The organism is Microbacterium testaceum, from assembly GCF_020781835.1.
GTDB classification, from domain to species: Bacteria; Actinomycetota; Actinomycetes; order Actinomycetales; family Microbacteriaceae; genus Microbacterium; species Microbacterium testaceum_H.
This window is the reverse complement of sequence record NZ_JAJGNJ010000010.1, coordinates 56,766-113,315: the sequence shown is the minus strand read 5'-3', so window position 1 is coordinate 113,315 and position 56,550 is coordinate 56,766. Positions and strand designations below refer to the sequence as shown.

54 protein-coding genes, 1 tRNA gene and 2 pseudogenes (2 of these 57 running past the window's edge) are annotated in these 56,550 nt (G+C 68.9%); 32 read left to right on the top strand and 25 right to left on the bottom strand.

Features of this window, described 5'->3' with window-relative positions:
- Both LL239_RS14555 and LL239_RS14550 read right to left on the bottom strand, forming a co-directional pair.
- Positions 1–543: the 5' portion of an undecaprenyl-diphosphate phosphatase gene (locus LL239_RS14555; protein WP_228164164.1), read on the bottom strand. It extends 288 nt beyond the left edge of the window; only the first 543 of its 831 coding nucleotides appear in the window; its start codon is at positions 541–543; the stop codon falls past the left edge of the window.
- A gap of 8 nt (positions 544–551) precedes the next feature.
- Entirely contained in the window at positions 552–1,853 is a 1,302-nt protein-coding gene (locus LL239_RS14550) for a M20/M25/M40 family metallo-hydrolase (protein ID WP_228164163.1), read from the bottom strand.
- A 140-nt stretch (positions 1,854–1,993) separates the two neighbouring features.
- Between LL239_RS14550 and LL239_RS14545 the strand changes: the two genes are divergently transcribed.
- Positions 1,994–2,078: transfer RNA gene (locus LL239_RS14545), tRNA-Leu, on the top strand.
- Between the two features lie 78 nt (positions 2,079–2,156).
- On the opposite strand, the gene LL239_RS14540 is transcribed toward LL239_RS14545, so the two are convergent.
- On the bottom strand, positions 2,157–3,416 hold the full coding sequence (locus LL239_RS14540) for a tyrosine-type recombinase/integrase (protein ID WP_228164162.1): 1,260 nt from the start codon (positions 3,414–3,416) through the stop codon (positions 2,157–2,159).
- Complete coding sequence (locus LL239_RS14535) at positions 3,413–4,021, bottom strand: helix-turn-helix domain-containing protein (protein WP_228164161.1); 609 nt, start codon at positions 4,019–4,021, stop codon at positions 3,413–3,415. Before LL239_RS14535 ends, LL239_RS14540 begins: the two co-directional genes overlap by 4 nt.
- 89 nt (positions 4,022–4,110) lie before the next feature.
- On the opposite strand from LL239_RS14535, the gene LL239_RS14530 reads away from it, so the two are divergent.
- Positions 4,111–4,389, top strand: coding sequence for a helix-turn-helix domain-containing protein (locus tag LL239_RS14530; RefSeq protein ID WP_228164160.1), 279 nt, complete (start codon positions 4,111–4,113; stop codon positions 4,387–4,389).
- Between the two features lie 15 nt (positions 4,390–4,404).
- On the top strand, positions 4,405–6,471 hold the full coding sequence (locus LL239_RS14525; protein ID WP_228164159.1) for a KAP family P-loop NTPase fold protein: 2,067 nt from the start codon (positions 4,405–4,407) through the stop codon (positions 6,469–6,471).
- An 86-nt stretch (positions 6,472–6,557) separates the two neighbouring features.
- On the opposite strand, the gene mobF is transcribed toward LL239_RS14525, so the two are convergent.
- A complete protein-coding gene (mobF, locus tag LL239_RS14520) occupies positions 6,558–10,001 on the bottom strand; it encodes a MobF family relaxase (protein WP_228164181.1) in 3,444 nt (1,147 codons plus the stop codon).
- A gap of 231 nt (positions 10,002–10,232) precedes the next feature.
- On the opposite strand from mobF, the gene LL239_RS14515 reads away from it, so the two are divergent.
- Positions 10,233–10,706 carry a hypothetical protein gene (locus tag LL239_RS14515; protein WP_228164158.1) on the top strand — a complete coding sequence of 158 codons (474 nt, stop codon included), beginning with the start codon at positions 10,233–10,235 and terminating at the stop codon, positions 10,704–10,706.
- Between the two features lie 77 nt (positions 10,707–10,783).
- Positions 10,784–11,779 (top strand): ImmA/IrrE family metallo-endopeptidase, encoded by a 996-nt coding sequence (locus LL239_RS14510; RefSeq protein ID WP_228164157.1) that lies wholly within the window; start codon positions 10,784–10,786, stop codon positions 11,777–11,779.
- A gap of 938 nt (positions 11,780–12,717) precedes the next feature.
- Here the strand turns inward: LL239_RS14510 and LL239_RS18215 are convergent.
- Both LL239_RS18215 and LL239_RS18155 read right to left on the bottom strand, forming a co-directional pair.
- Positions 12,718–12,912 (bottom strand): annotated as a pseudogene (locus LL239_RS18215) (DDE-type integrase/transposase/recombinase); the annotation flags it as partial.
- Between the two features lie 61 nt (positions 12,913–12,973).
- Positions 12,974–13,096, bottom strand: a pseudogene (locus LL239_RS18155) (IS3 family transposase); the annotation flags it as partial.
- 111 nt (positions 13,097–13,207) lie between these two features.
- Between LL239_RS18155 and LL239_RS14500 the strand changes: the two are divergent.
- From LL239_RS14500 to LL239_RS14430, 15 genes are all read left to right on the top strand, one after another.
- Positions 13,208–13,891, top strand: coding sequence for a TetR/AcrR family transcriptional regulator (locus LL239_RS14500; protein WP_228164155.1), 684 nt, complete (start codon positions 13,208–13,210; stop codon positions 13,889–13,891).
- Between the two features lie 151 nt (positions 13,892–14,042).
- Positions 14,043–14,882, top strand: a complete 840-nt coding sequence (locus tag LL239_RS14495) for an alpha/beta fold hydrolase (protein WP_228164154.1) — start codon at positions 14,043–14,045, stop codon at positions 14,880–14,882.
- 75 nt (positions 14,883–14,957) lie between these two features.
- Positions 14,958–16,454, top strand: a complete 1,497-nt coding sequence (locus LL239_RS14490; RefSeq protein WP_228164153.1) for a flavin-containing monooxygenase — start codon at positions 14,958–14,960, stop codon at positions 16,452–16,454.
- Positions 16,451–17,209 carry an SDR family NAD(P)-dependent oxidoreductase gene (locus LL239_RS14485; protein ID WP_228164152.1) on the top strand — a complete coding sequence of 253 codons (759 nt, stop codon included), beginning with the start codon at positions 16,451–16,453 and terminating at the stop codon, positions 17,207–17,209. Before LL239_RS14490 ends, LL239_RS14485 begins: the two co-directional genes overlap by 4 nt.
- A 43-nt stretch (positions 17,210–17,252) precedes the next feature.
- Complete coding sequence (locus LL239_RS14480) at positions 17,253–18,131, top strand: SDR family NAD(P)-dependent oxidoreductase (protein ID WP_228164151.1); 879 nt, start codon at positions 17,253–17,255, stop codon at positions 18,129–18,131.
- Complete coding sequence (locus LL239_RS14475; protein ID WP_228164150.1) at positions 18,131–19,009, top strand: branched-chain amino acid ABC transporter permease; 879 nt, start codon at positions 18,131–18,133, stop codon at positions 19,007–19,009. The genes LL239_RS14480 and LL239_RS14475 overlap by 1 nt, the downstream gene beginning before the upstream one ends.
- 1 nt (position 19,010) lies before the next feature.
- Positions 19,011–20,123: a branched-chain amino acid ABC transporter permease gene (locus tag LL239_RS14470; protein WP_228164149.1), complete on the top strand. Its 1,113-nt coding sequence runs from the start codon at positions 19,011–19,013 to the stop codon at positions 20,121–20,123.
- Entirely contained in the window at positions 20,120–20,857 is a 738-nt protein-coding gene (locus LL239_RS14465; protein WP_228164148.1) for an ABC transporter ATP-binding protein, read from the top strand. Before LL239_RS14470 ends, LL239_RS14465 begins: the two co-directional genes overlap by 4 nt.
- Positions 20,844–21,548 (top strand): ABC transporter ATP-binding protein, encoded by a 705-nt coding sequence (locus LL239_RS14460; protein WP_228164147.1) that lies wholly within the window; start codon positions 20,844–20,846, stop codon positions 21,546–21,548. The genes LL239_RS14465 and LL239_RS14460 overlap by 14 nt, the downstream gene beginning before the upstream one ends.
- Positions 21,549–21,590: 42 nt before the next feature.
- Positions 21,591–22,862, top strand: coding sequence for an ABC transporter substrate-binding protein (locus LL239_RS14455; protein ID WP_228164146.1), 1,272 nt, complete (start codon positions 21,591–21,593; stop codon positions 22,860–22,862).
- Between the two features lie 29 nt (positions 22,863–22,891).
- Positions 22,892–23,644 (top strand): cyclase family protein, encoded by a 753-nt coding sequence (locus LL239_RS14450; RefSeq protein ID WP_228164145.1) that lies wholly within the window; start codon positions 22,892–22,894, stop codon positions 23,642–23,644.
- Positions 23,645–23,876: 232 nt separating this feature from the next.
- Positions 23,877–25,004: an alcohol dehydrogenase catalytic domain-containing protein gene (locus tag LL239_RS14445; RefSeq protein WP_228164144.1), complete on the top strand. Its 1,128-nt coding sequence runs from the start codon at positions 23,877–23,879 to the stop codon at positions 25,002–25,004.
- The gene (locus tag LL239_RS14440; protein WP_228164143.1) at positions 25,001–25,531 is read left to right on the top strand and encodes a VOC family protein; all 531 of its coding nucleotides are present in this window, start codon (positions 25,001–25,003) and stop codon (positions 25,529–25,531) included. Before LL239_RS14445 ends, LL239_RS14440 begins: the two co-directional genes overlap by 4 nt.
- 577 nt (positions 25,532–26,108) lie before the next feature.
- Positions 26,109–26,516, top strand: a complete 408-nt coding sequence (locus tag LL239_RS14435) for an SOS response-associated peptidase family protein (RefSeq protein ID WP_228164142.1) — start codon at positions 26,109–26,111, stop codon at positions 26,514–26,516.
- A gap of 70 nt (positions 26,517–26,586) precedes the next feature.
- Entirely contained in the window at positions 26,587–27,018 is a 432-nt protein-coding gene (locus LL239_RS14430) for a hypothetical protein (RefSeq protein ID WP_228164141.1), read from the top strand.
- Positions 27,019–27,182: 164 nt separating this feature from the next.
- Here LL239_RS14430 and LL239_RS14425 read toward each other — a convergent pair whose 3' ends face one another.
- From LL239_RS14425 to LL239_RS14395, 7 genes are all read right to left on the bottom strand, one after another.
- Entirely contained in the window at positions 27,183–27,764 is a 582-nt protein-coding gene (locus LL239_RS14425; protein WP_228164140.1) for a hypothetical protein, read from the bottom strand.
- A complete protein-coding gene (locus LL239_RS14420; protein WP_228164139.1) occupies positions 27,761–28,519 on the bottom strand; it encodes a hypothetical protein in 759 nt (252 codons plus the stop codon). Before LL239_RS14420 ends, LL239_RS14425 begins: the two co-directional genes overlap by 4 nt.
- A gap of 43 nt (positions 28,520–28,562) precedes the next feature.
- Positions 28,563–28,997: an HD domain-containing protein gene (locus LL239_RS14415; RefSeq protein ID WP_228164138.1), complete on the bottom strand. Its 435-nt coding sequence runs from the start codon at positions 28,995–28,997 to the stop codon at positions 28,563–28,565.
- Positions 28,998–29,630: 633 nt separating this feature from the next.
- On the bottom strand, positions 29,631–30,035 hold the full coding sequence (locus LL239_RS14410; RefSeq protein WP_228164137.1) for a hypothetical protein: 405 nt from the start codon (positions 30,033–30,035) through the stop codon (positions 29,631–29,633).
- 129 nt (positions 30,036–30,164) lie between these two features.
- A complete protein-coding gene (locus LL239_RS14405; RefSeq protein ID WP_228164136.1) occupies positions 30,165–30,491 on the bottom strand; it encodes a Pr6Pr family membrane protein in 327 nt (108 codons plus the stop codon).
- Between the two features lie 45 nt (positions 30,492–30,536).
- Complete coding sequence (locus tag LL239_RS14400; protein ID WP_228164135.1) at positions 30,537–31,199, bottom strand: response regulator transcription factor; 663 nt, start codon at positions 31,197–31,199, stop codon at positions 30,537–30,539.
- Positions 31,180–32,463 (bottom strand): sensor histidine kinase, encoded by a 1,284-nt coding sequence (locus tag LL239_RS14395; RefSeq protein ID WP_228164134.1) that lies wholly within the window; start codon positions 32,461–32,463, stop codon positions 31,180–31,182. The genes LL239_RS14400 and LL239_RS14395 overlap by 20 nt, the downstream gene beginning before the upstream one ends.
- Before the next feature lie 117 nt (positions 32,464–32,580).
- Between LL239_RS14395 and LL239_RS14390 the strand changes: the two genes are divergently transcribed.
- The 3 genes from LL239_RS14390 to LL239_RS14380 all read left to right on the top strand — a co-directional run bounded on the left by LL239_RS14390 (position 32,581) and on the right by LL239_RS14380 (position 36,191).
- Positions 32,581–33,330, top strand: coding sequence for an ABC transporter ATP-binding protein (locus LL239_RS14390; protein ID WP_228164133.1), 750 nt, complete (start codon positions 32,581–32,583; stop codon positions 33,328–33,330).
- Positions 33,331–33,338: 8 nt separating this feature from the next.
- Complete coding sequence (locus LL239_RS14385; protein WP_228164132.1) at positions 33,339–34,670, top strand: FtsX-like permease family protein; 1,332 nt, start codon at positions 33,339–33,341, stop codon at positions 34,668–34,670.
- A gap of 477 nt (positions 34,671–35,147) precedes the next feature.
- Positions 35,148–36,191, top strand: coding sequence for an isopenicillin N synthase family dioxygenase (locus LL239_RS14380; RefSeq protein WP_228164131.1), 1,044 nt, complete (start codon positions 35,148–35,150; stop codon positions 36,189–36,191).
- A gap of 184 nt (positions 36,192–36,375) precedes the next feature.
- On the opposite strand, the gene LL239_RS14375 is transcribed toward LL239_RS14380, so the two are convergent.
- A complete protein-coding gene (locus LL239_RS14375) occupies positions 36,376–37,503 on the bottom strand; it encodes a VIT1/CCC1 transporter family protein (protein WP_228164130.1) in 1,128 nt (375 codons plus the stop codon).
- Positions 37,504–37,626: 123 nt separating this feature from the next.
- Positions 37,627–39,555: a DEAD/DEAH box helicase gene (locus tag LL239_RS14370; RefSeq protein WP_228164129.1), complete on the bottom strand. Its 1,929-nt coding sequence runs from the start codon at positions 39,553–39,555 to the stop codon at positions 37,627–37,629.
- Positions 39,556–39,793: 238 nt separating this feature from the next.
- On the opposite strand from LL239_RS14370, the gene LL239_RS14365 reads away from it, so the two are divergent.
- Positions 39,794–40,654 (top strand): SGNH/GDSL hydrolase family protein, encoded by an 861-nt coding sequence (locus LL239_RS14365; RefSeq protein ID WP_228164128.1) that lies wholly within the window; start codon positions 39,794–39,796, stop codon positions 40,652–40,654.
- 9 nt (positions 40,655–40,663) lie between these two features.
- Here the strand turns inward: LL239_RS14365 and LL239_RS14360 are convergent, their stop codons facing one another.
- The gene (locus LL239_RS14360; protein WP_228164127.1) at positions 40,664–41,473 is read right to left on the bottom strand and encodes a TrmH family RNA methyltransferase; all 810 of its coding nucleotides are present in this window, start codon (positions 41,471–41,473) and stop codon (positions 40,664–40,666) included.
- A 205-nt stretch (positions 41,474–41,678) separates the two neighbouring features.
- Between LL239_RS14360 and LL239_RS14355 the strand changes: the two genes are divergently transcribed.
- Together LL239_RS14355 and LL239_RS14350 are read left to right on the top strand one after the other, a co-directional pair.
- Complete coding sequence (locus LL239_RS14355) at positions 41,679–42,527, top strand: Sir2 family NAD-dependent protein deacetylase (protein WP_228164126.1); 849 nt, start codon at positions 41,679–41,681, stop codon at positions 42,525–42,527.
- Positions 42,528–42,584: 57 nt separating this feature from the next.
- Entirely contained in the window at positions 42,585–43,172 is a 588-nt protein-coding gene (locus LL239_RS14350; protein WP_228164125.1) for a histidine phosphatase family protein, read from the top strand.
- A 36-nt stretch (positions 43,173–43,208) separates the two neighbouring features.
- On the opposite strand, the gene LL239_RS14345 is transcribed toward LL239_RS14350, so the two are convergent.
- The 5 genes from LL239_RS14345 to pdhA all read right to left on the bottom strand — a co-directional run bounded on the left by LL239_RS14345 (position 43,209) and on the right by pdhA (position 48,665).
- Complete coding sequence (locus LL239_RS14345) at positions 43,209–43,676, bottom strand: MaoC family dehydratase (RefSeq protein WP_228164124.1); 468 nt, start codon at positions 43,674–43,676, stop codon at positions 43,209–43,211.
- On the bottom strand, positions 43,673–44,851 hold the full coding sequence (locus LL239_RS14340; protein WP_228164123.1) for an acyl-CoA dehydrogenase family protein: 1,179 nt from the start codon (positions 44,849–44,851) through the stop codon (positions 43,673–43,675). The genes LL239_RS14345 and LL239_RS14340 overlap by 4 nt, the downstream gene beginning before the upstream one ends.
- Before the next feature lie 72 nt (positions 44,852–44,923).
- A complete protein-coding gene (locus LL239_RS14335) occupies positions 44,924–46,450 on the bottom strand; it encodes a 2-oxo acid dehydrogenase subunit E2 (RefSeq protein WP_228164122.1) in 1,527 nt (508 codons plus the stop codon).
- Positions 46,447–47,454, bottom strand: a complete 1,008-nt coding sequence (locus LL239_RS14330) for an alpha-ketoacid dehydrogenase subunit beta (protein WP_228164121.1) — start codon at positions 47,452–47,454, stop codon at positions 46,447–46,449. The genes LL239_RS14335 and LL239_RS14330 overlap by 4 nt, the downstream gene beginning before the upstream one ends.
- Positions 47,451–48,665 (bottom strand): pyruvate dehydrogenase (acetyl-transferring) E1 component subunit alpha, encoded by a 1,215-nt coding sequence (pdhA, locus tag LL239_RS14325; protein WP_374197641.1) that lies wholly within the window; start codon positions 48,663–48,665, stop codon positions 47,451–47,453. Before pdhA ends, LL239_RS14330 begins: the two co-directional genes overlap by 4 nt.
- Positions 48,666–48,833: 168 nt before the next feature.
- Between pdhA and LL239_RS14320 the strand changes: the two genes are divergently transcribed.
- A complete protein-coding gene (locus tag LL239_RS14320) occupies positions 48,834–49,307 on the top strand; it encodes an Lrp/AsnC family transcriptional regulator (protein WP_228164119.1) in 474 nt (157 codons plus the stop codon).
- A 66-nt stretch (positions 49,308–49,373) separates the two neighbouring features.
- Here the strand turns inward: LL239_RS14320 and LL239_RS14315 are convergent, their stop codons facing one another.
- Complete coding sequence (locus tag LL239_RS14315; RefSeq protein WP_228164118.1) at positions 49,374–50,366, bottom strand: EamA family transporter; 993 nt, start codon at positions 50,364–50,366, stop codon at positions 49,374–49,376.
- Between the two features lie 71 nt (positions 50,367–50,437).
- Here LL239_RS14315 and LL239_RS14310 point away from each other — a divergent pair, with 71 nt between their 5' ends.
- On the top strand, positions 50,438–50,998 hold the full coding sequence (locus LL239_RS14310; protein WP_228164117.1) for a CGNR zinc finger domain-containing protein: 561 nt from the start codon (positions 50,438–50,440) through the stop codon (positions 50,996–50,998).
- A gap of 39 nt (positions 50,999–51,037) precedes the next feature.
- On the opposite strand, the gene LL239_RS14305 is transcribed toward LL239_RS14310, so the two are convergent.
- Entirely contained in the window at positions 51,038–51,913 is an 876-nt protein-coding gene (locus LL239_RS14305; RefSeq protein WP_228164116.1) for an alpha/beta fold hydrolase, read from the bottom strand.
- A gap of 102 nt (positions 51,914–52,015) precedes the next feature.
- Between LL239_RS14305 and LL239_RS14300 the strand changes: the two genes are divergently transcribed.
- The 3 genes from LL239_RS14300 (at position 52,016) to LL239_RS14290 (ending at position 55,358) form a co-directional block, all read left to right on the top strand.
- Positions 52,016–52,750 carry an exonuclease domain-containing protein gene (locus LL239_RS14300; protein ID WP_228164115.1) on the top strand — a complete coding sequence of 245 codons (735 nt, stop codon included), beginning with the start codon at positions 52,016–52,018 and terminating at the stop codon, positions 52,748–52,750.
- 82 nt (positions 52,751–52,832) lie between these two features.
- Positions 52,833–54,311: an HNH endonuclease signature motif containing protein gene (locus tag LL239_RS14295; protein WP_228164114.1), complete on the top strand. Its 1,479-nt coding sequence runs from the start codon at positions 52,833–52,835 to the stop codon at positions 54,309–54,311.
- A gap of 228 nt (positions 54,312–54,539) precedes the next feature.
- Positions 54,540–55,358: a carbon-nitrogen hydrolase family protein gene (locus LL239_RS14290; RefSeq protein ID WP_228164113.1), complete on the top strand. Its 819-nt coding sequence runs from the start codon at positions 54,540–54,542 to the stop codon at positions 55,356–55,358.
- An 84-nt stretch (positions 55,359–55,442) separates the two neighbouring features.
- Here the strand turns inward: LL239_RS14290 and LL239_RS14285 are convergent, their stop codons facing one another.
- The gene (locus tag LL239_RS14285) at positions 55,443–55,988 is read right to left on the bottom strand and encodes an RBBP9/YdeN family alpha/beta hydrolase (protein ID WP_228164112.1); all 546 of its coding nucleotides are present in this window, start codon (positions 55,986–55,988) and stop codon (positions 55,443–55,445) included.
- 124 nt (positions 55,989–56,112) lie between these two features.
- On the opposite strand from LL239_RS14285, the gene LL239_RS14280 reads away from it, so the two are divergent.
- Positions 56,113–56,550: the 5' portion of an Lrp/AsnC family transcriptional regulator gene (locus LL239_RS14280; RefSeq protein WP_228164111.1), read on the top strand. Its footprint extends 12 nt past the window's final position; 438 of the gene's 450 nt are visible here — the first part of the coding sequence; its start codon is at positions 56,113–56,115; the stop codon falls past the right edge of the window.

Here is a 56,550-nt window from a genome sequence, read left to right as displayed (position 1 = left end):
CCCCAGCGCCAGGCCCAGCGTCGTCGTCGCTCCCGAGCGGGAGACGCCGGGGATGAGCGCCAGCGCCTGGGCAGCGCCGTACGCGAGACCGTGGGGATAGGTGAGATCGGTGAGCTCCCGCGTGCGCCGTCCGTAGCGGTCGGCGACGCCCAGGATCACGCCGAACACGATCAGCACGATGGCCACGAGCCACAGGTTCCGGAAGGTGTCGCGGATGACGCTCTGGAAGAGGAAGCCCAGGATGCCGATCGGGATGGTTCCGATGATGATCAACCACCCCATGCGGGCGTCGGGGTCGTTGCGCGGCACCTTGCCGCTGAGCGACTGGGCCCACCGCGAGATGATCCGCACGATGGTGCGCCAGAAGAACAGCAGGACGGCCAGCTCGGTGCCGATCTGCGTGATCGCAGTGAAGGTCGCGCCCGGGTCGGTCGCCGACGGCAGGATCTCGCCCACGATGCGCAGGTGCGCGCTGGAGGAGATGGGGAGGAACTCGGTCAGGCCCTGGACGAGCCCGAGGATGATGACCTCGAAGATGTGCATGGAGTCCTTCAGTACGTCCGGATGAGGTCGGCGAGAACTCGTCGACCGAACTCGAGCGCGTCGACGGGGACGCGCTCATCCACACCGTGGAACATCCCGGTGAAGTCGAGGTCGGACGGGAGTCGCAACGGCGCGAACCCGTAACCGGAGATTCCGAGGGAGGCGAGGGCCTTGTTGTCGGTGCCGCCGCCCATGAGATAGGGGATCACCGGGACGCCGGGGTCGTGGCGAGCGAGCTGGCCCACCATGGCATCCACGAGGTCTCCCGCGAACGGCACTTCGAGTCCGATGTCCTGGTGGACGATCTCGATCTCGATCCCGGGGCCGACGATGCGCCGGATGTCGGCGAGCGCCGCCTCCTCGGTTCCGGGGAGCACGCGCACGTCGACGAGCGCCTCGGCCCGGTCGGGGATGACGTTGTGCTTGTAACCGGCGGTCAGGCCCGTCGGGTTGGTCGTCGTGCGCAGGGTCGAGCGGAGGAACCCGGATGCCGCTCCCGCGCGTTGCGCGAGCAGGTCGGGGTCGCCGGCGTCGTCGCCCGTGAGGTCGGCGAGCCCCGCGAGCAGCTGGGTCGTCGTCTCGGTGAGCCGGATGGGCCACCGGGTGCGCCCGAGGGCGGCGACGGCCTCGGCGAGGGCGGTGACGGCGTTGTCCGGGTGCAGGGCACTGCCGTGTCCGGCACGGCCGCGCGCGACGAGCTTGATCCACAAGAGCGCCTTCTCGCCGACCTGCAGGAGGTACGCGCGCCGGTCGTCGACCGTGATCGAGTAGCCACCGACCTCGCTGATGGCCTCGGTCGCTCCCGCGAACCACTCGGGGCGGTCGCGCACGACGAGCGCCGAACCCTCGACCCCGCCGTTCTCCTCGTCGGCGAAGAACGTCACGACGATGTCGCGCTCGGGCTGCTCTCCCGCGCGCAGCACGTCGGCCACGGCGGTGAGGATCATGGCATCCATGTCCTTCATGTCGACCGCACCGCGGCCCCACAGGATGCCGTCGCGGATCTCGCCCGCGAAGGGGTCGACGCTCCAGTCCTCGGCGACGGCGGGAACCACGTCGAGATGCCCGTGCAGCACGAGCGCCGGCTTGTCGGGGTTGCGCCCGGGAACGCGCGCGCACACGTTCGTCCGCCGATCGATGGGCTCGTAATAGTCGGTGTCCAGGCCGAGGCCCTCGAGGTACGCGCCGACGTACTCGGCGGCTTCGCGTTCACCCCGGGACCGGCCTCCGCCGAAGTTCGTGGTGTCGAACCGGATGAGGTCGGCGGCCACCCGGGCGACCTCGGGCTGGTCGGCGTCGTGCTCGGACATGCGCACTACGGTACCCGGGCCGTGACCCCTCCCCCGTTCACGCCGCGACGGGGACGCGCCCGGGGCGCGACCTCGGTTCGAGGCGGCGCGTTCGGCGTGGTAATGTCGTTCTTCGTTGCGAAAGCGACAGACACCCAGATGCGCGGGTGGCGGAATAGGTAGACGCGCTAGCTTGAGGTGCTAGTGCCCGTATAGGGCGTGGGGGTTCAAGTCCCCCCTCGCGCACAGTAGGAAATGGCCTCTGACCAGGAGTTTTATACTCCGGGTTGGGGGCCGTTTTCTGTCGAAGTGCTAGAAAAAGTGCTAAGCGTTGCCGAGGTGGGCCGCGAAGCGATCGACGGCCGACCGCTGCATGGTCGGTGTGACGTGGCTGTAGATGTTCATGGTCGTGGTGATCGTGGAGTGCCCCAGGCGCTCCTGCACCACCTTGGGGTGCTCCCCGAGTTCGAGCAGCAGCGTCGCGTGCGTGTGCCGCAAGCCCTTCAGGGTGACTCGGGTGAGGGTGTCGAACTTCGCCGTGGCCCACTTCAGGCGGCGGTCCCAGCGGCCGGTCATTGCGTCGGGCGATCGCAGCTTGCCGTCATCGTCGGCGAACACGAAGGCGTCTGCTTTCGCCAGGTCGAACGACAGTTCGGCGCGGGCGACCTTGTAGGAGGCGAGCACCTTCAGCGTCTCCGCGTCCACGTCGATGACGCGGGCGTTGCCGGTCTTGGTCGTCTTGGTCTGCGTCCAGTCCTCGGTGTTCACCGCGCGCCGGATGCTGACTCGCATCGTCTTGGTGTTGATGTCGTTCCACTTCAGGGCGAGGGCTTCGCTGCGGCGCATGCCGGTGTAGGCGATGAGCCGCCACAGCGGGAACAGTTCGTCCTTCAGCTCGTCGCGGTTCCAGGCCAGGAACGTCGTGAGCTGTTCAGCGGTCCAGGTGACGATCTCGGGCTTCTGCGCCCGGACCTCGCTCGACTTCGGAGCCTTCACGGTGCGCTTCTTCTTGGTCGGGTTCACCGTGAGGTGCCCGTCCTCGATCCCGGCGTCCAGGATCGCGCCGAGGACGACGTGAATCTTGTGGACGCTGTTGGCCGAGAGCGGCTGGCCCTTGCCGACGTGATCGGCTCGACCGTGCTTCTCCAGGTCGCGGTAGTGCCGCGCGATCCGCGTGGCGGTGAGCTTGTCGAGCCGGATGTCCCCGAGCTGCGGGGTGATGTGGTTGCGGATGATCTTCTTGTAGCCCTTGATCGTGGAGTCCGCGAGCTTCAGTCCTGCCACCCACTCGTCCGCGTACACGCCGATGAGCGGCACCTTGCCGGAGAACTTCTCGTTCTGCTTGCGCTGCTTCAGCGCGTCTTGCAGGGCGTCGCTCGCCTCGTCCGTGCTGGTGAACCCGGAGCGAGTGAGGCGGCGCGATCCCAACTCGGGATACTCGGGGTCTTTGAGGACGTAGATCTGGAATCGCCACTGCTTGCCCTCGCGCGTCGCGTACTCCTGGATCGAGCCGGGCTGCCGGGAGCGGGAGCGCCGGTGGCGCTTCTTCGCCCCGTCATCGGCCGGGTGCGCGGGGCGGGTCACGGTTCCTCCCTCCACCGAGCGACCGCCTGGCGGGTCGCCTGGTCTTGCGCGATGCGGTCGGCCTCGGTCGGGTCGAGGGCGATGATGCGAGCCTGGATGAACAGCAGGCGTTCCTCGTACTGCGCGATGCGGGCCTCGTAGTCCTCGACGGTGCTGATGCCCTCGCCGCGCTTGGCGTAGACCTCTAGCAGTTCCTTGTCGAGCTGGATGTGTCGGCGCGCGGCCTCGGTCTGCCCGCGCCAGTACCAGATGAGGTCTTTGACGGTGAGTGGGCTGTAGCCGTTCAGCCAGGCGCGGACTTCTTCATCGAGGTACTGGCCTTCGGGCACGCCGGTCGGCTCCGGCGCGTCCTCGGGCGGTGTCAGCAGCGCGGCCGGTGTCGTCTCCAAGACGTAGGCGAGCACGGTCAGGTCGTCCACATCGACCCGGCGCTCCCCGTTCTCGATCTTGCTGATCGCGGAGTGCGAGATGGTACGGCCCGCGCGTCGGATGCGGGCGGCGAGTTCGCGCAGGTCGAGGCCGATGCTCTGGCGTGCTTGTTTGAGGTTTGCCGCGACATGCGCGTTCGTGTTCCCCGGCGGATTTCCCCGCTGTCTCTGTTCCATGTAAGAACCATACAGCGCGATACTTGACACAGCAAGTCCCCGCGCGTACATTCAGTAGACCCAGGTAGGAGCAAGACGGCAGGTGTGAAATGCGCGCGACGACGGTGACCATCGACCAGCTCCGCGCGTCCCGGCACGCTGTCATCACGCGCACCGAGGCCGCCGCCGCGCTCGGCGTCGATCCCCGTACAGTGACCATCGGGATTGAGAACGGCAGTATCCCGTCGATCAAGCTCGGGCGCAGAGTGGTGATCCCGCGCGAGAAGTTCCTGCGCCTGTTCGACCCCGAAATGGATCGACTATGCCTTGCGGGGCACCTTGGGAGAATGAGGTGCGCAGGACGTCTAGGACCGCCTGCATGGCGCTGATGAGTGGGGAGTTCGATGGCAGAGTCCGACAGTCACGACTTTGATCTCGGCCGTGCTCCACTTGCTTCCACGCAGGCGCGGCAAGTCGTTGAACGTCTCCTGAGCAGTCGCGAATCAGCCACCTTCGCACTCGTCGGCGAGTGGGGGTCCGGTAAGACTTGGCTGCTCGAAGCATTGTTGAAGGACCTGACGAAGAACCCGAACTGGGCTACGACGCGATGTACCGTCGTGCACTTCAATCCCTGGTACTACGCCGACGAACAAGCTCTGTTTGCTGGGTTCGCATCGCTATTGGTCCAGCAGACATTGAAGAAGGGCCGCGCCAGAGCTCGCCTCGCGGGGTTGCTCAAGTTGGTCGGACCCTCTGCGAAGTTCGGTACGGTCGATCTCACCGCTGTGGTGAACCAAGTGGGAACGGCTCTGGGGTCAACGACACCATCTCGCATTCGTGATGCCATATCGGATGGGCTTGCGAAGTCCGGACAACAGTTGTTCATCGTGATGGATGACCTCGACCGTCTGAACCCGGATGAACTCCTCATCCTCTTCAAGCTCGTGCGTCTTGTTGGTGATGTGCCGGGTCTGCATTACCTCCTTGCATACGACGAGGACACCCTGCACCACCTCCTGAAGCAGACGGCGATTGCCGCAGGATCGTCGGAGCGCGCTCGCCGGTACTTGGAGAAGATCGTCGAGCGCCGTTGGGAGGTACCGCCGCTCACTGATGCGCAGCTCGATGAAATCCTCTTCGCCAAGTTGTCCCTCCGAGAAGGCGACCGAAGCGATCCCGGAGTGGGCTACCGGCTCGAATCCCTAGTCCGAGCGGTAGTAACGACACCGCGTGCTGCTGCACGCTATGTCGATCTCGCCAATGCGATCCCCGAGCGGGTGCGAAACGAACTCCATCAGGGCGACCTTCATCTGACCCTCTTTCTTCGCGTCGCCGCGCCAGCACTTTGGAAGGCGATCATTCAAGAACGGCAACTCCTGGTAGGCGGTGGACCGTATCTGATCGACAGCGACCGCAAAGAGCATGCCGAGGCCGCCCTGGAGCGATTCCGCGCCGCTACAGGCGATCTGGCATTTGGCGAGGATCTTCTTGATCTGGTCGTGGACAGCTTTCCGTCGTTCGCCCACGCTCTCGATCCGCGGAACATGCGGTCGGCGGATGCACCCCGCATTGGACACAGTGACTTCGTGGATCACTACCTCTGGCTTGATCTGCCGCCGGGCTCCATCTCCGAGACAACCGTTACGAGCGCGCTTCGGCGACTGCCCGACGAGGCGGCCGAGCGAGAGATTCGTGACCTTCTTCTCGCCTCGCCTCGCCTCATGCTGGATTCGCTTTGGCGAAACGCCAGAGGTGACGGAGTTAGCAAGGCGCAGATTTTCATGCTGTTCGAGCGGCTGTACGGCACTCACGGTGTTACTGCCACGTTCGGGGTGTTCGCCACCACCGTCGATAGGCGCATCTTCTCGATCGCGAACGACCTTCTGAAGCAGATGTCGGCGGACGAACTGAGCGAGCTTGTCGTGGAGCCGGACTACGGGAACCGGCCTCTTCTGGTCGAGCTCGTTGCCCGACTGCACGCCCGACCGGAAGTAGGCGCCGACGTGCTCAACAACTTTGTGACCGAGATCGCCGGGCCGATCGCGACCACCCTGATGGACCGGCTGGAGAGCGCCGACACCCCGGCCTTCCCTGAAGGTTCCACGCGGGACGATCTGCGGATGCTGTTTGAGCTTGATTCCGACTCGGCACGCTCGCTAGTCCAGCGACGACTCGACGCGCTCGCATGGCGAGAGGATGACCTCGGATCTATCTATGTCGGCCTGCAGTTGTCTACTGCCGCGGGGTATCGCTGGCACATAGACGCGCAGCGGATGCGTGCGGACTTCGGAGAAGAGCTGGCTACTCGCGTGGAGTATGCGATCCGCACGTCGAACGATGAGGGCATTGCGGCTGACATCCTCGCTCAAGTGCCAGCCGGTGAACGTGCGCCAACGGCCGAGGAAGGGCGCATGCTGACCCGATTCCTCCTCACGAGCGAGCGATCAGAAGGTCGCCAGGACGCGGAATGAACGAGCGGCGACACACTTCGTGTCCAGTCGCCAGTGTCGAGGCGGTCGGTAACTGACGGATCAGGCTGTTCGCCCTTCGAGCAGCCTTACAGCCCGAGTCCGCGGTCGGGAGTCGTCGGCCCGTCGTCCAGCGGGCGGCGGGTGAAGTCGTGGAGTTGGGCGGCGCGGGCCTCGCGCTCGGCCAGGGTGCGCTCGATGGCCTCCCGCTTGGTTTGCTCCTGCTCGGCGCGTGCGCGGATCAGCTTTGCCGCCTCGGTCGGTGGCAGGGTCTCGATCGTGGCGAGGTCGCGTCGGGCGGCGGCGGCGCGCTCGCGCCACCGTCCGGCCTGTGCTCCGGCGCGGCTCGGTGCGCGCTCGCCGAGCAGTTGGCGGCCCAGGTTCTGGCGCTCTTGCGCCTGGCGCGCGGCGAGTTGCTGCTGCTCGTATCGCGCTTGTTCGGCCTGTTCCTGCGTCTCGATCACACGCGGGTCCGCGTCGGCTTCCCGCCGCGCGACCGATGCGGCCCATGCCTCGACGCCCCCGGGCGTCTCCGGCAGTCGGCCCCATCTCGACAGCCCGGCCGTCTCGATGGTGCGGTGCTCATCCGTCGCCTCCGACAGCCTGCGGCCGGCCCTGCGCTTGCTGAAGCCGCGAGCGGCGCGCTGAGCGTCCGAGGCTTCCCACACCCGGCGTCGTGCCGTGAGGTAGGCGGTTCCATCCGTCGTCGCCTGGTCGATGAGCGGAGCGACGACCTCAGCGCGCATCCGCTGCGCATCCGCTTCTGCTGCCGCAAGGATCGCCTGCTGCTCGTCGGCCTTGGCCCGGTGCGCCTCGCGCTGCCCGTCCAGGGCCGCCACGACCCGCTCCCACTTGCCCGCCTCGCGCTCGGCGCGCTCGATCTGCTCGACCAGGCGGGCGCGCTCGGCTTTCACGAGACGTACCGGCCCATCGGCGACGAGGCCGACAACGGCCTCGCGTGCGGCCTGGGTCGCGGCGACCAGCCCCCGGTCGGCGCGGTCGCGCTCGAGCGTGGCGACGAACTGCTCCCGCGCGTCGTCCACGTCCGCGGCGACGACGTGCAGCCGGTTCGCCTCCTGCCCTCGGGTCATACCGACGTAGACGCCGGAGGCGTCGAGCGCATCGGAGAGGACCGTGCGCGATGCGGGCACGGTCGAACCCTGCACCCCGTAAGCAGTCGAGGCATAGGCCAGGTGCGTGTGTTCCGCGACGTACTCGGCGGGGAGCCGCACGGTGCGCCGCCGCTTCCGGCCAGTCCCGTTCTCCGTCGCCCACACTGTCCCGTCCGACCCCACGGCCTGAACGGTCCAGGTCTGCCGATTCGCCACTTGCACGTCGGAGTCGTTCTGCCGGGTCTGGATCACATCGCCGGCGCCGATACTCAGGCCGTCACTACCCGAGGTCGTGCGGGCGTCGTCGACCACGCCGGCGCGCACCCGCTCCTGCCGGATGCGCGCGTTCAGCTCGCGCGCCTCGTCGTTGGTCGCCGCCGTGATCGCGTCCCCTTCGCGGGCGTCGCGGGCGATCGCTTCCTGCATCGCTTCGGTGCTCTCGTGCAGCACCACGAGGCCGAGGGCGTGCAGCCGGTCGAACAGCGGGGCGGGATGCTCACCGCGGCGCAGCTGCACGGTGAGGTCCGCGTACTCGGGGTCGGCGAAGCGATGCACGGTCGTCATGTCGTAGGTGCGGCCGGCGAGCTGCGCGGCCATGTCGAGCACGCCGCCGCGACCGACCGCGGGGAGCTGCGCCCGGTCCCCGACCAGGGCGAGAGTCGCGCCGTGCTCATCCGCGACAGTCAGCAGCGCGAGGGCGGTGTCTTGGTCGAGCATCCCCACCTCATCGATCACGATCCGCTCACCACGGATCAGCCGCGCCTCCGTGGATGGGCCAGCGTAGGTGCTGCCGTTCTCGGGGTCGGTGTCGCCGGGTGCGAGGCGGGACCACACGCCGTCTCGGTTCCACCGCCAGCCGTGCTCGTGGATGAGCTTCGCCACGCTGTCGGTGCTCACGCCGAGTTCCTGCGCGGCCACGTCGGCGGCCTTCTTCGTCGGCGTCACGACCCGCGTGCGCCGCCCCTGCCCGTCGGCGGCCTCGATCGCGGTCCTAAGCATTGTGGTCTTGCCCGCGCCGGCCGCACCCTCTACCACCACGAGCGGATCGGTCCCCGCGACCGCGGCGGCGGCATCCGCCTGCTCCGGGTCCAAGCCGGACGCGCGCGCCAGGCGCGTCACGTCCGGCACCCGGCCGGTGCTGGCCGTTGCGCGGGCGGTCAGCCGATCACGCAGGTTCGTCTCGACCGCGACGACGTGCAGCGTCGTCAGGTGCGCCACATGATCGGGCTGCACCGTGCCGGGCGGCAGCACGGACAGACAATCCTCGACCGCGAGCCGAGTGGTGAGCGCCACGAGTTCGCGCAACGCCTCGGGGGTTGCGCGCACCCCTGCCTCGTTGATGATGCGCGTAACGTGCTCCTGAACGTCATGCACCGTCCACGTCGATGCACCGGCCCCGCAACGGTCCAACGCGCGACCGGCGACCTGTTGCACGCTCAGGTCGTCCAGCGACACGGCTGCGCGCACCGGCATCCGCTCGGGGTTCGGCCGGTAGCCGGCCGCGTCCAGCTCGGCACGCCAGGATGACTCGTGGCCGAGCGTGGCCGGCTTCTTGGCCGGCCGCTCGTGATCCCACGCCATCGCGGCCAGCCGGGACATGGCGACCGGGCCAGGCTCCTGCCCCGGATGGGCCGCCCGCCACTCGGCCTCGAACTTGGCGAGGTTGCGGGAGACCTGCTCGCCGCGCTTGGACATGACCGCGTTGTACGAGGCCAGCTCCGCAACCTCCCCGGTCACCGGATCGAGCGTGAGGCCGTGCGCGTCGAGCACGGCGGCGAGCTGCGGGTGCGCGGCGATGACCGCTGTGCCGAGCGCGCGGATCGCGCCCTGCTGCCGGAACAACGCCCCGGTGTCCAGGCCGCGCCACGCCCCCGCCGCCCAGACGCGCGTGCCGATCTGGAAGTGGATGTGTCGGTGCGGGTCACCCGCGCGGGAGGTCTTGTGTGAGACGGCGACCGTCTCCAACTGCTCGACCGGCACCACCTCCTGCTTCCCGCGCGGCCCGACCCTCGTGACGGAGTGCTGGCCGAGCCAGGACCGGATCTCCGCTACCGCGTCACGCTGCGCGGCGTCCAGCGCCCCTGACACGTCCGGGTGCAGCGCGGCGGCGATGGACAGGGACTTCGGGGCGTTCACGACCATCTCCGCGAACCGCGGCGACCCCTGCCGACCCTGGCCCGCCTGCCGCGGGGTGCCCATCGACTCGCCCGTGAGCGGGTTGATCCAGTCCACCCATTGCGCGTACTCGTCAGCCGTCAGCGCGCCCTCACCGATCACCGTGCCGCCGGCATTGACCACGGCGAACTCCGCCAGAGGGGTCCCGCCCTCCAAGTAGTAGTCATCGGCGCGCGACCGATCCGACTCCAAGTAGCGGCGCGCGTCCGCGCCGGAGCCCCGGAACAGGATCACGCCGCCCTTCATCGTACTCACCTGTGTTTCTTATAGCGAGCCATTGGTATCTACCACGGTAGCATACGTCCATTCAGGAAGAACGGGAGTTGAGCTGCGGTACGGGGAGAGTTGTGGGGTCAGCGGAGAGCTGGGGGTGACGTGTGAGGACGAGAGCGGAGGCGCTGGAAGGTCGGGCGTCGTGGTTTGGAGGAGGTCGCCAGCGGCCCGTTGCGTCTTCCGGCGTCCGATCGTTCTGCTCGGGTGCATCTCACTCGCGCGGTCGCGCGGGCCCGGCTCGACGAAGCGAAACTGTCAGGGTGGACGCTGAATGCGACGCAGACCCGGAACTCGGCCATCCAGCTCTGTCACGACGACCTCGTGCTGCGCTTCCTGCACTCGACAAGTGCCGTTCCCGCTCCGGGGCGGAACTTCGCGCGCCGCGCTTGGTACACGAACTCCGCGCTCGTGGAAAACGAGGTGCTGTTCGCCGAGCCGGAGCGATTGCTGATGATGTGGGGGGCCGACTTCGCAACGGGCACCGTGAACCTGCACCTCGTCCACACCGTGGCTCCGTGGGACTTCGGGAAGCGTGCGCGGATTGACATGTTCGTCCCCGTCGACAGCGTCGAGGACTTCGAATCCGCGGTCTTCGACTCTCAGGATGAAGAGGATCTGGAGTCGCCCTCCCGTGAGGAGGCGGTCGAGGGAGAAGGCGATCAGAGTGTTTCTGCCTGAACGCATCACCGCGGCTCGGGAGTTGCTCAACGTCACTCAAGTCGACCTCGCTGAAGCTTCAGGGGTCAAGCAATCCGATGATCTCGATGGTGGAGACTCACCGCCGGGATTTCACCCCGTCTCTCGCTACCTCCTTCGCGGAGGCGATGAGCCTTCCCCTCGAGTTCTTCAAGGTGGCCACCCGGGCGACCGCCACTGTTCACTTCAGGAAGACGGCAACAGCGAGGGTGCGCGAGACGACGCGAACCCGAGGACTCTTCCATGAGGCGTTCCGCGTTACGGAGCGAATCCTTGATGGCAGCGGTTACCCGCGCCCCCTGCTTCCTGTGATTCAGGATGAAGATGGGGTGCTCTCGATAGCTCGAATTGAGGAGATCGCGGCCTCCACTCGGGACGCACTGGCGATTGCTCCGGATGTGCCGATCACCAACGTGATGCGGGCACTGGAGCGATCGGGTATCGCGGTCGCACCCTTGGGCTTCGACGACGCTGCTCTCGCTGGACACGATGGCGTTTCGTTCTCGGCCGGACGGGGTCAGGCCGCCTTGATCGGCTACATCGCAGCGAGCGGAGATCGCTCCCGCTTCACGCTCGCTCACGAGCTGGGTCACCTGGTCCTGCACTCCTTCCGTGCCTCATCGGATCCGGAACGGGAAGCCCATACTTTCGCAGGCGCGTTCCTCCTCCCGAGTGAGCCGGCGCGCACGCTGATCATGCCTGACGTAACGCTCGGTGATCTCGCTCGCGTGAAGGCGAGCTGGGGTATCTCTATCGCTGCTCTGGTCAAGCGAGGCGAGGCGACGGGCGCGCTGAGCAAGGACCGATCTACGACCCTCTGGCGGCAGATCTCTTCACGTGGGTGGCGAAAGCAGGAACCCGTCGAGGTGCGTCCCGAAACCCCGCGCTTGCTCTTCCGGTTGCTGCAGGCGCAGTACGGAGAGAACCCGTACTCATCGTCAGACATAGAGCACGACCTCGCGCTTCCAACGATGATGATTCGTGCCCTCGCGCCTCAGCCAGCCAAGGCGAATATCGATACGCCTCGCCCAGTTGCCCAGCTTCGGGCGCTCTGAAGCTGGTCCAGACTCCGCCAGGCCGACACCGCTGCTGTCCCCGTGGCGGAGTCTGATGCCGCTAATGTCGCCGGCATGACCGCGCAGCGCAAGTTCCGCTCTCTACACAGCCCTGAACAGGTTCCTCCCGGAACGAGGCTGAGTGTGTGTGCGAAGAACGCTGCGGCCGCTCGGACAAATATCGTCGCGTGCAGGTGAAGAACCCGGCGTATGGGGCGATTGGCAGGTGGTCAGTCGCCCGGCTACAACTGCATGAGTGTCTCCTCCCGCACCACCCGCATTTCGGCGGCCGAGTGCGAATACGCGGCCTCCAGGGCGGACGCGAGGAGGGGACGTCGCGATTATTCACGTACACCTATCAGCTCGTATCCTTTGGAGCTTGCGTCGCCGATGGCGCTCGCGTGCGGACGGATGCGGTGGCGCCGCCCGTCATTCAGAGTGTTCGATTCGATCTACCATGCCGAGAGCCTGCGACCGCAGCCATAGCGGGAGCCGCCGCGAACACGCCGATACTGACCAACGCACATCTACGGAGACACGCGCCCGCCGGCGAGCAGATCGGACACTAGCTGGCTGACGCAGGAAGATGTGCCCTCCGCCGAACCGTGTGTCGGCGGCAGTCGCGTGTTTCGCATGAGGAGACGTCGCACCTCGGGACGTGCGCCCTCCGCGATAGTCGGGACCTTGATCGGAACACTGAGGTTTATGAGCGCGTCGTACGGCGCGGCGATGCGAGCGAACTCCTCCGTTGAAGGCGATGTTGACGTTGCTCCCGTTCACGATGATCATGACCGGGCTCAACCAGTCGATGCAACACCGGCCTGTTGGCGCAACAGTAGCTGCTCGTTGAGGGCCTCCGCGGGAGTCATCCATCCGAGCGACTTGCGAGGGCGCGTGTTCAGCGCGAATGCGTCGACGGCTTGGCCTGCGCGGTCTCTGACCCACAACGCCATCTCCAATGCCTCCAGCGGCAGCTCGGTGGACATGCGGTTGGTGGTGCGCCAGCCGCCGATGCGCCGGGAGAACACGTCGGTCACGAACGCGGTGACGGTCATGCCCGACCGGGGCGCCACGTAGGTGAAGTCGACCACCCAGAACTGATTCGGCCGCTGTGCGGTGAACTGGCGCTGCACGCGGTGCGGGCGGACGGCAGCATGATCGGGGGCGGGTCGTGACGAGCTGCTTGCCCCGCCGGATGCCACGAAGCCCTTGGCGGCGCATGAGACGCTCGACGGCGCGGCGCGCCACGTCGATGCCCTGGCGGTGTAGCAGCCGCCAGATATTGCGGGCTCCGCCGATCCCGCGCCCCAGTAACAACTCACACGCTCACCGCCGTCGTTCATTGGCGCCATGACCGTGCCTGGACTAACGTTTGAGCGGGAGTGGCTCTCACTTCACGTGGGACCCCGAATGCAAGAGGAGCCGTCGGTGAGCGAAGATCCAGCGAGCCGCGACGTCGCTGCCGAGCGTGAGAAGCCGATCGGCCTGAGGGAGAGAGCCCGCCGAGAGCGCTACGCGCGGATCCGCAAGGCGGCCCAGGAGCTGTTCGCCGAGAAGGGATACAGCGCGGTCACGACCCGGGAGGTGGCCCAGCGTGCCGAGGTCGGCGAAGCGACGCTTTTCCGTTACATCGCCAACAAGGAGGAGTTGCTACTGCTCGTGGTGGGCGAGCGTGTCGACGCGCTCGTCGAGCAGGTGCTCGAGGCCGACCGCGCCACCGTCGCGGCCCCGCACAATCCCAGCGACGGTGAGTGGTACCTGGCCCGAATCTATGCGCTGTATGAGGCCCGCGTCGCCTACTTCCAATCCGATCCAGAGCACGTGGCGAACTACCTCAGCTACGGCCTGAAGTCCGATAACGCCCTGGGCGCGCAGAGCACGGCGAGCGGCGACCGCGTGATCAATCTCGTGCAGTCGATCCTCTCCTCGGCGCAGGCGGCCGGCGTGATCCGCGGCGACGTCGCGGCGAACATCGTGGCGCGCAACTGCAACGGGATCTACATCCACGAGATCCTGCGCATCCCGTCCCGACGACTCTCGGTAGAGGGGACGTGGGACCGGCTGCGCGAGCGCTTTGATGTCATGCTCCGACCACTGCTGATCGCCTCCTGACCGCTTCTGGTCGCGCCCTGCAAGCTCAGACTTGCGGATTGAGCTCTCACTTTCTAAAGTGATAGTGCGCTCCGACTGGAGTGCACGCTCAAAGAGGAGCAGTTGCTCCTCTCCGCGGGTCCATCTCAGCGAGAAGGAACGAGAGGCAGCAGTGGATCTTCACCCCGATGCCAAGGCCGGATCGATCGAGTTCAACGGCGCTCCCGTCGAATACGCCGACACCGGAGCGCCGGGAGACGAGCGCATCACGATCGTCCTCGTCCACGGGACGGGCGGCACCACCGCCACCCACTTCGGCACGCTCTATCCCATGCTGGCGGCGCGCCACCGCGTGATCGGCATCGACCTGCGCGTGGACGGGTCGACCACCCTGGACACGCTGGTCGCGCAGGTCGCGGCCCTCATCGAGGATCGCTCGGCGGGGCGGCCAATCCACCTCGTCGGCTACTCGCTCGGCGCCGTCGTGACCGCGGCGCTCGCCGGCCGCCACCAGCACCTCGTAGCCACGCTCACACTGATCGCCGGCTGGGTCGCCACCGACAAGCAACAGCGGCTCCGCCACAATGTGTGGCGCCACCACCACGAGGTCGGGGGTCGTTCGCTGCAGGAGTTCCAGACGCTCATGGCGCACAGCTCGCAGTTCCTGCGCTCGAAGTCCGACCATGACCTCGAAGCGATGATTGCGAGCCGCACCGTGCGCCCCGGCACTGACATCGAGATGGACATCAACGGGACCGTCGACGTCGCCGACGAAGTCGCCGCGATCACGGCTCCCACTCTCGTGATCGGCTGCCTCGACGACCAGATGGTCCCCATCCGTCACAGTCACATGCTGTTCGGCGGCATCCAAGACTCGCGACTCGCCGAGATCCCCTCAGGCCACGCCGTCACTGTCGAGCGCCCCGCGCAACTTTTCCAGCTCATCGACGCCTTCGTGCGTCAGCCCGATCGGCACGCGGCCGGCAGCACGATCCCCGCGCTGACCATCTGAGCCCGCGTCGCTCACAGCGACGAACGAACGAGACATGAACGAACGCGGCACCAAAGAACCTACGGAGGGAATGACATGACCGAGGCAGTTGACGCCACTCACCGCAGCGATGTGCTGATCATCGGAGCGGGCTTCGCGGGGGTCGGAGCGGCGATCCGGATCCTCCGCGAAACCGATCAGTCGGTCATCGTGCTCGAGAGGGGCCACACGGTAGGCGGCGCTTGGCGGGACAACACCTATCCAGGCGCGGAATGCGACGTGCCGTCGCACCTGTACTCTTACTCGTTCGACCTCAACCCCCGGTGGTCGAAGATGTTCGCGGGTCAGGCCGAGATCCTCGAGTACATCGAGCACGTGGCCAAGCGCGAGGGCGCGTGGGAGCACATCCGCTTCAACCACGCGGTGGACGAGATCCGCTGGGACGAGACGGCGCGGGTGTGGCGCGCCCAGGCCGACGGCGAGTGGTTCGAGGCCGCCGCGCTCATCATGGCTGTGGGGTACCTCTCAGACGAGAAGCTGCCGGACGTCGACGGAATCGACTCGTTCCAGGGCGACATCTTCCACTCGGCCCGGTGGGACCACTCGGTGCCACTTGAGGGCAGGCGAATCGCGGTCATCGGATCGGGCGCGAGCGCGATCCAAGTGATCCCCGAGGTCGCGAAGGTCGCCGGTCATCTCACGGTCGTCCAGCGTTCCGCGGCATATGTGACGCCGCGGCACGACAAGCAGTACACCGAAGCGGAGATGCGCATGTTCGAGCGGCGTCCCGAGATCATGGAGCAGATCCGCGCCGACCTGTTCTGGGCCAATGAGGAGCGGTACGCCCAGCGGCGTGGCACCCGGTCGCTCATCGAGACGGTGACCAGGAGCGCCCTCGACCACCTCCGGGCACAGGTTCCTCCGGGCGAGCTGCGCGAAAAGCTCACACCGGACTACACGATCGGCTGCAAGCGCATCCTCAAGTCAAACACGTACTACCCCGCGTTTCTGCGCGACAACGTGACGCTTGTCACAGGTGGCGCGCGGCAGATCGGGCCGAACTGGATCGCCGGTCCCGACGGCGTGCGCCACGAGGTAGACGTCATCATCGCCTGCACCGGCTTCGAGGCCACCGACATCCCCATGGCGTACAGCACGTTCGGTCGCGACGGCATCTCGCTGAAGCAGGCGTGGAACCGCGGCATGGAAGCCTACCGCACCACGGCAGTGCACGGATTCCCGAATCTGTGGTTCCTCAAGGGCCCGAATACGGGGCTCGGTCACAACTCGGCGATCTACATCGCCGAGGCGCAGATCGACTACGTGATCGACGCTCTGCGCGAGGTCAAGGACGGCAAGATCCTCGAGGTGCGCGCCGAGGCGCAGGAGGCGTACATGCAGGAGGTCGAGCGCCTCAGTGAGGGCACCGTATGGCTCTCCGGCGGCTGCTCAAGCTGGTATGTCGACCCGCGCAGCGGCCGACTGACCACGTTGTGGCCCGACTTCTCCTTCACCTTCCGCGAGTACAACAGCACCTTCGCGGACGACGCTTACGACGTCCGCGAGGTCGAGCTGGCAGGGGCCAGCGCGTGACCGCCGCGGAGGTCTCTGTCGTCACGGGAGCCTCGGGTGGCATCGGCACCGGCATCGTGAGGGCTCTGCTCGAACGCGGGGACCGCGTCGTGGCCGTCGACATCAGCGCCGACGCCCTCGAGCGCCTGCGCGCGGATATAGGCAAGACGGAAGGGCGGCTGATCGGCGTCGTCGCCGATGTCGCCGACGAGCGAGACTGGGACCGTGTGCGCGACGAGGCGAGCGCCGAATTCGGCGCGCCGACAGTCCTCGTGAACAACGCCGGCATCTCCCCTAAGCACGACGGGAGGAAGTTGCAGGGCGTCGACATCCCGCTCGTCGAGTGGGACGCCGTCGTCGCCGTGAACCTCACGGGCCCGTTCCTGGGTATCCGGGCCCTCGCGCCCGGCATGATCGAGGCCGGTCACGGACGCATCGTCAACATGTCCTCGGTTGCCGCCCGCTACGGCGGGCGCCTCGGCGCCGTCCACTACGCGGCCACCAAGACGGGACTGCTCGGCATCACCCGCGCGTTCGCGCACGAGTTGGCCTCGTCGGGCATCACCGTGAACGCCATCGCCGCGGGCCGCATCGGCACCGGCATGGCGGCCATGGTGAGCGACGATGTCAACCGCGACTACGCGAGCACCGTCCCGGTCGGCCGCCTCGGCACGGCCGAGGACATCGCCCACGCGGTGCGCTATCTCACCGATCCGGCTTCCGGCTTCGTCACCGGGATCACGCTTGATGTCAACGGCGGATCCCACATGCAGTGAGCGACGACGCTCGCCGCATCTCGCCCTACCCCGAAGGACACCCATGACCGCACACACTGACGAGCTGGCCGGACGCGTCGCGTTCGTTACAGGCGGGGCCAGCGGAATCGGCTACGAGACCGCGCTACGGCTCGCGGCCCGAGGCGCACGCCTGGCCCTCGTTGACCGCGACGCCGCGCAGGTAGCCGAGGCCGCCCGGCGGATCGGCGGAGGTCACCTCGGTATCGTCGCCGACGTGACCGACGTCGCATCGCTCGACACGGCCGTCACACGGGCCGTCGATACGCTCGGCGGGATTGACATCGTCGTCTCGAATGCCGGCGTCGGATCGGCCTCTACCGTACGCGCGTCGGACACCGACCACCTCACCCGGATCGTCGACATCAACCTGTCGGGCCAGATCCGCACCGTAAAGGCGACGCTGGAGTGGGTGATCGCCCGTCGCGGCTACATCGTGTTCACATGCTCGGCCGCCGTGCTCAAGAACACTCCCAAGTCGTCCGCGTACGCGGCAGCGAAGGCGGGTGTCGAGGCGTTCGCCGGCGCGCTGCGCATGGAGGCGGCCTCTCACGGCGTGGACGTCGGCGTGTTCTATCCCGGCTGGACGCGGACGCCGATGATTCATGGCAAGGCATCGCGCAGCGCCGATAGCAAGAGCTTGCCATGGCCGCTGAGTATCACGAGCGAGGTCGGGGACGTCGCCGACGCCTACGCCCAGGCCATCGTCGAGCGCGCACGGACCGCTTACTTCCCACGGATCCACCGCTACCTTCACTGGATCAGGCCGCTGTATACGAACGGCGCATGGGACCGCCGCCTTCGCGACGAGACGGCGCGCAACGTGGCGTCCTGGGAGGCCGACCTCCCCCCATACCGCGACCTCCTCCGAGCCGCCAACGACCGAGGGAAAGGAGTGAGCTGATGTGGGACCTCCTTGTGCTCGGCCTCATGGCGGGCGGAGTTCTGGCGCTCGTCGCGGTCGGGCTGACGCTCATCTTCGGCGTGATGGATGTCATGAACTTCGCGCACGGCGAGTTCGTCATGCTCGGAATGATGGGCACGACCGTGATCGTCACGGCGACGGGGATGAACCCGTATGTCGCGGGTCTGCTCGTGCTGCTCGCGTCGATCCCGGTCTCCTTCGCGATCTATCTGCTACTGATCCGGCGAGCGCTGGGTAAGTCGATCAACGTGCAGATCTTCGCCACCCTCGGCCTCAGCATCCTTCTTCAGGCTGCGGCGCTGATGGCATTCGGATCGCGCACGTTCGCCTACTCGGATGCCTTCGCCGAGACCCGCGTCGGCGTGCTCGGCGTCTCAGTGGAACTGGGACGCGTCATCGCCTTCGTGGGAGGTCTGGTGCTCGTGGTCGCGCTGCAGTTCTTCCTGCACGGCACGCACGCCGGCAAGTCGATCCGCGCGGTCGCCGAGGACAACTACGCCGCGCGCGTCGTGGGCCTGCGCATCGAGTGGGCCTACGCGGGCGTGTTCGTGCTGGGTACCGCGTTCGCCGTGGCCGCGGGGGTGCTCGTCTCGCCGTTCACGGCTGTGTCGTCCACCACAGGCCTCAGCTACGTGCTCACGAGCTTCGTGATCGTTGTGCTCGGGGGGTTCGGGTCGGTCTACGGAGCCCTGCTCGGAGGTCTGGCAGTGGGCATCGTCGAAACCTTCGCGGGTTACTACCTCGGCACGCAGTGGATGCAGGCATCCGCCTTCGTCCTGTTCGTCGTGATCCTGATCCTGCGTCCGCAGGGTCTGTTCGGGAAAAAGTCGCTCGACTCGGCGATGGTGGGAGGTTGATATGAAGCGGTTCGCACCGTACCTGCCGCTTATCGCGATCGCGGCGGCCCTGCTTCTGTACATCGCGATCGACCCGGGCCGGCTCATGCTGGATCTGCTCGTGACGATCCTCATCTTCGCGACGTTCGCCACGGCATGGAACATCGCCGGAGGCATGACCGGACTGTTCTCGCTCGGGCACGGCGCGCTGTTCGCGATCGGGGCCTTCGGCACCACACTGCTGCGCCTGAACCTGGGCCTGCCGACGTTCGCGGCAATCCTCGCGTCCGCCGCGATCGCGGTCGTGGTGGCGCTGTTCATCGGGGCTATGAGTGTGCGCCTGCGCGGCCACTACTTCGGCCTGGCCACCCTGGGCCTCAGCGTCATCATGTTCATCGCGCTGCAGAACTTCTCGGACATTACGGGCGGCGACGAGGGCATCTCGATCCCGCGGGAGCCGGAACCCCGAGAGCTGATCTTCGGCTCGAAGGCGGAATACGCCTACGTGGCGCTGATCCTCTACGCCGTCACAGCTCTCGTGGTGATCATGCTGCGCCGCTCGAAGCTCGGCTACCAGATGCGCGCGGTGAAGGAGGACGAGATCAGCGCTCGTTCAATAGGCATCCCGGCCGTGCGGGTCAAGCTCACCGCCCTCGCGGTTTCCGGCTTCTTTTCCGCGGTCGCCGGAGCGATGTTCGCCCAGTTCACGTTGTACATCACGCCCGCCAACGCGGGATCGGTCGATGTCTCGTGGGAGCCGGCGCTGATGGCCATCATCGGCGGCATGGGCACGGTCTTCGGGCCGCTGCTCGGCTCCGTGATCATCACGATGATGGAGCACCTCGTCGTCGATGCGGTCGGCGCGTCGATCCCCGGCCTGTCGTCATTCATCTACGGCGCGTTGCTCATCGTCTGCATCCTGCTCATCCCCAACGGGGTGCTCGGCCTGCTCAAGCGGGGCGCCGAGTGGCTGCTGCGCAAGATGACAGGCAGGCCGCAGCCCGCCGGTCGCATCGACACCGAGGTCGTCCGGGTTCCCATCCTCGAACGGCGGGACGAAGACGAAGACGAAGATGAAGACCGCGGCGTGGACCTCGTCGCGACGGACGGGGCTGGCAGGGAGGGGCACGCATGACAAACGCCATCCTCGAGGTGGAGGCCGTGAGCATCTCGCTCGGCGGTCTGCAGATCCTCGACAACGTGAGCCTCACCGCCGGCCGCGGCGCGATCACCGGCGTGATCGGCCCGAACGGTGCCGGCAAGACCACGCTGTTCAACATCGTCTCGGGCTTCATGAAGCCGACAGGGGGCAGCGTGCACTTCGACGGCACGAAGCTCATCGGCATGCCGCCGGAGAAGATTGCCAAGCGCGGCCTCACCCGCACCTTCCAGAAAGTGCGCGGCCTTCCCGACGCCACCGTACGGGAGAACGTGCTGATCGGGGCGCTGAACCGTCACAGCACCGTGTCCGCCGCGGAGGCCGTCGTAGATCGCCTCCTCGACGAGCTCCGGCTCGACCGCTACCGGGACGCCAACGCGGGCGCCCTGCCTATCGGTCTGCGCAAACGGCTCGAGGTGGCCCGCGTGCTCGCGGCGGAGCCGTCACTCGTGCTGCTCGATGAGGTCATGGGCGGTCTCGTCCCTTCGGAGATCGAGGAGATGATGGCGCTCATCCGCGCACTCGCGGACGACGGCATCTCGGTGATCCTCATCGAGCACCACATGAAGGCCGTTATGGGCCTGTCCGACCACGTCTACGTGCTGGAACGCGGACGGAACCTTGCCGACGGCCCTCCCGCTGAGGTCACACGGGATCCCGCGGTCATGACTGCTTACCTCGGAGAGGGATTCGACCATGCTGCACATTGAGAGCCTCGCCGTCTCGTATGGCCGCGCGAAGGTGCTCTTCGACGTCAACCTTCGTGTGGAGCAGGGCGAGATCGTCACCCTCCTGGGAGGAAACGGCGTCGGCAAGACCACCACGCTGAAGGCGATCTCGGGACTCGTCAAGCCCCGCAGCGGCTCCATCATGTTCGACGGCACGCAGATAGCGGGGGCACCAAGTCACCACATTGCGCGACTCGGGATCGCTCACTCGCCCGAAGGGCGGCGGCTGTTCGGCAACCTGTCGGTCCAGGAGAACCTGGAGCTCGGCGCCGTCACGACGCGGGCGCGTCGCGTCGCAGATCAGACGCTCCGTCAGATGTTCCGTATGTTCCCAATTCTGGAGGAGCGGCGTAAGCAGCACGCCGGTCTCCTCTCCGGGGGACAGCAGCAGATGGTCGCCATCGCGCGTGCCCTCATGGCCAAGCCCAAGTTGCTCGTCCTCGATGAGCCGTCGCTCGGACTCGCGCCGAAGATCGTCACCGAGGTGTTCGAGGCGATCTCCACGCTGCGCGAGGAGGGCATGACCGTGTTGCTCGTGGAGCAGAACGTCGCACAGGCGCTCAGCGTGGCCGACCGCGGCTACGTGCTCGAAGAGGGAGAGACCGCCGTCGAGGGCGACGCGCAAGAGCTGCTCGCCGACCGGCAACTCCAAGAGGCATATCTCGGTATCTGAATCACACCACTGTCGCTTCAACGACGAAACGAAAGGTAACCCATGAACACCAAGCTCAAGGCCAGCATCGCGCTCGCGCTGAGCGCCGCGACGGCCGTCTCGCTCGCTGGCTGCGCGAACGGATCCGGCGGGGCCGGCGGAGAAGGCGATGAGATCGTGATCGGCCGGCTGCTGCCGCTCACCGGTACGCTGGCTGGCACCGGCACCCGCGTCGCAAACGGCTCCGAGATCGCGCGCCAGATCATCAACGAGGAGGGCGGGATCGACGGCCGTCAGGTCGTGTTCGAGGACGTCGACGCCCCGGACGACGACGCCGCGCGTCAGGGCGCAGAGCGCCTGCTCAACGAAGGCATCGACAAGGTGCTCGGCACATTCGGGTCGTCGCTGGCGCTTGCAGCGATCCCCGTGATCACAGGGGAGGGCGGTCTGTACTGGGAGACCGGGGCATCTGCCGTGGGCATCACGGACGGCACCTACGACAACGTCTACCGCACCTCCCAGAACGCCGGCGACATCGGCACCGACGCTGTAGCGTACGCCACCGAGGTGCTGTCGGAGACCCTCGCCGTTGACCCGGCCGAGATGACCGTCGCCTGGGCGGGCGTGAACAACTCGTACGGTGAGGACGTGCTGGCGGGCGTCAAAGAGAGCGCCGCAGAGCACAACCTGGACGTCGTCCTGGAGGCCGCATATCCCACCGATGCGAGCGACCTGTCGAACGTCGCGTTGCAGATCCGCGACGCGAATCCCACCGTGCTGGTGCTCACCAGCTATGACGCCGACGCCGCGGCTTTGGCCCGCGCCATGCGCTCGCAGGACATCACTCCGCCGGTCATCATCGGCTCCGGCGGCGGCCACGTGAACGAGGCGTGGATCGAGGCCATGGGCGATAGCGGCAATGGTTTCTTTAACGTCGGCTTCTCGGGACAGACGGGCGTCGAGGGCCTATCGGACGCGGCGCAGAAGCACTACGCGGAGTTCTACGAGCGCTACGCCGAAGAACACGACGGCGCCGAGCCGGGCGCGTTCGATATGAACGGTTTCGTGGGCGCCATGTCGCTGTTCGAGGTCATGAAGGCCGCAGACGACTTGAGCGCTGCGGGCGTCGCCGCCGCCGCCGACGAGATCGACATTGCCGAGCGCGAGTTCGCCGACGGGCAGGGTCTGAGCTTCGACGAGAACGGCCAGAACGAGCGCGCTGTGTTCTTCGTCAGCCAGTGGCAGGACGGCAAGGTCGTGCCGGTATTCCCGACCGACATCGCCGTGTCCGAGCCAATCGACGTCCCGTTGCCCGGCTGGGACGAGGACCGCTGATCTGTCGGGCGCGGAGAGAGGCGGCATCCATGGGCCAGACGATCATCGATCTCACCCTCGTCATCGAGGAGGGCATGCCGGGCCACGCGACGCACGGTCGCACGCCGGTGCGGCTCGCGGGATCCCTCAATCACTGGGCATACGCGGCTACTGAGCGGCGTAATCCCTATGACGGTCGCCGCCTCTCTTTCCAGAACGAGCAGTGGGTGCTGAACGGCAACACCGGCACTCACATGGACGCGCCGTGGCATGCGAACCCAGACACAATGCTCTCGGCCGAGCGTGTGCCCATCGAATGCGGGTTTGGCCCAGCGGTGTGGCTCGACTGCACCGCAGCCTGCACGCCGCGTGGCGTGATCACGCCGGAGCTTCTCGAGGCCGCTGAGGCGGCATCGGGAGAGCGCATCCAGCGCGGGGACATCGTCCTCCTGCACACCGGGTGGTCGCGGTTCATCACGTCGGACAAGGAGCGTTACCTCACGGAGCACCCCGGCCTCAGCAAAGAGGCCGGGGAATGGCTACGCGCAAAGGGGATCCGGACCCTCGGGATCGACACCCCCACGCCCGAGACCCCGGAAGGCGGTTACAGCGCCCCGATCCACATGAACTTCCTTCGGCCCGAGTCACTGGGACTGCAACCCGACGACTTCGTCGCGATCATCGAGAACCTCGTGAACATAGATCGGATCACCACGCACCGCTTCCAGTTCATCGGCATGCCGCTGCCCCTCAGCGGATCGAGCGCGAGCCCGATCCGAGCGATCGCTGTGGTCGACACCTGACGACACCATCCATCGACAGCTGCTTGCTCACCCGGTCAAGAAACCGCTCCGTCGCTTCGCGGACATCTTGGATGAACGCGCGCTGTCGTTCTATGACATTTCGATAATCGAATCGCCCGCTTGAGGGTTAACTCCGATCGGATTACACTCTCAATATGCGCGTTAACCTCGTAGTTGAAGGAAGCGCTGAGGCGGCAGCCGTGAAACGGCGGGAAGAGAGGAACGGAGCATCGTGCGCATTACCGGCGCCGTCTTGACGGCTTCAGGGCGGGATAGGCCCTATTCGACGAGCAGGCCACTGGAAATCACCGAGCTGGAGCTAGAGGAGCCGGGGCCCGGTGAGATCAGGCTCCGGATGGAGACTGCAGGTGTGTGTCATTCCGATCTGTCCGTGGTCGACGGGAACCGACCCCGCCCGCTGCCCATGCTTCTGGGCCATGAAGGCGCCGGGATCGTTGAACGCGTCGGCGAGTCGGTTACAGGCTTGGTGCCGGGAGATCGCGTATCCACGGTATTCCTACCCCGTTGCGGCGCCTGCGCCAGCTGCCTGACCGACGGCTTGTTGCCCTGCATTCCGGGGACACGCACGAACACGGAGGGGGTGCTCCCTTCCGGAACAAGTCGAATATATCGCGCCGGGGAACCAGTGCATCATCATCTCGGCGTCTCAGCCTTCGCCACCCACGCGGTCGTCGACCAGCGCTCCGTCGTGCGTGTCAGCCCGGATGTCCCCCCTGCAGTGGCCGCAGTACTTGGCTGCGCCGTCCTGACCGGCGGCGGTGCCGTTATTAATGCCGCTCGGTTGCGGCCCGGAGATGACATCGCGATCGTCGGTCTCGGCGGCGTGGGCATGGCGGCAGCCCTCGTCGCGAGCGCCATCACGCGTAGCGCCGGCGGAAGGGTGATAGGAGTCGACGCGAACCCCGCCAAGCACCAGGCGGCCAGCGCGTACGGCATCGACGAGGCACTTACCCCTGAGGAAGCCATCGCATCGGAGCTTCGGCTGCCTGCAGTGATCGAGGCCGCCGGACACCCGCGGGCGTTCGAGACGGCCGTTTCGCTCACCGCACCCGGCGGTGTCACGGTCACGGCGGGACTGCCGTCACCCGACGCACGTTCATCGATATCACCCCTGGACATCACAGCCGGGGCGCGGCGGATCGTCGGCTCCTACCTGGGCTCGTCGGTGCCGTCGCGCGACATCCCGTTCTACGAAGGCCTGTGGCGCGAAGGGCGACTCCCCCTCGAGCTCTTGGCGACGGCTTCGGTTCCGCTAGAGGAGATAAACTCAGCACTCGACGTTCTCGCCGACGGCGCCGCGATCCGTCAGATGATCCTATTCGATGAGACGCGGTCATGAGATTCGACTTCGGCCAGCCTGCCGATGGGCTCATCCAGTTCGCCTACGTTGTTGCTGACCTCGAAGCCTCCGTAGCCGAGTGGACGAGCATCGCGAACGTCGGCCCGTGGTTTCTCCGCGGACCTTTTTGGACGAACGCACGCTATCGGGGCCGGCCCTCTTCTAACCACCTCTATGTCGGGCAGGCGTACTCCGGGAACACCATGCTCGAACTCATCCAGCAGCTCGATGACTCCCCGTCTGTGTACCGGGAGGTCGTCGAGCAGCGGGGCTACGGCTTTCATCACACCGGGATCGGCACGCTCGACTATGAGGGGCAGGTCGCTCGTCATGAAAGCCAGGGGTTCGAGACAGCATATGAAAGCACACTTCCCACGGGTGCCCGACTGAGCTACTTCGATACCGGACGTCCGCTGGGAGGAATGCTGGAGATCGTCGAGATCACGCCCGCCCAAGAGGCCGTGTACTCAAACGTGTACCGCGCGGCCCAAGGATGGGACGGCAGCGCGCCGATTCGGAAACATTAGTCAAATCGCTCCGTCCCGCGATCCCGGCGGCAACAGCCGCGGCCCAGACCACGCAGGAAGAGCGCCGGCTTCGGGGAGCCGGTTCGTCTAGCGCAGAGCAGCGTACTGCGGACCCGGCTTTCGAATGTTACGTGGCGCCGGCGACGTCGACGAGTGCACCCATTGGAGCTCGGTCGGCATCTTCGGAATCTCCCGCGGCCCGACGCGAATAGACATCGGTCACGGACGCCATGAACGCCGTGCCCCATCAGTCCGGCGTATAGAGAGTCGAGGACCCGGAGCGGATCATTGTGCCCCGACGGTCGTGTCGTCGCGGCGACCGGCTTGCCGGTGACTCGATTCGATCGGCGGGAGCCGGCTCAGGCGGCAGCAGACCAGAACCGTGTGGTCCGTCAACGAGAACTGCGCTAGGGCGTGTCTCATAACCGTTTGAGCCAGATGGTGATCGCTCGAAGGAGTTGAGTCCCGCATAGTGGTGTAGCGCACGGTGGTCCGGCTCGTCGCTTACGACATAGACGCGGTCACCGTGTGATCCTTCGAGGAAACTCTCACATCCCACTCGAACGGAATCATCACGATGACCCGGACCGGCGCGAAGTCCCCGAAGACGGCGCACTTCCTGCACGGCGATGGGCTCCTCGCCGCGGCGGGGCTGACCTGGACCGCCGACGTCGACGGGCAGCGGCGGCGCGTGTTCGTCGTCATCACCCGCGAGGCACGGGATGCCGGCGGGGAGATCCACGACAGGATGCCGGCGTTCCTCGAGCGGGATCTCTGGGACGAGTGGCTGAGCCCGGCGCCGCTGACGGTGAAGGGCGATGCCGCGGCATCGAAGAGCAACCGGACGAATCTGCTGCTGGCACTCGACGCGAGCTCGGCCGCGATCGCGTCGACGATCCGCACGCACGTCGTCGACTCCAAGGTGAACAACACCCGCACGGTGGATCCCGGCGACCCCACTCTGATCGAGCCGATCGGCTCCTGACGTCCGAGGGAGCGGCTATCGTCCTGGGCAAGAGGCCGGGTCCGTGCCGGCCGGTTCGCGAGGGGATGCCATGCGGAGGTACATCGACGACGCGCCGGAGGGAGTGGTCGTCTATGCGTCGGCCGTGGACTTCACCGATGAGGACCGCTCGAGGATCAGCGGCTTCGGCATCCCGGGTGACGCCGGCGGATACGACGCCATCGAGCCCGTGCTGCACGAGGACGGCTCCCAGTGGCGCGTGAGCGTCCTCGACAGCACGGTGTACGCGGTGCTGCGCCGACACGTGCACGCGGACCGATACACGTTCGCCGGGCCGCTGTGGGTGATCGCGACCCTCCCCGCCGGGCACCAGTACCTCTCGCATCACCTGCGCCCCAGCGCGGCCGAGTACTTCCGGGATCTCGAGTCCCGCTACCGCAACAAGCCCGACGGTCTTGTCGACGTCGTGCGGGAGATCCAGGCGTGGGCCGGAACCCTCTCCCCCGTCGCGAGCGTGTACTGAGCCGCGGCGCTGCGTGGACGTCTTCGATCTGGCCACTCAGCCGCGATGTCCGGAGTGCTCGGGAGTGCTGCACACGGTGCCGGGTGGATTCGTCTGCCGCGGCTGCAACGCGGCCTACTCGGACCGCGTGATCCAGCTGCGGCCCCGGTCGTGACCTGCGTCCGTCACAACCCGACGGTGCGTCCCTTCTGCGCTTCGTCATAGCGGGCGACCTGGACCTGCACGCGGCCGTCCTCGAGCGGGGTGACCCTGGTCTGCAGCCGGCCGAGCTCGGCCAGAGCGCGGATCCGCTTGTTGAGGATGTCGTTGGCGGCGACGTAGGCGCGCTGCTTCTTCTCGCCCGGGTACGCCCGCCAGGTGACCCACTCCCCCGGGGCCGCGTTGAGGAGCACCTGCGCTTTCGCGCGCGCGCGGGCCCGGGGTGACGGCTCGACCCACTCCTGTGATCCGTCGTCGATCACGACGTCGGGATCGAGAGCGTGCGGGTCGGCGCGGTACTGCTCCAGCTGCGGGCCCTTGCGGCGTGCGTCGAGGCGTCCGATCACGCCCTCTCGGATCGCCTCCCGGGCTGCAGCGTCCGACAGCGGCGAGTACGTGAGCTCCTGCTCGCCGTAGTAGTCGTGGGCGAGGCCCCGGTTGCGGTGGAACTTGCCGGTGTTGGGCACGTACACGTACAGGCGGCCGGCGTCGGATTCGTGCGCGATCCAGAGCTTCCGGTCGTCTTCGGTCACGAGGAGCAGGCTCATGGTCGGCGTCCCTTCTTGGGCTTGTCATAGGGGTTGGGGTAGCTCTTCGCGACGACGTCGACGCCGAGCAGTTTCTGCTGCCCGGTCAGCCCCCGTGGGATGGGGATCTGCGACCAGGCGCCGACCATCCCGTGGTGCGCTGCGGCGCGTTCTTCCCAGGGGTGGTCGTCGTCGCGCGCGATCTCGTAGGCCTCATGCCAGCGGGTTTTGGTCTGGATGCCCTGCTCGGAGTGGAACTGGACTTCGATCTCCTGCTGCGTGCCGGGGTGGCGCAGCACGGCATGCAGGCCCTTGTAGGGGTTCCCGTCGACGTAGGAGTGCTCGACCTCGAGCAGCTCCCACCCGCGGGACTTGAGGTTGCGCAGCGTGTCACGTGCCATCGGGAGCACCTCGTCCGATGTCGGGGCGACGCTGGTGTAGCGCAGCAGGTCGGTGATCTTCTCGCTCACGTCGTACGGGTTCAGGTCGGGGTACCGCTCGGCTTTGCGGTTGATCTTGGCCGCGAGGGATCCGGGCGACTTCATCCGGAACTGCAGCCCATCGGGTCGGCATCCGTCCGGGATCGACGCCAGGACGTCGCCGGTGACCTCCGGCTCCGCCTCGGCCAGGTACCGCAGTGAGGCGATCGTCGCGCCGGCGACCTGGTCTCCGTACTTGGCGTACAGCTCGGCCGACGTCGGAGAGCCGTCCCACTCGACAGCCGGCAGTGATTCGTCCGGGGCGGGCAGCAGCTGCGCGAGGGTCACCTGCCGCAACCGGCGATGGTCCCTGCATCGGCGCCCGCCCTCTCCGCATGACCTACACACCTCCGCCGAGCCGCTCTCGCGCGAGGTCGTACTTCGCGATCAGGCGGGCTCGGGTCGGCGGGTCCAGGGCCGCCAGGCGGCCAGGGTCGCTGTTGTCGGCGAGGTCGGCCATCTTCACGGCGCGCGCCAGCGGGTTCGCGGCGACCCGGTCGTAGTACGCGGGCTTGTCCTCGCCGGGGCGCTTGGTGATGGCGTCGACGGCGTCGACGACGTCCTCGGGGAACTGCTGCCGCAGCTGGTCGAGGGTGACCGGGGTGTCCTCGACGACGTCGTGGAGCCAGGCGATCGCCTCGAGCGTGGCGTTGCCAGCGACCCGGCCGGCGACGCGCGCCGGGTGCGTGAGGTAGGGCTGGCCGGCCTTGTCGACCTGCCCCTCGTGGGCGGCGGCCGCGAGGCTCCTCGCCTGCTCCACAATCGCTCCGTTCACACTTTCATCATAGTTCGTCATAGTGAATCGCGGTACCCCTTCTCGCTCGCAGTTCCAGGCCCAGTGGCGTCCCTTCTCCACGCTGTCATAGCGATGAGCGGCGGGGCCGAGCTCGTGAGCCCTGGAGCGTGAGAAGTGCTCCCGCACCCCCTCTGGAGTCGCGCCGCAGCCGGGTGAAGCGACGAGCCGTGGCCGGCTCTCCTGAACCTCTGGCCACCCCCGTGACACCGCGGCGAACAGTCCTGGAACTTTGGCCATCTGTGGTGACGATGTCCGGTGTCAGTGAAGTTGTCGTTGGTGCCATTGATTTTGTGGTTGAGATCCGCAGAATCCCAATGCGAGGAACCGGAGAGCTACTGACCCATCTAAAGATCCCGTGCCACCGATAGTGTCGTTTGCCGGAGATTGGCAAAGGGAACCACGGGCCGTTTCGAATTCGTCTCCCCTGATGAAGCTCACGCGTCGGTCGGGAGCGTTGCGTTTGGCGTCGGCTCCTAGACTGCAACGGTGAAGCACGCGAGGTTCGGGGTCGTCATTGCCGCTTTCGGAATCACCGTCACACTGGTGGGATGCACCGCGTCGCCGACGACCTCCTCGTCTCCGACTCCGACTCCGACTCCGCGCCACAGCACCTCAGCACAGGAAGCGCCGACCGCTCCAGCCGACCTGGTTGAGGAGGATACCGAGGCCGTCGTCGAGCCCGGCCCGTGCGACGCCGCCGTCTATCCTGACGAGGTGTCCGATCCGAGCGAGGTCGAGCAGCTCGCCGGTGACACACTCGCGGTCCCGTTCGATCGCGGCCCGATGCCTCATGCAACTGGTGAGACCATCGTCGACGAGGATGGTGTTCCGGTTGCCTACGTCGTCGCCGCAGACGACGTCCTCGACACGGTCGGCGCTCGGCTCTGTGTCACCGAGATTTGGATGCACTGGGTCAACGCCGTGCGACGCGACAGCGATGAGCTGTTCGTCGGTGACACCATCAATCTTGACGCTCACACCATCCTGAGTGTCGGTGATCAGAACGGCATCGTGCACGACAACCCGCTCCCAGAAGGATTCGTCCTCCCCCCGCAGCGTTGAGCTGCGGTAACGCGAGGTTTGGCGGTCCGAGGACATAGTTCATGTTGTCGGCCCACAAGCTGCGGACGCCGGACGGTCGGTTGTCTAGACGAGGCTTGATGACATTGGCGCACCACGCAGGACAAACCCGGGTGCTCGCGAGCCCGCCCACACGACAACGCCAGCGGCCAGTAGCGCGATAACGAGTCCAATCGAATGCCCGGCGAGCGATAGAGCGCCGCGCTCCGGCAGCAGGAATCCATAAGGCACCCACCCATCCGTAGCTCCGCGCATGAGAACGACAGTCAGCCAGGCGAGCGGGTAGAGCAGGACGAGCCACAACTGGCCCCACGGCAAAAGGCGACGGTCTCCGACGATCAACCAGTCGACCAAGACGAGGAAGGGGAAGCACACGTGCAGGATCCCACTCACCCAGGCGGGCGCCGTTCCAGTCCCGGGTACAAGCACGTTGTAGATCTAGCGGGAGGCGGCCTGGAGATAGGTCAGCACGGCTCTGACTCGGCGGTTGTCCTCGACAGGGCTGAGGCCGAGCTTGCTGAAGATGTTGCCGATGTGCTTGCTCACGGCGGCGTCCGAGAGGGTGAGTGTGCTGGCGATGGCGGCATTGGATTGGCCGTCCGCCATCAGTGCCAGCACTTCTCGTTCTCGGGTCGTGAGGCTGTCGAGCGGTCCCGGCCGCGAGCCTCCGAGAAGGTGCTGCACCACGTCGGGGTCGATGACCGTCCCACCGGATGCGACGGTTTCGAGGGCCGCGGCGAAGTCGCGGACCCTGTTCACGCGGTCTTTGAGCAGGTAGCCGATCGCACCTTCGGGGAGGGTGAGCAGTTCACGAGCGTAGGTGTCGGCGATGTACTGCGAGAGCACCATGATCGGCTGCGTCGGATGCGCGGCTCGGATATCGAGAGCGGCACCGAGACCGTCATCGCTATTGCCGGGAGGCATCCGAACATCGGTGAGGACGAGATCGGGCGGCTCGTTCACGTCCGCAAGGTGCTCGAATGTCGCAAGCAACTCGGGGGCGGTTTGCGCGGTCGCGGCGATGGTGTGCCCGAGCCGTTCCAGGAGGGCGGTCAGTGCCTCGCGCAACAGCGCGGAGTCCTCAGCGAGCAGCAGGCGCATCGCGCTCGATCCTCTCCGTGAGGATCGGCAGGGTCATGTGCAAGGTCGTGGGTCCACCGGGCAAGCTGATGATGGTGAATCGCCCGCCGAGTGTTTCAGCGCGCTCACGCAGGCCGCGTAGCCCTGTGCCGGCGTTCTCGTCGGCTCCGCCGCCGCCGTTGTCGGTGACGACGACGATGAGCGCGTCGTCCTCTATGCCGGCCCGCACGGTTAGCCGGCTCGCGTCGGTGTGTTTCGCGGCGTTGCTGATCGCCTCGGTGACGAGGTAGTAGGCGGCGGTCTCCACCGGGGCCGGCAGTCGGCCGAACGCGGCCACGTGGAGGCTGAGTGGGACGGGGGTGCGGTCGGCCAGCTCGTCCAGAGCAGCGCGGAGCCCGTGATCGGTGAGCACGGCGGGGTGGATGCCGCGGACTGTGTTGCGGAGCGTCGCCATTGCATGCTCCGCCTGCCCCTGGGCGGCGTCGAGCGCGTCGCGGGCCAGGGCCGCGTCGGTGCCTTGCGCGGTGAGGTCGTCGAGTTCGAGGCTGACCATGCCGAGCCGGGCGGCGAGGGTGACGAGTTCCTGCTGCACGCCGTCGTGCAGGTCGCGCTCGATGCGTCGCCGCTCGGCCTCGAATGCCGCGACGAGCGCGGCCCGCGACTGGACGAGCCGTTCCACATTGCGGGCGAGCTCGCGCTGCCGAGGACCGCACAGCACGCGCAGCAGCGACGCCTGGCCCGCGGCGAGCACGGCGTTGACATAGGCGAACAGGCACACCGCGAGCAGCGCGATCGGGATGACCGGCCACCAGTTGTCCGGCCCGACGATGATCCGGACGTCCGCGAAGAGATTGATCTGAGCGGGGCCGCGCGATCCTGACACTCCGATGAAGACGAACACGACGAGGCACAGACCTTGGACGAACAGGACGGCGAGCGCGATCCAACCGAGCACGAGGTCGAGCAGAAGGGCTGCTGTCTCCCGCCAGGTCGCCCCTTCCGCCACGCGGACGGCTAGCCAGATGTGCCGCTGGTCCCGTGAGAGCGGGACATGGCCGGACGTCTGGCGAGGGAAACCGAGCAGGTGGGTGCGGCGACGTTCGAGCGCACCGATGACGATGCCCCACAGCGGTAGGAGCAGCAGAGTGACGATGGTGACCGGCAGCAGAAGGAATCCGATCGCTGCGCTCGACAGAACGTAGACGAGCGTGCGCCAGGGCCATCTACCGAGCAGGAACCGCCACGGCGGGCGCATCAGCGCGTGCCATACGGTTGCCGGTCTCATGCATTCCAGCCTACGGACGCGCCCGTGGCCACGGGTGGCCGCCCGCCGAAGAGTGGAGCCAGCTCTACCTCGACTCTCCACTCTGCTCCATCGCATCGGTCGCCTCGGTCGCGTCAGATGGAGGACGTGACTGAATCGCTCATCCATGCCGAGAACCTGCACAAGACCTTCTCCTCGGCCGGGGTGAAGGAGCCCCGCGTGCCAGTGCTTCGCGGGATCTCCCTCGATGTGCAGCCGGGCGAGATGGTGAGCATCGTCGGGCCGTCCGGCTCCGGCAAGTCCACGCTTCTCTACTGCCTGTCCGGGCTCGAACCGGCCGACTCCGGCGTGGTGCGGCTCGCCGGGCGCGAACTCGGCACCCTCGGACGTGGCGCTCTCGCGACCCTGCGCCGCAAGCATGTCGGCTTCGTGTTCCAGTCCTTCAACCTGATCCCCTCATTGACCGCGCGCGAGAACATCGCCCTGCCCGCTCGCCTCGCTCGTCGCCGCGCGAATCGCGCAAGCATCGACCGCGCGTTAGCCGACGTGGGGCTGGCCGACCGCGGCGGCCACCGCCCTGGACAGCTCTCGGGCGGTCAGCAGCAGCGCGTCGCCATCGCCCGCGTGCTCGCTATGCGCCCCGATATCGTGTTCGCTGACGAACCCACCGGCTCGCTCGACACCGCTACCGGCTCCGACGTACTCCGGCTCCTGCGCGCAGCAGCCGGCGACGGCCGCTCGGTCGTCGTAGTCACCCACGACCTGGAAGCCGCCGCGCTCGCAGACCGGGTGCTCGTGCTCCGAGACGGTCTCATCCACAGCGAGCTGCGGCGTCCCACGCCGGAACAGGTGCTCGAAGCGATCACACTCGCCGGGGCAGCCGCATGATGCGCCTCGTGCTGTCCGATCTGGCAGCTCACGCGCGTGTGTGGCTCGGCGTCCTTGCTGTGACGATCGCCACCGGCGTCGTAGGCGCGATCGCGGCCGGGCTCATCGAGACCGGCATCGTCCACGGCGGGCGCGTGCAAGAGGGACTATCCAGCACCAGCGCAGCCGTCATCATGTTCACCGCCGTCACCGCGCTCATCGTGCTCGGCTCCACGGCAAACCTGACGGTTGCTCTGCAACAGCGCAGCTACGCCCTCTGGCAACTGGTCGGCATCCGACCTGCCCTCGTCGCCCTGGTCGTGCTCACCCAACTCGGGATCGTCGGCGCTCTCGGCGCGCTGGTCGGCTGTCTTGTCGCCTTGCCGGTATTCCCTCCGCTCTTCGTCTGGGCGTTCCGCGAGTGGCCAGACATGCACGGCATCAGCCTGCACCTCGGCACCATCAGCGTGCTCGTCGTGGTCGCCACGATCACGGTCGTCGTGCTGCTCGGTGGACTGCGGGGGGCGCGGCGCGCCAGCCACACGCCGCCGATCGAGGCGCTGCGCGACCCCGAGCCACCCCAAATCAAGATCGGGTGGCTCCGCATCGTGCTCACCGCTCTCCTTCTCGGAGGGATCGTCGCGCTGGCGCTGACCCTCGACGGCAACGCCTCGATATCCGCGTTCTCAGGTCAAGCCGTTTTGCTCACGCCCCTCATCGCCGCCGCGCTCGCCGCAGCAGGCCCGCTCGTCTTCCCTCTTGTCCTGCGAGCCTGGACGTCACTCCTCCCCGCCGAGGCATCTGCATCCTGGTTCCTCGCCCGCAACTCCGCCCGCTACCGGCTCAGCCAATCCAGCGCCGCGATCAGCCCTCTCATGGTCGCGATCGCCCTCGCCGGCGGCCTCTACACCACCGGCGCGACCCTCGCCGCGGCGCAAGCCGCGCGGAGTGGCAGCAGCGAAGGATTCGACCTCGCCCCAGAAGGGGTCGTGATCCTGCTCGGCGGCCCGCTCCTGCTCTCAGCCGTCGCCGCCGCCGCGACCGTGTTCATGTCCGGCCACGCCCGCGAACGAGAGTTCGCCCTTATCCAAGCCGCCGGTTCGACACATGAAGCGATCACGCTTACCGCAGTCTGGGAGGCCGTGATCTATGCCGCTACCGCGGCCATCCTCGGCACCGCCGCGACCGTCATCGGCGGATTCATCATCGCCGCCAAGCTCTCCCTGCCCGTCCCCGTCGTGTCGTTCGCAACCCTGGGACTGATCGCAGGCGGTGGACTCGTGCTCATCCTCGCCGCGACCGTCGCGCCAACGGCAGCCGCACTCCGCCACGAGATACCACGCACGCTCGCAGTCGAATAGAGCTATGTCGACAGCAGCGAAGTGCGGCCCATCCGATACCTGCTGCAAGCGTCGCGAGGCTCGGGTCCGCAATGCCCGAAGCGGCTTGCGGACCCGAGCACCGAGACGCACAATCTCGCATCGGATGCGCCCGCCGACGCGCCCGTGGCGCGCTGAAAAGTGCTTACTCAGGTGCTAGCGGTCATGTAGGTGCGCGTACCAGCATGTAGTTATCCACAGGCCGCCCCTCGAACTGCCCTGTATTTATGGGCCTGAACGCCGATTCGTGATCCTGTGGGCGAGGGGGTCGAGTGCAGTTCAAGTCCCCCCTCGCGCACAGAACGAAGAAGGCCCCGGATTCGTCCGGGGCCTTCTTCGTTGCTCGCGGGACCAGGGCGGCGACCTCGTGCGGGAGGGCTTCCGACCCGTGACACCGGCGAAACGTCGATGTGACATCGCGGCTCTAGCGTCGAGGCATCCCGGAAGGATGGATGCCACATGTACCGGTTCCACGTTCCCACCATCGACATCTCCGCATGGGTCGGCCGGGGTTCGGAGAACGCGCGCGCCGCAGTGACCGCCGCCGTCGATCACGCGTGCCGCACCGTCGGCTTCATGCAGATCGTCGGGCACGGCATACCCGACCGGGCGGTGGTCGATCTCGAGGAGGCGCTGGACGCGTTCTTCGGGATGCCCCTGGACGCCAAGAAGCACTACGTCCGGCCGGCGGCGGAGAACCGCGGCTACACGCCTCCCAAGAGCGAGTCGCTGAGCTACAGCCTCGGTATCGACCCCGTCACCCGCATGAACGACTTCTTCGAGGCGTTCAACGTCGGCACCTCGTGGCGCGAGTACCCCGGTTCGACCGCGACCGCGGCGGACTACGCCGAGAACACCTGGCCGGATGCCCTGCCCGCGTTCCAGGGCGCGGTGGAGACCTACTACGGCGAGGCGCGACGCGTGGCGCAGACGCTCACGCGTATCTTCGCGGCGGCCCTGCGCGTGCCCGAGGACTTCTTCGAGGAACTCACCGATCACTCGATCGACGTTCTCCGGATGAACAACTACGCCCTGCCGCCGGGTTCGATCGAACTCGGCGCGGAGCTGACCGGAATGGGCGAGCACACCGATTTCGGACTCGTGACGGTGCTGTGGGCCGATCGCGTCGCCGGATTGCAGGTGCTGGGCCTCGACGGCTCGTGGAACGACGTCATGCCCGCCGAGGGTGCGCTGCTGGTGAACATCGGCGACGTGGCGGCGCGGCTCACCAACGACAAGTGGCTGTCGACGCTGCACCGGGTCAAGCCGCCGGTCATCGACGGCACGATCGAGCGGCGCCGATCGGCGGCGTTCTTCCACGACGGCAACGCCGACGCCGTCGTGGGCGTCCTCCCCCACTTCGCCTCGGCCGAGCACCCGGCGCTGTACGAGCCGGTCACGGTCGCCCAGCACATCGCCGCGAAGCTCGCCGGCTCGCGCGCCGGCCGCAAGAACGTCACGGCCGTGCGCGAGGCCGCGCGGGTGACGGCGAGCCGCGGCTGAGCCCGGCGCCGTAGGCCGCGGTCGGCGCGTGGTGACGGCGAGCCGCGGCTGAGCCCGCCGCCGTAGGCCGCGGTCGCCGCGCGCAGCCCAAGGGACCGCATAAACGCGATCCGCGCGCAAAAACGCGTGGTCAGCGCGTTTATGCCCGTGGATCGCGTTTATGGCGGAACGAGGATGCCGGGGCTCAGGCCGCGGAGACCCCGAACAGCAGCCCCAGCACGTACGTCACGGCGGCGGCACCGAAACCGATCGCGAGCTGGCGCAGCCCGCGCTTGAGCGGCGAGGCTCCGGAGAGCAGGCCCACCATGGCACCGGTGGCCAGCAGCGCGATGCCGACGAGCCCGAGGGCCAGCGCGACGGCGCCGAGGCCGCTGAGACCGAACAGCCACGGCAGGACCGGAATGACCGCGCCCGAAGCGAAGAACAGGAAGCTCGACAGCGCCGCGCCCCATGCGCTGCCGACGACCTCGTGGGAGGACTCTCGGGGTGCGGCTCCGGCGGGTGCTGCGGTGTGGCCGTTCTGCGCGGCGGAGACCACGTCCCGCGCCTTCGCCAGCGCCTCGTCCGCATCCATCCCCCGGGTGCGGTAGACGAGCGCCAGTTCGTTGGCATCCAGGTCGAGGTGCGGCAGGGCGTCGTCGGCGTAGTCGCTCTCCTCCGTGGCCTCGAGCAGCTCGCGCTGCGAGCGCACCGACACGAACTCGCCGGCCCCCATCGACAGGGCCCCGGCGAGCAACCCCGCGATGCCGCTGAACAGCACGAAGCCGGGAGCGACGCCGGTGGCACCGATACCCATCACCAGCGCGAGGTTCGACACCAGTCCGTCGTTCGCGCCGAACACCGCCGCTCGGAACGTGCCCGACAGCCGTCGGCGGCCGCGGGCGGCGAGCCCGCGGACGACTTCGTGGTGCACCTGCTCGTCGGCGGCCATCTGCGCGGTGGCGTAGGGCTCGTCCGCGTACGGCGAGCGCGCCTCGGCGTTCTGCGCCAGGGCGAGCACGAAGATCGAACCGAAGCGGCGCGCCATCCAGGCGAGCATCGTCGTGCCCACGCCCGGTCGCGGAAGGCGCTGCGGGGCGTCGCCGAGCAGGTCGAGCCAGTGCTGTTCGTGGCGGCCCTCGGCGTCGGCGAGCGCGAGCAGGATCTCCCGCTCCTCGCCGGTGCGGCGGCTCGCGAGGTCGCGGTACACGCGCGCCTCGGCGCGCTCGTCGACGAGGTAGCGTGCCCAGCGGCGGCGGTCGCGGGCGGTGGGTGTGGCGGCGGCGGTCGTCACGGGTCTCCTTCGGGTCGCCCCCACGTTAGGCGGCGGCATCCGCTCCCCCGGGCGCGTCGGCCGATACTGACAGCATTTCGGGCCTCCGAAGCCCGGAATCCCGCGGATGCCGGGACTGCGGTGTCAGCGTTTCGGGGACGCGAAACGGCCCCGTGCGGCGGATCAGGACCGCACGCGCTTACGCAGCACCTCGATGCGCGCCTGCAGCTGCGCGACCGTGGCGTGCGAGACCGCGGGGCCGCCGCAGATACGGCGCAGCTCGGCGTGCACGAGGCCGTGCGCCTCGCCGCTCTGGCGGGCGTACAGCCCGACGAGGCTGTTGAGGAGCTGCCGCTGCTCCTTGAGGGTGCGGTGCAGCGGTTGCGGCAGCCCGCCTTCGTCGACGCCGGGCGGCTCTTGGCCGCTGGCCTTCTCCTTCGCCTCCCGCGAGGAGCGGTGTCGCGACTGGCGTGAGGCTCGCGTCATCAGCACCTCGTGCACCTGCTCGGGTTCGAGCAGACCCGGGATGCCGAGGAACTCCTCCTCTTCGATCGTGCCGGGCACCGCGAGCTGGCCGAATTCCTGGCCGTCGAAGAGCACGCGGTCGAAGTGCGCGAGCGATCCGAGCGCCTGATACTCGAACTCCTGCTCGAGCGCGTCGGAGGCCTTGTCCTCGCGCTCGGCGGCATCCATCAGGTCTTCTTCGGCGTTCCACTGGTCTTCCGCATCGCTGTCGCGGTCGAGGGCGTGGTCGCGCTGGGCCTCCATCTCACCGGCGAGGGCGAGGAGCGGCGGCACGTTGGGGAGGAACACACTCGCGGTCTCACCGCGGCGCCGGGCCCGCACGAAGCGGCCGATGGCCTGCGCGAAGAACAGCGGCGTCGATGCGCTCGTCGCGTACACGCCGACGGCGAGGCGCGGGACGTCGACGCCCTCGGACACCATGCGGACGGCGACCATCCAGCGGCTCGTGCCTTTGGAGAACGTCTCGATCCGGCCCGACGCCTCGGCTTCATCGGAGAGGACGACCGTGACCTTCTCGCCGCTGATGTCCTCGAGGATCGTGGCGTAGGCGCGCGCGGCGGTCTGATCGGTCGCGATGACGAGGCCGCCGGCATCCGGGACCATCTCGCGGACCTCGGTGAGGCGCCGGTCGGCCGAGCGGAGGACGGCGGGGATCCAGTCGCCGTTGGGGTCGAGCGCGGTGCGCCACGCCTGCGAGGTGATGTCTTTGGTGTTGTCCTGCCCGAGCTGCGCCTCCATCTCTTCGCCCGCCTTGGTGCGCCAGCGCATCTGCCCCGCGTAGACGAGGAAGAAGACAGGGCGCACGACGCCGTCGTCGAGGGCGCGCCGGTAGCCGTAGGCGTAGTCGGTGCGCGAGAGGCGGATGCCCTTGTCGTTCGGGTGGTACTCCACGAACGGGATGGGCGCGGTGTCGCTGCGGAAGGGCGTCCCCGATAGCAGCAGGCGACGGGTCGCCCGGCCGTAGGCCTCGCGCAGGGCGTCGCCCCAGCTGAGGGCGTCACCGCCGTGGTGCACCTCGTCGAGGATCACCAGGGTCCTGGCATCCATCGTCAGCCGCTGGTGCACCTCGGCCTTGACGGCCACCTGCGCGTAGGTGACGGCGACGCCGTGGTACTGCCGTGAGGGGGTCGCGTGCCGGTTGGAGAAGTACGGGTCGAGCCGGATGCCGACCCGCGCGGCCGCCTCGGCCCACTGGGTCTTGAGGTGCTCGGTGGGGGCCACCACGACGATGCGGTCGACCACGCGGCGGCGCATGAGCTCGGACGCGAGGCGGAGCGCGAACGTCGTCTTGCCGGCGCCGGGGGTGGCGGCGGCGAGGAAGTCCCGGGGACCCTTCCCCACACCGTCGGGTCCGTCGGAGCCGAAGTACTGGTCGAGCGCCTCGGCCTGCCACGCGCGCAGGCGCTGCGCGGTTCCCCACGGGGCGCGCTGCGGGAACGAGGGCGAGAGGTGTTCGGCGGCGAAGCTTCCGAAGTGGTGCTCCTCGCCCTCGCCGGTCGTGGCGGGGGCGTCACCGACAGACGCGTCGGCGGCGAGCGGCGCGGTGGAGTGCGGGAGGGCCGAGGTACGGGCGTCTTCTTCCAGCATCGAACCTCCATCCCTCGCGAGCGCGAACATCCACGATAGGCGTTTCCGCCGCCGCGCGGCGTCGCCCCGTGGAGAGTTCCGTCGTCCCACCGGCCATAAACGCGATCCGCGCGTGGAAACGCGAGGAGACCGTGTTTCTGCGCGCCGATCGCGTTTATGCGTGGGGGGAGGCCGGACCAGACAGGGCGCCGCCCTTGCCGTGTCGCAGCCCGGGGATAGCCTGGGGACGGAGGTTTCGATGACACTCGATGCGCACTCGCCCGCCAGCCCGTCTTCGTCCGACAACCCCGGCCCCCACCCCTGGCGCCGGTTCGTCGCCCTCGGCGACTCGTTTACCGAAGGCATCGGCGATCCCCTACCCGATGGCGGCCACCGCGGTTGGGCCGATCGTGTCGCCGAGGTGCTGGCGTCACAGGTCGACGACTTCGCCTACGCCAACCTCGCCGTGCGCGGCAAGCTCATCGGACAGATCGTCGCCGACCAGATCGAGCCCGCCCTGGCCCTCAAGCCCGACCTCATCACCTTCTCGGCGGGCGGCAACGACGTCATCCGCCCCGGCACCGACCCCGATGCCGTGTCGCAGCAGTTCGAGGACGCCGTCGTACGTCTGCGCAGCGACGGGGCGACCGTGGTGGTGTTCACGGGCATCGACACCGAGTTCACGCCGGTGTTCCGCGGCATCCGCGGCAAGGTCGCCATCTACAACGAGAACATCCGCTCCATCGCCGACCGTTACGACTGCATCGTCGCCAACCAGTGGGGCCTGAAAGAGGTGCAGGACATGCGCTTCTTCGACGACGACCGCCTGCACTACAACTCCCTCGGTCATCACGAGGTCGCGCGCATGGTGCTGCGCGCACTGAACGTGCCCAACGATCTTCAGCCGATGCAGCCCGAGGCGCTGCCGGCGACCACGTGGCGGGCCGCGCGCGAGAAAGACCTCGTGTGGGCCCGGTCGTATCTCGTGCCGTGGGTACTGCGGCGTCTGCGCCACCAGTCGTCGGGCGACCACATCCTGCCCAAGCGTCCCGAGCCGCTGCCGGTGATCACCCTCGCCCCGGGCCAGGATGCCGCGGGCTCGCGCGAGACGCAGGTCTGAACGGGCGGGTCAGCGGCGCTGCGCGCGCCCCAGCTCCCACAGCGCGACGGCGCTCGCCGCGGCGACGTTGAGGGAATCCACTCCCCCGGCCATCGGGATCGTCACGACCGTGTCGGCCGCCCGCAGCGCGCCGCGGCTGAGGCCGTCGCCCTCGGCGCCGAGCAGGAGTGCGACGCGCTCGTGCCCGGCCGCCGCGAAGACGTCGAGCGGAACGGCGTCGTCGGCGAGCGCCAGGGCTGCCAGGTGCAGCCCCGCGTCCTGCAGCAGCGGCTTCGCGTCGGGCCACTCCGGCAGCCGCGTCCAGGGCACCTGGAAGACCGTGCCCATGCTCACTCGCACGCTGCGGCGGTAGAGCGGATCGGCGCAGCGCGGTGTCACGAGCACGGCGTCGGCGCCGAGGGCGGCGGCGGAGCGGAACGCGGCCCCGACGTTGGTGTGGTCGACGATGTCCTCGAGCACGACCACGAGCCGGGCCCCCGCGACGACGTCGGCGACCGGGTCGAGCACGGGCCGGTGCATGGATGCCAGCAGCCCCCGGTGCACGGCGTATCCGGTGACGCGCTCGGCGATCTCGGCCGGGACGACGTAGACGTCGGCATCCGGTCCCACGAGGGTGACGGCGTCGTCGAGGAACTTCTCCTGCACCAGCACCGAGCGGGGACGGTGTCCGGCGCGGAGGGCGCGGTCGAGGACCTTCGACGACTCGGCGATGTAGAGACCGCCCGCGGGCTCAGCGACGCGCCGCAGCGACACGTCGGTGAGGTCGCGGTAGTCGGCCAGCCGCGGGTCGTCGGCGGAGTCGATCGGGATCACGGGCATCGTCCCACTCTGCCAGGAGCGGCACGGCCGCCGGGCACCTCCGCCGCGCGGTCCGCGACACGCGGGCGCGGGCGCGGGCCGCGAGGATCCGCCTGTCGTGACGCTCGACGCGGCACGACCTCCTCGCGGGCACGATCCGACCGGGGCGCCCACCCGGGCGACGACGTCCACGAGCGGTCCTAGACTCGATCCGACGGAGGTGGGCATGACGGACACGACGAAGGATGCCGGGACCATGGCATCCATCGATCGAGCCGTCGAGGTGCTCGCCGGACGCCGCGTGGCCGTCCTCACCGGTGCGGGAGTGTCCACCGACTCGGGGATCCCCGACTACCGAGGGAAGGGCGCGCCCACGCGGACGCCCATGACCGCGCAGCAGTTCCTCGCCAGCGCCGACGCGCGCCGCCGGTACTGGGTCGGCAGCCACCTCGGCTGGAAGGTCTTCGCCGCGGCCGAGCCCAACGACGGCCACCGGGCACTCGCCGCGCTCGAGAACGCGGGCGTCTCCAACGGCGTCGTGACGCAGAACGTCGATGGTCTGCATGTCCGCGCCGGCAGCCACCGGGTCGTCGAGCTGCACGGCACGATGCGCCGGGTCGGCTGCCTGCACTGCGGGCAGGTGTTCGACCGGCGCGACCTCGCGGCCCGTGTCGAAGCCGACAATCCCTGGATCACCCTGCCGGAGAACGTCGAGCTCGGCCCCGACGGCGACGTGACGCCGGCCTCGGCCGAGGGGTTCGTCGTCCCCGTGTGCTCGGTGTGCGGGGGCACGTTGAAGCCCGACGTGGTGTTCTTCGGCGAGTACATCCCCGTGGAGAAGTTCCGTGAGGCCGAGCAACTGGTGCACGCGAGCGAGGCGCTGATCGTCGCCGGGTCTTCGCTCGTGGTCAACTCCGGCGTCCGGCTGGTCGAGCGCGCCCGTCGGCGTCGGCTGCCGGTCGTCATCATCAACCGCGGCACGACCCGCGCGGATCAGCGCGCGGCGGTGAAGATCGACGCCGGCACGAGCGATGTGCTCACGGCTTTCGCCGAGCGCCTGCCCGGGCTGCTCTAGCTCGTCCGATTCCCCCGCGTCCGGGCCGCCCCTCTCCCCCGCGGGTAGGCTCGACGGGTGACGATCCTCACCCTCGTACGCCACGGAGAGACCGACTGGAACGCCGGCCGACGCATCCAGGGCTCGACCGACATCCCCCTCAACGACACCGGTCGTGCGCAGGCGCGCGAGGTCGCCGCGATCCTCGCCGCGGATCTCGCCGGACGGGACGTCGTGGTGGTCTCCAGCGACCTCTCCCGCGCCGCCGAGACCGCCGACACCATCGCCGACGCTCTCGGCACGGTCGTCACCCGTCGCCTGCCGGGGCTGCGCGAGCGTTCCTACGGCGATGCCGAGGGGATGGACGACGCGACCTTCTCCGCCACGTACGGACCGTGGCATGCGGCCGAGGTCCCGGGCGCCGAGGCGTGGCCGGTCGTGCGCGAACGCGCGCTCGCCGCGCTCGCGGAGGTCGTCGCCGCGACCCCCGAGGGCGTCGACATCGTCGCGGTGGCGCACGGCGCACTCATCCGCGAGGTCATCATGCACGCCACGGCGGGCGAGTTCCCCCGGGTCGGCGAGCGGCTGCCGAACTGCTCGGCCACCGTGTTCCGCCTCGACGGCGAGGAGTGGGAGATGCTGGCCTACGCGGGCGTCGCGAGCTGATCCCGGCACCGCTCCTCGCCGGGCCCGAGTCCGGCCTCAGCGGGCCCCGTCCCTCGACCACACCAGCACCGTCCGTGTGGCCGTGGCCACGACCTCCTCGTTCTGCGAGCGTCCGGTGTGGGCGAGCACGACGACGCCCTGACCGGGGCGCGACGCCGACGGTCGCACCGAGACGACCTCGGTCTCGGCGGTGAGCGTGTCGCCCACGAACAGCGGTGCCGGAAAGCTCACGTCGGTCAGTCCGAGTTGCGCGACGAGCGTGCCCTGCGTCAACTGCGCGACCGAGAGTCCGACGAGGGTCGACAGGGTCCACATCGAGTTCACGAGGGGTCTGCCGAACGGCTGCGTCGCCGCGTAGGCGGCATCCAGGTGCAGGGCCTGCGCGTTCATCGTGAGGGTCGTGAACAGGACGTTGTCGGCGTCGGTGACGGTGCGCCCGGGCCGGTGGCCGTACCGCTCACCGACGACGAACTCCTCCAGATACAGGCCGCGCTGCTCGATCATGCGGCAACGGTACTCCCGGCAAGGCCCAGGGCCCGCGAGATCACCATGAGCTGCACCTCTGTGGTGCCCTCGCCGATCTCGAGGATCTTCGAATCGCGATAGTGCCGCGCCACGGGGTATTCGTTGATGAACCCGTTGCCGCCGAAGATCTGCGTCGCATCCCGCGCGTTGGCCATCGCGGCGTCGCTCGCGGTCATCTTGGCCACCGCGGCGTCGACGGAGAACGGCATGCCGGCGTCGCACATCCGCGCGGCGTGGACCCACGCCAGGCGCGCGGTGTGCACGCGGGCGTGCATGCGCGCGAGGACGAACTGCACGTTCTGCTTCGTCGACAACCGCGCACCGAAGACGGTGCGGCTGCGGGCGTAGTCCACCGCCGCTTCGAGGCATCCCTCCGCCGCGCCGGTCGCCAGCGCCGCGATGGCGACGCGGCCCTCATCGAGCGTGCGCAGGAAGTTCTTCAACCCCGCACCCCGCTCGCCCAGGAGGTTCGCCGCGGGGACGCGCACACCGTCGAGGGTGAGGGGGTGGGTGTCGGAGGCGTTCCAGCCGACCTTGTCGTACGCGGGCCCGACGGTGAAACCGGCGGTGCCGGTGGGCACGATGATCGTGGAGATCTCGGGGCGCTGGCCGCCGCGACCGGTCACGGCGGTGACGGCGACGTAGCTCGTGATCGCGGTGCCCGAGTTGGTGATGAACTGCTTCGACCCGTCGATCACCCACTCGTCGCCGTCCAGCCGCGCCGTCGAGCGCGTCGCACCGGCGTCGCTGCCGGCCTCGGCCTCGGTCAGACCGAATCCGGCCAGCGCGCGGCCGGACACCAGGTCGGGGAGGTACCGGGCCTTCTGCGCGTCGCTGCCGAAGCGGTACATCGGCATGGCGCCGAGGCCGACACCGGCCTCCAGGGTGATCGCGAGCGACTGGTCGACGCGGGCGATCGCCTCGATCGCGACGCACAGCGCAGCGTAATCTCCCCCCTGCCCCCCGACGTCCTCCGGAAACGGCAGACCGAACAGCCCCAGCTCGCCCATCTGGGCGACGATGTCGAGCGGGAGCTCATGGGCGCGATCGGCCTCGTAGGACCGTGGTGCGATCACCTCGTCGGCGAACTCTCGCACCATTGCGGCGAGCTCGCGCTCGTCATCGGTGAAGACCTGCTGGCTGTCGATGCTCACGGGGATCCTCCTCAGGATCGGAAGACAGGGATGCCGCCGACGCGGCGGGCGGGTCGGGACGCGCGTGCCGGGTCAGCGCAGCAGCATGGCCCGTCCCGGTTCACGCAGCACGCCCGCGACGTCGGTGAGGAAGCGCGCGGCTTCCGCCCCGTCGACGAGTCGGTGGTCGAACGAGAGGCTGAGGGTCAGCACGTCGCGCAGGGCGATCTCGCCGTGGTGCTCCCACGGTGTGCGGCGCACGGCGCCGACGGCGAGGATCCCGGCCTCGCCGGGGTTGAGGATGGGGGTACCGGCATCCACGCCGAAGACGCCCACGTTCGTGATCGAGAAGGTCCCGCCGATCATGTCGGCCGGGGCCGTGCGTCCGGCTCGCGCGGTCGCGGCGAGGTCGGCGATCGCGTCGGCGAGGTCGACGAGGGGCAGGGCGTCGGCGTCCCGGATCACCGGCACGACGAGGCCACGGTCGGTGGCCGCGGCGATGCCGAGGTTCACGAAGTGATGCTCGATGATCTCGCCCGCCTCCTCGTCCCACCGTGCGTTGAGCGCGGGGGCCCGTCCGAGCGCGAGGCACACCGCCTTCGCGACGATCGCGAGCACGCCGATGCGGTGTCCGTCGAGGGCGCGATCGGTTCTCAGCGACGCGATCAGCTCGGTCGTCGCGCTGACGTCCAGGGTGAGGAACGTCGTGGCGTGCGGCGCGGTGAAGGCGCTGCGCACCATGGCGGCGGCGGTGTGCCTGCGCACCCCTCGGATCGGCGTGCGGGTGACGCGCGCGTCGGTGGAGACAGCCGGGGGGACCGTCGACGCGGGAGAGGGCGAGGTCGCCGAGCGCTGCGCGAACTCCTCGACGTGCGCCCGCGTGACGAGGTCACCCGGGTGGGCGGCCGCCACGGCGGCGAGATCGACGCCGAGGTCCTTCGCGAGTTTGCGGACCGGCGGCGTCGAGCGGGGCCGTTCCAGCACCGGCTCGGCCGGGACCGGACGCACGAGGTCGTGCGGAGCCGCGGCGCGCAGCGCGGCGTCGACGTCGACGACGGCGGCACCGGTCCTCCGTGCGCGACGGCGTGGCCGGGCGCTTCCGGCGGGCGTTGCGCCGTACCCGACGAGATTCGGGGTCGCGGCGTTCACGGTCGCGGCGTTCGGGGTCGCGGCGTTCACGGTCGCGGCGTTCGGGGTCGCGGCGTTCACGGTCGCGGCGTTCGGAGTCGCGGCGTTCACGGTCGCGGCGTTCGGAGACGCGGCGGAATCGGATGCCGCCTGCTCCGTCGTGTGGAGTTCTTCGGCGACGCGCCGGTCGGTGCGTGCGGTGACCGGCGTGTCCGCCGCCGGCTCCGCGGGACGGTCCGAGGTGGCATCCGTGTCCCCGACCGCGAACGACACCAGCGGCGACCCGACGGCGACGACGTCTCCGGCCGCGGCGTGCAGACCCCGCACGACGCCGGCGTACGGCGAGGGGATCTCGACCACCGCCTTGGCGGTCTCGACCTCGGCGATCGTCTGGTTGAGGGCCACCTCGTCGCCCTCGTCGACGAGCCACTGCACGATCTCGGCCTCGGGCAGCCCCTCGCCGAGATCGGGGAGCAGGAAGTCCGCGATCACAGGACCACCTCCCGCTCCCCCGTCCGGTCGAGCACCTTGTCGACGCCGTACAGGATCCGATCGAGGTCGGGCACGTGATGCTTCTCGAGCTTGGACGGAGGGTAGGGGATGTCGTGCCCGGTCACCCGTTCGGGTGGCGCCTCGAGGTGGTGGAAGCATCGCTCGGTGATGCTCGCCACGATCTCCGCCCCCACACCTGCCTGCCGCGCGGCCTCGTGCGCGACGACGACGCGTCCGGTCTTGCGCACGGACGCGGCGACGGTGGTGAGGTCCATGGGCGACAGCGACCGCAGGTCGATGACCTCGAGTGAGAGGCCCTCGTCCTCCACGGCGAGCGCGGCATCCAGGGCCGTGCCCACGAGAGCGCCGTAGGTGACGATCGTCGCGTCCGTGCCTTCGCGGGCAACGCGGGCGAGGTGGAGGGGCGGAGCGTCGGCGAGGTCGGCATCCGGATCGACCTCTCCCTTGGAGTGATACAGGCGCTTGGGTTCGAGGAAGACGACCGGGTCGTCGGATGCCACGGCCTGCCGCAGCATGACGTAGGCGTCCTGAGGGGTGGAGGCGGCGACGACCCGCAGTCCCGGGGTGTGCACGAAGTACGCCTCGGGCGACTCGGAGTGGTGCTCGGCGGCACCCACACCGCCCGCCCACGGGATGCGGATCACCAGCGGCATACGGATCCGGCCGTTGCTGCGGTAGTGGAGCTTGGCGACCTGACAGACGATCTGGTCGAAGGCCGGGTAGACGAAGCCGTCGAACTGGATCTCGACGACCGGGCGGTAGCCGCGCAGCGCGAGGCCCACGGCGGTGCCGACGATCCCCGCTTCGGCGAGGGGGGTGTCGATCACGCGCTGCGGCCCGAAGCGCGCCTGCAGTCCGTCGGTGACGCGGAAGACGCCGCCGAGCTTGCCGATGTCCTCGCCCATCAGCAGGACGCGTTCGTCGTCGGCCATCGCGCGGGTCAGCCCGGCGTTGATCGCCGCGCCCAGAGTGAGCGCGCTCACCGGAGGTCGTCCGTCTCGAAGCCGGCGAGGTAGCCGAGATAGTCCGCCTTCTGCGTCGCCAGACCCGCGTGCGGCTCGGCGTAGACGTGGTCGAACACCGTCTCCGGCGCCCGCGTGGTCGCGCGGACGCAGGCGGAGCGCACCTCCGCCGCGAGGGCGTCAGCGGCGGCGGCGACGTCGGCGAGGGCCGAGTCGTCGAGCACGCCCTCGGCGCGCAGGTACGCCTCGAACCGGGCGATCGGGTCGCGCTCGGCCCAGCGCTCGACTTCGTCGGACGTCCGGTAACGGGTGGGGTCGTCGGAGGTCGTGTGGGGGCCCATCCGGTAGGTCACGGCCTCGAGGAACGTCGGCCCGCCACCCCGCCGTGCCCGGTCCAGCGCCCAGCGCATCGCGGCGACGCAGGCGAGCACGTCGTTGCCGTCGATCCGCAGGCTCGGGATGCCGAATCCCGGCGCGCGGCCCGCGATGGGGTACTTCGCCTGCACCGCGACCGGCTCGGAGATCGCCCACTGGTTGTTGGAGCAGACGAAGACGACGGGCGCGGCGAATGACGAAGCGAACACCATCGCCTCGTTCACATCGCCCTGGCTCGTCGCGCCGTCGCCGAAGTAGGCCACCGCGACATCGGTGGCACCGTCGCGCTGCGCGCCCATCGCCCAGCCGGTGGCGTGCAGCGACTGGGCGCCGATGATGATCTGCGGCGGGGCGGCGTTGATGGTGGTGTGGTCGTAGGCCGAGTGCTCCTCGCCGCTCCAGGCGAGGACGTAGGCCTCGGGCTTCGCGCCGCGGGCGAGCAGCACCCCGTGCTCGCGGTAGCTCGGAAAGACGAAGTCGCCCGGGGCGAGCGCGTGAGCGGTGCCGACCTGCACGGCCTCCTGACCGCGGCACGGCGGCCACAGCGCGAGCTGTCCCTGCCGCTGGAGCGCGACGCCCTCGGTGTCGAGGCGGCGGGTGAGGACCATGTCGCGATGGAGGGCGCGCAGCTGGTGGGGGGACAGATCGACGATCCACGGGTCGAGCCCGGCGTCGGCCACCCGGGATCCGTCGGCCTGCAGCAGACGCGCGACGTCGTCGATGTCCCCCGCTCGGGAGGCGCTGCGGTCGTCGGGCGTCCCGTGGGACGAGGCGGTGGCCGCGTCCCCTTCGTGCACGGCGGATGCGGGGACGGCTGATCCCCGGTCCGGCGTGGTCTGGGTGTACGTCATCGTCATCCCTCCAGGTGCGGCCCGCGGTCCTCGTGGGAGCGGGCGGTCCGGGCGCCGGCAGCGTCGCCGACACGGCCGACCGTACGCGTGGCGGGCAGGCCGCTCAAGACCTCCGAGACATATTCAGCAATGTGCACATTGCGGTGACCCGCCGTCCTGCTAATGTTTCGCAGCATGACCAAGCTCGACGCGGTCGACCTCGACCTCCTCCGCGCCCTGTCCCACGATCCCCGCGCCACGGTGGTGGCGCTCGCCGAGAAGCTCGGCCTCTCCCGCAACACGGTGCAAGCGCGCATGAGCCGCCTCGAGAAGGGCGGGGTGTTCCTGTCGTTCGAGCGGACGCTGTCGGCCGAGGCATTGGGCTTCCCGATCGAGGCGTTCCTGCAGGTGACGGTGCGTCAAGCCGAGCTTCCCGCGATCCGCGAGGCGCTCGCCGAGGTGCCCGAGGTCCTGCAGGCGCACGGGCTGAGCGGCCAGGTCGATCTGCTGGTGCGCGTGGCCTGCCGCGACACGCAGCACCTGTTCGACACCGACGCCCGGATCCTCTCGATCGAAGGCGTCGAGCGCACCGAGACGTCGCTCGTCATGGGCGAGGTCATCGGCTACCGCGTCGGCCCTCTGATGGACCTGGCACGCGACGGGCTCTGACCGTGGGCGTTCGTGGCCGTCGACCACGGACGCGCTGCGGGGCGTCTCGCGACTCCCCCCACCCGATCAGGGTGCCGGTACCACCGGTACGCTCGCCGTCTCGGTTCGCGGCTCGACCGGATCACCGGCATCCAGCCGCACGAGCACGACACCGACCAGCAGCACCGCTCCCCCGACGAACTGCACCGGCGCGGGCGTCTCGCCCAGCAGCAGCCACGCGAATCCGAGGGCGAACAGCACTTCGCTGAGCCCGACGAACGACGCCACTCGAGACCCGATGAGCGGGACGGCGATCACGCCCAGCGCGTAACCGACAGTCGTCGCCACAGCCCCGACCCAGAGCAGGGGCAGGATGCCGGGGACCTCCATCCCCAGCAGGGGCACCGTGATGGCGGGCGCCGCGAACGGCAGGACGCCGACGGCCACGAGCACGCCCATGATGACCGTTCCGGTCACCAGGCCGCCCGCCGCGAGCGCGAGCGGCGGCAGCTGATCGCCCGCGCGGGCGGCGATGACGAAGTACGCCGCCGAGCACACCGCGGCACACAGGGCGAAGAGGGTGCCGAGCAGATCGAACCGGGCGCCGCTGATGTCCACGACGAGCACGAGGCCCGCCATCGCCACGACGGAACCGATCATCACGAGCCTCGAGGGCGCCCGCCGTGTCCGCGCCCACACGGCGACCACGAGCAGAACCGGCGCGATGTACTGGATCAGCAGGGCGACGGCGACCGGCATGCGCTGCATCGCCGCGAAGTAGAAGACCTGGCATCCGGCGACCGCCGTCAGCCCGAACGCGACGATGGTCGTCCCGTGGCGTCGCAGGAATCCCGGCTGACGACGCACCGCGCGGATGAGCGCGGGCGACAGCAGCAGGGATGCCACCCCCATGCGCACCAGCAGGACCGCGCCGAGCGACCAACCACCCTCGAGCAGTGGCTTGACGAACGGGCCGCTCGAGGAGAACGCCAGCGCCGACGCGACGGCGATCAGGAGGCCGGTGACGGCGCCGGAGCCGTGGTGGGCCAGGCGTGGGAGGGCGACGGAAGAAGTGGTCATGCAAGCCCGCTGTCAGGAGTCAATAACGTTTACACTCGTGACAGTAGAGCCTTCGCCTGTCAGGAGTCAACATGGTCTTCATCCGTGACACCGAGCTCGTCCTCCGCGCCACGGTCGAGCTGGTCAACACGCTCCCCCACACCGACACGACCGGGGTCGACACGCTGGTCTCGGCGGATCAGCTCGAGGACTTCGCGACCCGGCACGGCTACACGGGCTCGCGCACTCGCGATGACCGGGAGCTGGCGGCGGTGCGCGGCATCCGGTCGCGAATCCACGAACTGTGGACGGTCGATCGCGACGGGTCGGTGCCGCTGGTCAACGCGATGCTCCGGGACGGGAAAGCGCTCCCCCAACTGGTGCGGCACGACGGGTTCGACTGGCACATCCACGCCTCCGACCCCTCCGACCCGCTCGCCCAGCGCATGCTGGTCGAGGCGGCGATGGCGTTCGTCGATGTGATCCGCGCCGACGAGTATGCGCGCGTGCGGGTGTGCGACGCCGACGACTGCAGCGGGGTGTACGTCGATTTCTCCAAGAACGGCTCGAAGCGCTACTGCGACGCGGGGAACTGCGGGAACCGCATGAACGTCAACGCGTACCGCCGACGCAAGGCGGACCAGCCCGCCTAGCGTCGTCAGCGCCGAAGACAGGCGTCGGCCCGCGGAGCGTCAGCGCGCGAGGAACTCGCGGATCGCGGATGCCGCGGCGGCGGGCGTCTCGTAGTGGATCAGGTGTCCGACCGCGGGGATCTCGACCAGCTCGGCATCCGGGAAGAGCGTCGCGAGGTGACGCTCGGCCTCGATGGGGGTGATGTCATCCTTCTCGGCGGCGATGAGCAGCGTCGGCTGCGCGATGCGGGGCGCGAACGCGCGCACGTCGTGCGAGACGCTCGTGACGAACGCCTCGTGGAGCACGTCGCGGTCGGCGAAGCGGGAGAAGTACGTGTCGTGCTGCTCGTGCACGAAGCGCCGCAGCGCGGGCTCGCGCGTCTTGGCCATCGCGACGCTCATGACGCGCACGATCAGGGCGTTGCGCAGCAGCGCGTCGCCGAGCGCGCGGGGCAGGCGCGCGCCCGCGAGGTAGTAGAAGACCGCCAAGCGCGTCAGCACTCCACGGGGCCCCTCGAGGGCCGGCGCGCCGATCGGGTTGACGAGGATGAGCCGCGGCGTCGCGAGTCCCCCGGCGACCGCGGCAGACGCCACGATCGAGCCGAACGAATGCCCCAGGACGACCGCCCCCGGCGCTTCGGACTCCACGAACGCGCGCAGCCAGTCCGCGTACGCGTCGAGGTCGTGCGCGCGGCCCGGCAGCGGAGCCGTCTCGCCGAACCCGGGGAGATCCGGAGAGATGACCCGGATGCCGGGCAGATGCGCCACGACCGGCTCGAGCCCATGATGCTCGCCGCGGAACCCGTGCACCGCGACGATCGTGGTCGCAGCGTCCTCGTCGCCGTACGTCCAGTACGCCGTCGTGCCGCCGAGGACCTCGGCCGTGCGCCGCTGGACCGGGATCTCGGCCAGGAGCGGGGCGTAAGGGTTCGGCACCCGTCGATTCTAGGCGGGCATCCGGATGGGCGTCGGTCCTGTCGCCTCGCCCGCGCGGAGCGCCTCGTCGGCCGTGTCGGTGCCCCGCCCTAACCTGAGCGCATGACCACGTGGCAGGCCGAGCCGCTCCCTCTGTTCCAGACCCCGGAGTGGGCGCGCGTCGTCGGCGTGTTCGACCTCGAGACGACCGGGGTGGATGTCGTGCACGACCGCATCGTCACCGCCCACGTGGGAGTGCTCGACGCCGACGGCCACGTCATCGATGCGCGCGACTGGATCGCCGACCCCGGCGTCGCGATCCCCGCCGGGGCCGCCGCCATCCACGGCGTCACGACCGAGCGCGCTCGCGCCGAAGGCGCGCCGGCGGCGACGGTGGTCTCCGAGGTCGTCGAGGCCCTGCGCGCGCTATTCGACGCCGGCATCCCGGTCGTGGCGTACAACGCGCCGTTCGACTTCTCGATGCTCAAGTTCGAAGCGCTGCGTCATGGCATCCGGCCGATCGATGCTCCCTCGCCGGTGATCGATCCGCTCGTCGTCGACAAGACGTACGACCGGTACCGCCGCGGCAAGCGCACGCTCACGCATGTCGCTGCGCACTACGCCGTGCCGCTCGATACCGCCCACGAAGCGTGCGCCGACGCGGTGGCCGCCGGGCGCCTCGCGCTCGCGCTGGCCGAGCGGTACGCCGCGTGGCTCCCGCCGACCGTCGACGAGCTGCACACACGGCAGATCGCGTGGGCGCGCGCTCAGGCGGCCAGCCTCACGGAATACTTCGTGAAGATCGGACGCCTGGATGCCGAGGCTCCCCCGCTCGACGGGGCGTGGCCGATCCGCTGAACGAGGGTGGGCGGGGCCCAGGTTTGCGGGGCCGCAGATCCTCGCTCGCGGCGATGTCGGACCCCCTCGTTAGCGTTCGAACGTGGACTTCCCGGCACCCCCTCGAGATCGGTCGCACCCGACCTACGCATGGTCCGGGATTCCGTGGCCCGAGGGTGACGAGCTGCAGTCGGACGCCGATTCCGCGTGGGCCGTCGCGCTCGGGCTCCTCGACGACGGTGACGCAGCGGAGCACGACTCGTCGCCGGCCGATCCCGCGCTCCTGCTGGAGCGTCTCGAAGACCGCGCCGCCGCTCGGCACCGGGCGGCGGCCGCCGAGTACGACCTGATCCTGCGCGTGCTGCAGGGCGCCGCGGACGACCCCGAACCGTGGGTCGGTCCCGATCCGACGCTCGACGGGCTGTGGCACGATCCGCGCGGGCGTACGGTCGCCGCGGTGCGGCGGGATCGGCTCGACATGGCCGAACGCGCCGCCGTCGCCGAGATCGCGGTTCGTCTGCGCCTCGCGGAGCAGACCGTGCGGACGCGCGCCGCGCAGGCGGCCGTGCTGCGCGAACGCTGTCCGCAGGTCTGGACGGCGTTCGCCGACGGGCGCGTGTCGGAACGTCACGCGATCGAGACCGCGCGGCTCGCCGCGACCCTCCCCGCCGACCGCGCGACGTGGCAGGCGTTCGACACGGGCGCGCGCGACCGGGCTCTCCGTCTCTCCCCCGCCCGCTTCGCGACGTCGGCCCGGGTCCTCCGCGAGCGTGTGCACGCCGAGTCCGTCGAGACCCGGCACCAGCGCGCTCGCGCCGACCGCGGCGTGTGGATGACCGCCGAACTCGACGGCATGGCGACGCTCACCGCGTTCCTCCCCGCCGATCGCGCGGCTGCCGCGATGACCCACCTCGATCGGACCGCACGCCATCTCGCCACCGCCGAGGGCGAGGACCGCACGCTCGCGCAGCTCCGCGCAGATGCCTTTGCGGATCTCCTCGCGGGAGCGGGGACGGCCTCGGTTGCCGCAGCGGACCCGCCCTCGACAGCGGATGCCGGGACCGAGGGCGCCGGTACAGCAGCGGCCCCGCGCCGTACCCCCGCCTCGGGCACCCCGAGCGTGATCATCACGATCCCCGCCCTCACCCTGCTCGGCGCCGACAACGCCCCGGCGACCCTCGACGGCTATGGCCCCATCGACCTCGACACCGCCCGCCGACTCGCGGGCGAGGCGACATCGTGGATCCGCGTGCTCACGCACCCCGTGACGGGCACGCCGCTCGCGCTCGACCGCACGACATACCGCGTGCCGACTGCTCTGCGCCGCTGGCTCGGTGTCACGTCCCCGACGTGCGCCTTCCCCGGCTGCGGTCGTTCGGCGCGGGCCTGCGACCTCGACCACCTCCACGCCTGGAGCGAGGGCGGCGCCACACACGACGACAACCTCGACCCCGAGTGCCGCCACCACCACCGCATGCGCCACGAGACGCGCTGGGCCGCCAGCCGCGACCCGGACACGGGCGACCTGGCGTGGACGACGCCCCTCGGGGCGCACATCGACGCCGATCCGCCGCCGTTCTAGCGGAGATCGACGGCGGGCCGACGCGGCCGTACCTCAACGAAGCTCTCCACCGGCTCAGCGGTGACCCACGAGCATTGCCGCCCCTGGCCTGCGTCGACATCGACCGTCCGGCATCCGGACTCCCTCCGCCGACCGCGGTACGCTCCCCGGCATGGATCTCCCCCGCGAACACGCCTCGCGCCCCGACCCGTCGCGTCCGTCGCGCCCCGCACCTGCGAGAATCCCCGAGTGACCGTCCGCATCGCCACCGTCCAAGCCGAGGCGACGCCCGGCGACCTCGAGGCCAACCTGTCCGAAGCGGTGCGATGGATCGACCTCGCCGCCGAGCACCGCGCCGACGTCATCGTGTTCCCTGAGGCGTTCACCACCGGATACGACGAGTCCGCCTTCGCCGGCCCGCTACCCTCCGCCGCCGACACCGACTGGTTCGCCCCGATCCAGCGAGCCGTCGACCGCACCGGCATGGTCGCGATCCTCAACACCGCGCTCGACCGCGGCGATCGCCGCACGCTCACCGACGTCATCGTCGCGCCCGGCCGAGCCCCGCTCGTGGCCTACGACAAGCAGCACCTGTACGACAGCGAACGCGCCGTCTTCGCCGCCGGTGACGGCGGGTTCTCGTTCGTCGTGAACGACCTGCGCATCGCGCTCTCGGTCTGCTACGACGCGGACTTCCCCGAGCACGCCGCCGCAGCTGCCGCCGCGGGAGCGGACGTGTACGTCAACAGCGGCGCGTACTTCCCGGGCGGGGCCGACCGCCGGGACCTCCGCTACGCCGCCCGCGCGCTCGACAACGGCATGTACGTCGTGTTCAGCGGCCTCGTCGGCGCCCCGCACGACTTCATCGGCGGCTCGGCGGTCTTCGACCCGTCCGGCCGGCGCATCGCCGCCGTCGACGGCGTTGCAGGGCTCGCCGTCGCCGACCTCGGCCGCGAGGAGATCACGCGCACCCGCGAGAGCCAGCGTATGTGGGCCGACCGCCGCGACGATCTCGGCATCCCCCGGGCGATCGGCGCCATCAGCTCCGGGTCTCCGGTCGACGCCTGAGGCGCAGGACGCCGGATGCGCACGACGTCTGAGGCGCACGACGTCTGAGGCGCACGGTGCCGACGGCGGAGAACCGGCCGCTCCTCACCGCACGGTCAATCGCGCCAAAGACTCCTTCCCTCGAGGCCAGTCCCCCAGCCCGCTGGCGGAATTGAGGTGGCCGCCCGCGGCGATCACCTCGACCGTGCTCCCCCACTGACGCCCGAGCTCCCGGGCCGCTTCCACGCCGCAATACGGGTCGTCGGAGCTGGCGACCAGCACGGTCGCGACCGGCAGCGGGCGGGCCGTCACCTCGAGGAATCCGGCCGTCACGATCGACCGGAAGGCGGTGCCCGACGGATCCGGCGGCGCGACGAGCAGAACCCCGAGCGGTCGGTGCGCCGTCGCGGCGAGCCATTCCGCGACGGCCCAACACCCCAGGCTGTGGGCCACCAGCACGATGCCGTCGACGCGCGGCGCGAGGAGGTCCGCGGCACGCTCCACCGCGGCGACCCAGTCGTCGAGCTCGGGAACCGACCACGAGGCGGGCTCGATCCGCACCGCCCGTTCCCCCCAGCCCTGCTCCCATCGCGACTGCCAGTGCGCGACATCCGATCCGTCGATCCCGGGCACCACCACGTAGCCGATCATCCCGCTCCTTCTCCCTTGGTCGCCGATCGGGCGCCTCGATGACGTCCCGCGGAACCATGATGATGAGATCATCGGCGGGCAGCACGCCCGGCAAGCGCTTGCAAAGCCCGAGGAGGAGAAGACGATGGAATCACTCGACCGCGTCGACCGGCAGATCCTGGCGCTGTTGCAGGAGGACGGGCGGTTGACCGGCGCCGAGGTCGGCAGGCGCGTCGGCCTGTCTCAGCCCGCCGCCAGCGCCCGGATCCTCCGCCTCGAGAAGGCGGGGGTCATCGCCGGGTACCGCGCCGTCCTCGACCCCGCCGCGGTCGGACTCAACATCCGCGCCGTGATCCGACTGCGCACGACCCACGCACAGCTGAGTGCCGCGATCCAGCTGGCTGCTCAGACCCCGGAGGTCACCTCGACTCTCCGTGTCACCGGCGAGGACTGTCTGATCTTCGACGTCCACTGCGTCGATGCGGCGCGGCTGGAACGTGTCGTGGATTCTCTCGCGCGCTTCGGCCCGGTCACCACGGCGCTCGTGCTGCGCGAGTACCCCGCGAAGCCGCTCACACCCGCC

Coding starts and splice junctions, on each gene's coding strand:
- LL239_RS14380 (WP_228164131.1), top strand. CDS start 35,148: ATGTACCGGTTCCACGTTCCCACCATCGACATCTCCGCATGGGTCGGC.
- LL239_RS14360 (WP_228164127.1), bottom strand. CDS start 41,473: ATGCCCGTGATCCCGATCGACTCCGCCGACGACCCGCGGCTGGCCGAC.
- LL239_RS14375 (WP_228164130.1), bottom strand. CDS start 37,503: ATGCCGCCGCCTAACGTGGGGGCGACCCGAAGGAGACCCGTGACGACC.
- LL239_RS14455 (WP_228164146.1), top strand. CDS start 21,591: ATGAACACCAAGCTCAAGGCCAGCATCGCGCTCGCGCTGAGCGCCGCG.
- LL239_RS14480 (WP_228164151.1), top strand. CDS start 17,253: ATGACCGCACACACTGACGAGCTGGCCGGACGCGTCGCGTTCGTTACA.
- LL239_RS14510 (WP_228164157.1), top strand. CDS start 10,784: ATGATCTCGATGGTGGAGACTCACCGCCGGGATTTCACCCCGTCTCTC.
- pdhA (WP_374197641.1), bottom strand. CDS start 48,665: ATGACGATGACGTACACCCAGACCACGCCGGACCGGGGATCAGCCGTC.
- LL239_RS14285 (WP_228164112.1), bottom strand. CDS start 55,988: ATGATCGGCTACGTGGTGGTGCCCGGGATCGACGGATCGGATGTCGCG.
- LL239_RS14530 (WP_228164160.1), top strand. CDS start 4,111: ATGCGCGCGACGACGGTGACCATCGACCAGCTCCGCGCGTCCCGGCAC.
- LL239_RS14390 (WP_228164133.1), top strand. CDS start 32,581: ATGGAGGACGTGACTGAATCGCTCATCCATGCCGAGAACCTGCACAAG.
- LL239_RS14365 (WP_228164128.1), top strand. CDS start 39,794: ATGACACTCGATGCGCACTCGCCCGCCAGCCCGTCTTCGTCCGACAAC.
- mobF (WP_228164181.1), bottom strand. CDS start 10,001: ATGAAGGGCGGCGTGATCCTGTTCCGGGGCTCCGGCGCGGACGCGCGC.
- LL239_RS14435 (WP_228164142.1), top strand. CDS start 26,109: ATGACCCGGACCGGCGCGAAGTCCCCGAAGACGGCGCACTTCCTGCAC.
- LL239_RS14490 (WP_228164153.1), top strand. CDS start 14,958: ATGACCGAGGCAGTTGACGCCACTCACCGCAGCGATGTGCTGATCATC.
- LL239_RS14425 (WP_228164140.1), bottom strand. CDS start 27,764: ATGAGCCTGCTCCTCGTGACCGAAGACGACCGGAAGCTCTGGATCGCG.
- LL239_RS14450 (WP_228164145.1), top strand. CDS start 22,892: ATGGGCCAGACGATCATCGATCTCACCCTCGTCATCGAGGAGGGCATG.
- LL239_RS14470 (WP_228164149.1), top strand. CDS start 19,011: ATGAAGCGGTTCGCACCGTACCTGCCGCTTATCGCGATCGCGGCGGCC.
- LL239_RS14370 (WP_228164129.1), bottom strand. CDS start 39,555: ATGCTGGAAGAAGACGCCCGTACCTCGGCCCTCCCGCACTCCACCGCG.
- LL239_RS14550 (WP_228164163.1), bottom strand. CDS start 1,853: ATGTCCGAGCACGACGCCGACCAGCCCGAGGTCGCCCGGGTGGCCGCC.
- LL239_RS14400 (WP_228164135.1), bottom strand. CDS start 31,199: ATGCGCCTGCTGCTCGCTGAGGACTCCGCGCTGTTGCGCGAGGCACTG.
- LL239_RS14320 (WP_228164119.1), top strand. CDS start 48,834: ATGACCAAGCTCGACGCGGTCGACCTCGACCTCCTCCGCGCCCTGTCC.
- LL239_RS14345 (WP_228164124.1), bottom strand. CDS start 43,676: ATGATCGAGCAGCGCGGCCTGTATCTGGAGGAGTTCGTCGTCGGTGAG.
- LL239_RS14300 (WP_228164115.1), top strand. CDS start 52,016: ATGACCACGTGGCAGGCCGAGCCGCTCCCTCTGTTCCAGACCCCGGAG.
- LL239_RS14315 (WP_228164118.1), bottom strand. CDS start 50,366: ATGACCACTTCTTCCGTCGCCCTCCCACGCCTGGCCCACCACGGCTCC.
- LL239_RS14440 (WP_228164143.1), top strand. CDS start 25,001: ATGAGATTCGACTTCGGCCAGCCTGCCGATGGGCTCATCCAGTTCGCC.
- LL239_RS14475 (WP_228164150.1), top strand. CDS start 18,131: ATGTGGGACCTCCTTGTGCTCGGCCTCATGGCGGGCGGAGTTCTGGCG.
- LL239_RS14310 (WP_228164117.1), top strand. CDS start 50,438: ATGGTCTTCATCCGTGACACCGAGCTCGTCCTCCGCGCCACGGTCGAG.
- LL239_RS14355 (WP_228164126.1), top strand. CDS start 41,679: ATGACGGACACGACGAAGGATGCCGGGACCATGGCATCCATCGATCGA.
- LL239_RS14395 (WP_228164134.1), bottom strand. CDS start 32,463: ATGAGACCGGCAACCGTATGGCACGCGCTGATGCGCCCGCCGTGGCGG.
- LL239_RS14430 (WP_228164141.1), top strand. CDS start 26,587: ATGCGGAGGTACATCGACGACGCGCCGGAGGGAGTGGTCGTCTATGCG.
- LL239_RS14525 (WP_228164159.1), top strand. CDS start 4,405: ATGGCAGAGTCCGACAGTCACGACTTTGATCTCGGCCGTGCTCCACTT.
- LL239_RS14465 (WP_228164148.1), top strand. CDS start 20,120: ATGACAAACGCCATCCTCGAGGTGGAGGCCGTGAGCATCTCGCTCGGC.
- LL239_RS14460 (WP_228164147.1), top strand. CDS start 20,844: ATGCTGCACATTGAGAGCCTCGCCGTCTCGTATGGCCGCGCGAAGGTG.
- LL239_RS14535 (WP_228164161.1), bottom strand. CDS start 4,021: ATGGAACAGAGACAGCGGGGAAATCCGCCGGGGAACACGAACGCGCAT.